Source organism: uncultured Tateyamaria sp., assembly GCF_947496075.1.
Taxonomy (GTDB): domain Bacteria; phylum Pseudomonadota; class Alphaproteobacteria; order Rhodobacterales; family Rhodobacteraceae; genus Tateyamaria.
The window spans coordinates 733700-789473 of the sequence record NZ_CANMBJ010000002.1 but is presented as its reverse complement, the minus strand read 5'-3'; the positions used below and the strand labels follow the sequence as shown (position 1 = coordinate 789473).

The window sequence follows — 55774 nt, the reverse complement described above, 5'->3', positions numbered from 1 at the left end:
TCACCTGATCCTCAGCCTGCAAGGCAATGTCGAAATGCGCCACACCATTCTCATAGGTCAGGTTCATGGCCCGCACATCGGCTTGCGCGTTGAAGCCATAGGTCGTCACGCGGCGGTCGGTGATCTTGCCAACAAGGGCCTGCACATCCGGATCATCGGTGCAGCACACCGCCAGACCGTAGAACGGGATGTTCGACACGAAGTCATAGAAACCCTTGTGCAGCGCCTCTTCGGTGCCCCAATGCTCCATATGCTCGGGGTCGATATTGGTCACGATGGCAATCGTCGCCGGCAAGCGATTGAAGGTGCCGTCGCTCTCATCCGCTTCAACCACCATCCACTCGCCATCACCCTTCCGGGCGTTCGAGCCATAGGCGTGGATGATGCCGCCATTGACGACGGTGGGGTCAAACTTGCCCTCATCCAGCAGGGCCGCAACCATGGTTGTGGTTGTCGTCTTACCGTGGGTTCCGGCCACGGCAATGTTGGACCGCAAACGCATCAGCTCCGCCAGCATCTCGGCCCGCCGCACAATGGGCAATCCGCGTGCGCGGGCGGCGTCAAGTTCCGCGTTTCCCGGCTTGATGGCGGACGAAATCACAACCACCTCGGCCTGTTCGACATTCTTGGCATTCTGACCGACGAAGATATGCGCGCCCAGTTCCTGCAACCGATCCGTGATCGGCGTGCGTTTGAGGTCCGACCCCTGCACGACATATCCATGGTTCAACAGCACCTCGGCGATGCCTGACATCCCAATCCCGCCGATACCGACGAAGTGAATTGGTCCCACATCTCCGGGCAGTTTGGTTGCGGCATTCATTGTCAGGTCCCTTTCTGGGCGAGGGTTTCGACCATGTAGACAAGCTGTTCGGTGGCATCCGGTTTGCCCACGGTCAGCGCGGCGTTGGCCATCTGCAACGCGCCGTGGGGATTGTCCAGCACGGCGTTGATCTGTTCCGCCACGTTTTCGACGCTCAACTGGCTTTCCGGGATTAGAATTGCAGCACCTGCATCCACCAGACCGCGCGCATTTGCGGTTTGATGATCCGCTGTGGCGGCCGCATACGGAACCAGGATCGACGGACGACCAATAATCGCAATATCTGCCACCGATGATGCGCCCGAGCGCGAGATTAAGAGCTGCGCCTCGGACATCCGGCGCGGCACGTCGTGGAAGAAAGGCTGCACATCGGCATTGATGCCGTTTTCTGCATAGAAGGTGCGCACGCGGTCTTCATCTTCGCCGCGCGCCTGATGGCTGACCCGGATGTTACGCAAACGGTCCATGGACAGGCTTGCAATGGCAGGCGGGATGACATCCGACAGGATGCGCGCACCCTGACTGCCGCCGATCACCAAAATCTCCATCGGGTAGTCACCCGGGGCGATGTATCCGGCCCCTGCCCGCTCCAGCACCGCGTTGCGCACGGGGTTGCCCACATAGGTGCCTTCGACACCTTCGGGCAGTTCCGTGGGCCAGGTTCCGCACGCAACGGCGTCCATGCGCTTTGCAAACAGTTGGTTCACGCGGCCCAGCACACCGTTCTGCTCATGTATCATACGTGGAACACGCAGGATCGCGGCGGCGGCAAGCGCCGGAATGGTCGGATACCCACCAAACCCCACGACAACAGCCGGCCTGTCCCGCAGCATCTTGATCTTGGCTGCCGCTATGCCCGCAGCAATACGAAACGGAACAGCAATCTTGGCCAGCACCCCGCCACGCGCAAAGGTGGCCGAGGACACCTGTTCAATCTCGGTCGTGTGCGGGAACCCGCCCGTATAGCGGGCGCCGCGCGCATCCGTACTCAGCTTCACCCGCCAACCGCGCGCCAGCATTGCCTCGGCCAAAGCCTGGGCCGGGAACATGTGACCACCGGTGCCACCGGCTGCGATCAGAAGAAGCGGCTGTTTCGTCATCGACGGCGCCCCAAAAGATCCGAAATCTCACCCTGCGGACGGCTTCGGGTGAAGGCCAGCAGCATGCCGACGGCAATACCCGACGCGATCACGGACGAACCACCATAACTGACAAAGGGCAGTGTCATGCCTTTGGCAGGCAACAGGCGCACGGCGACACCCATGTTGATCATCGCCTGAACACCAAACATGCAAGCCAGCCCCGTACCCGCAAGGCGGATAAACGGATCGCGTTCGCGCACCAACCGCATCAGCGACCGCACGACAATACCGGTGTAAAGCGCGATGATGCACAACACGAGGATCAGACCGTATTCCTCGGCCGCCACGGCAATGATGAAATCTGTATGTGCGTCGGGAAGTGACCATTTCACCTGCCCCTCACCAACACCAACACCAAAAAGCCCGCCCTCCTGGATCGCATTTGTTGCATATCCAAGCTGAGTCCGCGGATCGACATCAGGGCTTAGAAAGCCATCAATACGACGGGCAAAGTGCTCCGAATTGGAATAGGCAATGGTGCCACCAAAAACGACCAGCCCGGCCATGCCGACCAACAGGATCATCGGCGCACCGGCCACGAAATACATGACACCCCAGCCAAACAGGACAAGGCAGGCCTGCCCAAAGTCAGGTTGCAGGGCCAGCATCAAAACGATCGAGACACACAGCGCAAAGGACCACGTGCGCCCCGGCGGGCCGTTCAGCTCTTGGCTGGCGGCTAGCATCCACGCAGCGGCCACGACAAAGCCCGGCTTCAGAAACTCGGACGGCTGAATACTGGCAAAGCCCATCGAATACCAACGGACCGCCCCTTTTCCAAAATCCGTCCCAAAAAACGGCAACAGGGCGAGCGCCACAAAGGACACCAAGAAACCCAACACCGCCAAACGGCGCACCACGACCGGTGACATCATCGACGTGATGATCATCAGGATCAGCGCAACCGATCCAAAAAACGCTTGCCGCGCCACATAGTGAAAAGGAGGAAAGCCGTTTTTCTCGGCCAATGGAACCGACGCCGCCAGCGCCAAAAGCAGGCCAATGGCGAACAGAAAAAGGACACAACTCAGTGACCACTTGTCAACGGTGCGCCACCATTTTGGAAGAATCGGTTCGCCGTCCCGCACCGGGACCGCGCCATAGACCATCTCAGTCATGATCTGCCGCCTTGCTGCCTGTACTGCCTCACGCCCTTGGTTGATCCAAGGTGCTGCGCGATACCATAGCGGCAAATGATCACGCGGGCCAGCCTTTGTTTACTGGCCCGCCAGCGGGGTTATGCCGCCTTGTGTGTCCCGCGGATCGGGTAGTCATTCGAACGCACGAATTTGACACCGTTCAGCACGCTTTGCAGATCGGGGCGCAAGAACGGGGCGTTCGACACATCGACCATCTGAATGGCGCCATCACCGTTCACGACAAACAGGCCCGGCTCTGGAAACGGCTGATCGGTTTCCTGCGGGCTGCGTGGATCGGATATGTAAATGCCCAGCGCGTCCATCTGCGTCACACTCAGCCCATAGCCCATGGCCAGGCTCAATTCCTTCTCATCGACCATCGCTTGCGCCTTATTCTCCGGATCACCGGATACAGTCACAACATCCACGCCCAAGGCGTTGAAATCACTCTCAAGCTCTTGCAATTGGGCGAGGTATTTCTTGCAAAGTGGACAGTGCAGACCGCGATAAACAACAACCAACTGCCAGTCGTGCCCGCCCCTCGGCGTTCCAAGGGACAACGTACCGCCACCCAATCTGGCGACATCAAGTTTGGGGAAAGCACTCCCTGCGGCCAAAGCTGTCATTCTGCATATCCTTTTCTTTTTGCAACATTCTTCTCGACCTAGGAAATGCAAAGGCCCACACAACCCCAAGAGCTTGACCCTTTATGTGCGATGCTGCACGGGGACGTCATGGAATACGACACGCTTGTCATAGGGGCCGGAGCTGCGGGCATGATGTGCGCAGCACATGCAGGGGGGCGTGTGCTGTTGATCGATCACGCCAAGGCCCCCGGCGAAAAGATCCGCATCTCGGGCGGCGGACGCTGCAACTTCACAAACCTCTATTGCGACGCACATGCGTTCATCGGCCAGAACCCGCATTTCGCCAAGTCCGCGCTGGCCCGCTACACGCAATGGGACTTTATCGACCTGATCGACCGGCACGGCATCTCGTGGCACGAAAAGACACTGGGCCAACTGTTCTGCGACACCTCGGCCAAGGACATCATCGCCATGCTGCGCGGTCTGTTGCAGCAGGCAGGTGCCGAACTGCACCTGCAAACGTCGGTCACCAAACTGGCCAAGCGCGACGGCGGCTTTGCCGCAACCTTGCATGACGGGCGGAACATCAAGGCCCGGCACATCGTCATGGCGACAGGCGGCAAATCCATCCCCAAGATGGGGGCTACCGGCTTTGCCTATGATATCGCACGCCAGTTCGGGCACCGGGTGACCGAAACCGAACCTGGCCTTGTCCCCTTCACCTTCCCCGACCGCCGCTTTGCCGACATTTCGGGCGTCGCATGCCCCGCGCGGGTCACGGCAAATGGCACCAGCTTTGACGAAGCCATGCTGTTCACGCATCGCGGTCTGTCTGGTCCGGCCATTCTGCAGGCCTCCAGCTACTGGCATGCAGGTCAGGACATCACCGTGCATCTGGCACCCGAGACGGACCTGACCACAATTCTCCGCGACAAACGGCAAACAGACGGAAAAAAAGCACTGACAACCGAACTGGCACGCCACCTGCCCGCACGGCTTGTCGACCATCTCAGCACTCAAATGGATATGTCGGGGCGTCTGGGTGACATGTCGGACGCGCGGATCAAGGCACTGACCCACGACCTGCAAAACTGGCTTTTGACGCCGGGCGGCACAGAAGGCTACCGCACAGCGGAAGTGACCCGAGGTGGGATCGACACCGACCAGATCAGCTCCAAAACCATGGAGTCGCAAACCACCCCCGGTCTGTTCTTCATCGGGGAAGCATTGGATGTCACCGGCTGGCTGGGCGGGTACAATTTCCAATGGGCCTGGTCATCGGCCATGGCCGCGGCACGCGCCATCGAGAATTAATCCAAGCCCGAAAGAAGCCGCAAGGCGCGCCCAAAATCAAAATGGAATGCGCCGCAGGCGCGCCTTTGGATTACAGTCGTTTCGTGACTTCGGCGGCAAAGTCCTCGCCGCGGCGTTCAAAACTGTCATACTGATCGAAACTGGCCGCCGCCGGGGCCAGCAGGACCACGTCCCCGGCCTCGGCATCCTCCATGGCAGCCGCAACAGCGGCCGACATGCTGCCACAAACCTGCGTCTCGACATTCAGTTGCATTGCGAACTGTGCCGCTTCACGGCCAATCACATAGGCCTTACGCACGCCGGACAGCGCATCATTGAGCGGGTCAAGCCCGCCCTCTTTCTGCAATCCGCCGCAAATCCAACGAATGTTCTTGAACGCCGCAAGCGCCTTGGCCGCGCTGTCCACATTGGTGGCCTTGCTGTCGTTCACATACCTGACACCATCCGCCTCGGCGATGGTCTGGCTGCGATGCGGCAAGCCTGCAAAACTGTGGAACGCCTGCTCGATCACCTTGGGGGCCACACCAACAGCGCGCGCAGCGGCATAGGCCGCACAGGCGTTCTGATGATTATGTGCACCGGGCAAGCCTGCAACGTCGCGCAAATCAATCGACGCCACCTGCCGTCCTTTGCGATACTCGGCCAGAAACCCCTTCTTGGCAAAGACCTGCCATCCCGGGCCGGTCAGCTTTTCGGCACCAGACACGCGGATCACGCGATCATCGCTTGGCCCCTCGCTGAGCTGCCCTGCAAGGGATCGCCCTTCGTGCTCGTCAACGCCAATGACGGCCCTGTCCGGGCCACCTTCGGCAAAGAGCCGGCGCTTGGCGGCAAAATATCCACCCGTACCCGCATGCCGGTCCAGATGATCGGGCGACAGGTTGGTGAACACGGCCACGTCCGGTGTCAGGCTGCGCGCCAGATCGGTTTGGTAGCTCGACAGCTCCAGCACCACGATCTCTCCGTCATGGGGCGGGTCGATGTCCAACACACCACGACCGATATTGCCCGCAAGCTGGCTGGGACGGCCCGCGACTTCCATGACATGATGGATCAGGGCACAGGTCGTCGATTTGCCGTTGGATCCGGTCACCGCAATCACACGCGGCACGGTGTCAAAGCGGTTCCACTCGGATGTGGCAAAGGATTGGAAGAACAGACCAATGTCATTGTCGACCGGCACACCGGCCGCCCAAGCCGCCGCAATCACCGGGTTTGGCGACGGATAAAGATGCGGAATGCCGGGGCTTACGATCAGGCGCGCAACATTGTCAAAAGCACCGCCTTTCTTGAGGTCGAGGCATGTAAACCCTTCGGTTTCAGCCTTGGCGCGGGCGTCCGGATTGTCGTCCCAGCAGATCGGTGTCGCCCCACCCGCCTTCAGCGCGCGCGCCGCAACAAGGCCTGAGCGTCCAAGCCCAAGAACCGCCACACGCGCACCGTTCAGACCCTGCACCGGGATCATTGCGGTGCTCCTTGGGGGCTCTGCCCCCGGCCTGCGGCCTCCCCCGAGGTATTTTCAGCCAGAAGAAGGATCATCACCACGCCTTTTCCTGACGGTTGCGAAAGAACTTCCCGGTAACATCAGCAGGCGCGTCCAAGGCAAGCCAGATGCCTGTATCGGCGCCCTGCTCAGGCGTCCCCGGTGCAGCAGCACCTCCCATGCGCGTATGCACCCAACCGGGGCACATCGCGTTGACGGTCACTCCCGGCGGCAGATCGCGCGGCAGTGCAAAACTCAGTGCATTCAGCGCGGCTTTGGCCACACCATATCCGCCGGGGCCTTCCATACCTTCGTCATAAGCACCCCAGCCCGAGCTCACATTGATGATCCGCCCCTGCCCAGCCTGCTCCATATGCTGCAGGCATAGCAGGATCAGCTCGAACGGTGCATGGAACATCACCTGCATAGACCGCCGCAGACCTTCGGGATGGCGCACCATGCTGTCCTCGATCAGAATACCTGCATTGTTGATCAGGATGTCTACACCACCAGAAGCCTCAATGGCCGGTGCAAAACTGGCGGCGTCCTCAAGATCAAGATGCACCCAATCGCAGCCCAATTCGGTCGCGGCCTTTGCCCCGGCCTGCGCATCTCTTGCCCCGATCACAACGTCGCATCCCCGCGCCAGCAGGCCCTGCGCCATGGCATATCCGATCCCTCGGTTGCCGCCGGTGATCAGCGCACGGGGCACTACCGCACCTTCAACGTGGCAAGGCCGATCATCGCGAGGATCAGGGAGATGATCCAGAACCGGATCACGATCTGCGGCTCGGCCCATCCCTTTTTCTCATAATGGTGATGGATCGGGGCCATAAGGAACACCCGCTTGCCGGTCCGTTTGAAGTAGAGGACCTGGATGATGACGCTCAGCGCTTCGACCACGAACAAGCCACCTACGATGGCCAGAACCAATTCGTGTTTCGTTGCCACGGCGATCGCGCCCAAAGCACCACCCAGTGCCAAAGACCCGGTGTCGCCCATGAAAACGGCCGCAGGCGGCGCATTGTACCACAAGAACCCCAATCCTCCGCCGAACAAGGCCGAGGTAAAGATCAAAAGCTCGCCCGTGCCGGGCACATAGTGCACATCCAGATACTCGGTGAAATCAACCCGCCCAACGGCGTACGCAATGATACCCAGCGTCCCACCCGCGATCATCACCGGCATGATGGCCAGCCCATCCAGCCCGTCCGTCAGGTTCACGGCATTGGCAGCACCGACGATGACGATGATGGCAAACGGAATGAACAGTATGCCCAGATTGATCAGCGCATCCTTGAGCACAGGCACAGCCAATTGGTTCTGCAGATCGTCCGGATGACTGATCGTTGCGAAATAGGCAGCAATGCCGGCAATCAAAAACCCAAGCAAAAGCCGCACCTTACCGGGCACACCTGCCGTGGTTTGCTTGGACACCTTGGCATAATCATCGGCAAAACCGATCAGGGCGAACGCAAGCGTGACCCCCAGCACAATCCACATGAACGGGTTGTCCCAGCGCGCCCATAACAGCGTTGACGTCGCCAGGGCGCCAACAATCAACAACCCACCCATCGTTGGCGTCCCGGCCTTCGAAAAGTGCCCTTCGGGACCGTCATCGCGGATCGGCTGGCCCTTGCCCTGTTTACGCCGCAACACCGCAATCAGCGGACGGCCAAACAGAAATCCAAAGACCAGAGCCGTCAGAAACGCGCCCCCGGCCCGAAAAGTGATATAGCGGAACAGGTTGAAAAAGTCCCCGCCATCCGAAAGTGCCGTCAACCAATAGAGCATGCCTGCCTGTCCCTACGCATTATTTTGTGGGTCTTCGCCCTTAACCATCGGATGGCCCATTTTGCGGATCGCGTCAACGACCAGCGCCAGTTTCATGCTGAGCGATCCCTTGACCAGCACCACGTCCCCGCTGTCCAGCCGGCGCCGCACCTGTTCTGCCATCTCATCTGACGTTTCGGTCCACTGCCCCTGTTTGTCCGCAGGCAACGCCTCGTGCAGATGCTTCATCAACGGGCCAACGCAATGGATCACGTCAATGGCTGACACCGACTGCAACTCGGCGATCTCGGCATGCATCGCGGGGCCTTCATCGCCCAGTTCTTTCATGTCACCGACAAAGGCGATCCGCCGCCCCTTGCTGACGCGCCCGATGTCATGGGTCACTTCCGCTGCCGCCAACACCTCAAGTGCCGCGCCCATCGATGTCGGATTGGCGTTGTAGCTGTCATCGATCAGTTCAAGCGTCATATGCGTTTCAACCGGATCCAGCACGACAACCTCTCTCGCACCGCGCCCCTGGTACGGCGACCAGCGGCCCAGCGACTGCGCGGCAAGCGCCAGATCCGCGCCCAGCGCCTCGGCTGCGGCCAACGCACCCAAACCGTTCATGGCATAGTGCCTGCCCACCGCACCAATCTTGAACAACAGCGGAACGTCATGCGCTTCGGCTTGAACCACGGTGGTATCGCGCTTTAGATCAACAGATTTCAATTTGAAATCAAAGCCGTGTTCGCCAAAGCCAATGTCGCGGCGCTTGGCATCATGCGCCTTGGCCTGCAGGATCGCGGCTGTCGAACAATCATTGTTCAGCACCGCTGCGCCACCATATTCCAACCCGTCGATGATTGATGCCTTTTCAACCGCGATGCCTTCGATATTCTCAAAGGCTTCCAGATGCGCCGCCGCCACGGTGGTGATCATCGCAACATGCGGGCGGGCCATCTTGGCCAGCGGAGCGATCTCTCCGGGATGGTTCATCCCGATCTCGATCACGGCATATTCCGTATCCTTGGGCATCCGCGCCAAGGTCAGCGGCACCCCCCAGTGATTGTTGTAACTGGCGACAGAGGCGTGGGTGCGCCCCTGATCGGACAGGATCGCGCGCAGCATTTCCTTGGTCGAGGTTTTGCCGACCGATCCGGTAATAGCGACCACACGGGCCTCCGTGCGGGCACGCGCCGCAACACCCAGCGCCTCCAAGCCCTCCAGAACATCCTCGACGATCAGCAAAGGCGCGTCTTCGGCCACACCGTCCGGAACATGGGTCACAAGGGCCGCCGCGGCCCCTTTCTCAAGCGCCTGAGCGACAAAATCATGCCCGTCCCGCGCTGCCTTGAGCGCCACAAACACATCACCGGGCTGCAAGGTCCGCGTATCGATCGAGACACCCGTGGCCGTCCAATCCGTCGTGGACCGACCGCCCGTTGCGGCAACAGCCTCGGCTGAGGTCCAAAGCGTCATGTCAATCGTCCTTCCAAGGCAGCCACTGCCACGCTGGCCTGTTCCACATCGTCAAAGGGCAACACATCATCGCCAACCACCTGGCCCGTCTCGTGCCCCTTGCCCGCAATCAAAAGCGCGTCACCGGGGCCAAGCGCATCCACAGCGCGCAGGATCGCCTCGGCCCGGTCGCCAACTTCGGTCGCGTCCGGACACCCTTCCATCACGGCGGTACGGATCAACGCGGGATCCTCGCTGCGCGGGTTGTCGTCAGTGACAAAAACGATATCCGCATTCTCGGCCGCGGCCTGCCCCATCAATGGGCGCTTGCCTGCATCCCGATCACCGCCCGCGCCAACAACGGCGATCAGGCGGCCCATGACATGGGGGCGCATCGCCTTGAGCGCCGTCTCAACCGCATCGGGCGTGTGAGAGTAGTCCACGAAAACGGCAGCACCATTCTCGCGTGTTGCGGCCAGCTGCATACGCCCCCGGACAGTTCCCAAATGCGGCAATGTCTCAAAGACCTCGGCAGGTTCGGCGCCACAGGCAATCACCAACCCGCAGGCCAGCATCACATTGTCGGCTTGAAAGCCTCCTATCAGGGGCAAGCGCGCAGTATAGGCCCTGCCCTCGTATTCAAATCGCACATCCTGCCCCGTGGCGTCGAAACGCTGTGCTGTCAGGCAAAGGTCACCGCCGTCGCGGCCAACGGCCAAAACCTTTTGACCGCGTGCGCGTGCAATGGCGGCCATGTCCACGCCACGCGCATCATCCATGTTGATCACAGCCACGCCATCCTCAGGCAGCACGCGCGCAAACAGGCCGGCCTTGGCATCAAAATACGCTTCGAACGTGTGATGGTAGTCCAGGTGATCCTGGGTAAAGTTCGTGAACCCAGCTGCTTTCAGCGTCACGCCATCCAGCCTGCGCTGATCAAGGCCGTGAGATGAGGCTTCCATCGCCGCATGGGTGATCCCATTGACCTTCGCTTCTGCCAAGGTGCGGTGCAGCGTGATCGGCTCTGGCGTGGTGTGAGCAAGCGGAGCGGTCCACGCCCCCTCAACACCCGTTGTGCCAAGGTTCACGGCGGGCAACCCCATCTCGATCCAGATCTGGCGCACAAAGGTCGATACCGATGTCTTTCCATTGGTCCCGGTGACGGCGACCATCACATCGGGCTGACCACCAAACCACAGGGCGGCGGTTCGGCTCAGCACCTCGCGCGGGGCATCGGTGACGACAACCACGACACCCTCCAGCCAGTCAGCGGCCAGCGCGGCGCCTTCGGAATCGGTCAGAACCGCCGCCGCGCCCATGCGCACTGCGTATTGAATGAACTCCGCCCCATGCACGCGACTGCCCGGCATGGCAGCGAATAGGAACCCGTCCTTCACCTCGCGGCTGTCCACGGCAATGCCGGTGATATCGGGATTGGCCCCACCCCGGGCGGTCAGGCCCAGCGATGAAAGTGATCGTGCCTGCGCGCCCATATTGCTGGCCCTATGGTTCGGATGCGAAATGCACCTCAGTTGCTGCTGGTCAGCGTTATATCAGCGAGAGTGACAGGTTCAACGCTTGGGCGCAGGCCCAGAAGCGGCGCGATCCGGCCAATCATCTCGGCAGCAACAGGCACCGCCGTCCACCCGGCGCTGCGGCGCGGTTTGTCTCCGCTCGTCTCCACCGGCTCATCCAACGTCACGACCAGCACGTATTTGGGATCATGCGCGGGGAACATCGTGGCAAAGGTCGCGATCACCTTGTCGTCGTAGTACCCACCGCGCGGCTTGGGCTTGTCGGCGGTGCCCGTCTTGCCACCCACGGCATATCCCGGCACTTCGGCCATGCTGGCTGTACCATCTGTCACCACCTTACGCAGCATTGCACGCGCAGCGCGGGCAGTGCCCTCGCTCATCACTCGTTCGCCGAAACGGGGGCCATCCTGCTTGAGGATCGTGGGCTTGACCATGCGGCCACCATTGGCAATGGCCGCATAGCCTGCCGCAAGGTGCATGGGCGAAGACGACAGACCATGACCATAGCTCACCGTCACAGCGCTCAGGTCGGTCCAGCGTTTCGGCAGCAGCGGCTTGCCGGTGCGCGCCTCCACGATCTCGAAATCCGTGGGCTCGAAAAAGCCCATCTTCTTCAGGAACTCCTGTTGCCGCTCCTTGCCGATCTGCAACACCAGGCGGCCCGTGCCGCGGTTCGACGACTTCACGACGATGTCGGCGACGCTCAGCTTGCCGTAATTCTTGTTGCGGAACTCCCCGATGCGGAAGCCACCCACTCGCATGGGACCCGCGGTGTTGATGATAGTCGACGGTGATACAATACCCAGATCCACGGCTTGTGCGGCCGTAAAAATCTTGAACGCCGAACCCAGCTCATACACCCCCTGCACCGACCGGTTAAAAAGCGGGCTGTCGCTCTGATCACCTTTCGTGGCCGGTCGCGGACGATTGTTGGGGTCGAAATGCGGCAACGACACGACCGAGATTACCTCACCGGTGTGCACATCCATCAGAACCGACGACGCGCCCTTGGCATTCATCAGCCTCATGCCGCCATAAAGCACACGTTCCGCCGCCGCCTGCACCGTCAGGTCCAGCGCCAATTCCAGCGGCTTCTGCCCGTTGGCGGGGTCGCGCAGATAGTCATCGAATTGCTTTTCGACACCGGCAACGCCGATCACCTCTGCCGCACTCACACCTTCCTTGCCGAAACTCGCCCCGCCCAGAACATGGGCGGCAAGCGTTCCGTTGGGGTAAAGCCGCATGTCACGCGGACCAAACAGCAGCCCGGGATCGCCGATCTCGTGCACGGCCTGCATCTGTTCGGGGCTGATTTTCTTACGAATCCAAAGGAACTTGCGCTTGCCGGTGAAGTCCTTCAGCAGCTCCTCTTCCTTCAGATCGGGGAAGATCGCGGCCAATCCCTTGGCCGATGCCGCGGGGTCCACCATTTGCGGTGGCTGGGCATACAGCGCATGGGTTTCAAAATTCGTGGCCAACAAGCGCCCGTTCCGGTCCACGATGTCCGCGCGGGCCGCTGAAATGGCCGCACCCTGTGCGCTCGCACGCGGTTCAACCGGTTCGGACGTCGCCAGCACACCCATGCGCACGGCGACCGTTATAAAGGCGCAGAAAAAGAACAGCCCCAAAACCAGCAAACGCCCTTCGGCGCGCTGACGCGACCGGTCGCGCATTTCCTCGTGACGGGCACGCAGGTTTTCACGTTCGATTGCCTCGGTGCTTTCACCGGCAGCGCGTGCAGGCAGAATGCGGGCCAATGGGCGCAGGGGCGTGCGGGTCATGGCTGCTCTCCATCTTCGGGCAATTCACCGAACACTTCGACCGCATTGTCGATGACCAGCAGCGGGGGCGCAGGATACGCAACCTCATCCACGTGACCAAACTGGTCAGGGCGGAAGGGCATCAGGCCAAGCCGATCAAAGTTGATGTCGGCCAGATCACGCAACCGGTCCGGACGGTTCAGATAGGCCCATTCGGCCTTGAGAACGGCCAGCCGCGAATGCGCCATGCGAATGTCGCGATGCAACCTGTCCGTCTTGGATAGCACCTCTTGCGTCGCGTAATTCTCGCGATAGGCCCAGAAAGCCAGGCCAATCACGGCCAACGTGGTCAAAATATACAAAACCGTGCGCATCAGATGGCCCCCCTGACCTGCGGCATACCAATACTCTTCGCGTCAATCTCTCCGGCGGGCGCATCGGTGCGCACCGCCACCCGCAGCTTGGCCGACCGGCTGCGCGGGTTCATGTCCAGCTCATCCCTGTCGGGCCCGATGGCCTTGCGGGTCTTCAATTCGAATTGGGCCGGTGCGGCCTCGACCTCGGGCGCGTAACGATTGGGGTTGGCTTGCCGCCCACCCCGCGCCGTCATGAAACGTTTGACCATCCGGTCCTCGACCGAATGGAAGGTCACAACAGCCAGCTTGCCGCCGGGTTTCAATGCCCGCTCTGCGGCCATAAGCCCCTGATACAGCTCATCATATTCGTTGTTCACCGCAATGCGCAGCGCCTGAAAGCTGCGTGTGGCAGGATGCGATTGACCGGGCTTGGGACGCGGCAGGCATTTCTCGATCACGCCCACCAGCGCCATTGTCGTGGTGATTGGACGCGCCGTGATGATCGCCCGCGCAATACGGCGGCTCGCCCGCTCTTCTCCATACTGAAACAGAATATCAGCCAGCACGCCTTCATCGGCTTCGTTCACGATATCCGCAGCGGATGGCCCATCCTGCGACATGCGCATGTCCAGAGGCCCGTCTTTCATGAAGGAAAAGCCGCGCTCAGCCTGATCCAGCTGCATTGAACTTACACCAAGGTCCAGCACAACGCCGTCCAAACCCGCGCCATATTGATCGAGCTTGGAAAACACACCGGGTTGCATCGTGATACGGTCGCCATAGGCATCCGCCCAGCCAGCAGCCATCTCGAAAGCCACGGGGTCACGGTCCACCGCAATAACCCTCTCAGCCCCGGCCTCCAGCAAAGCGCGCGTGTACCCACCCGCACCAAATGTGCCATCAAGCCACGTGCCTTCAATCGGCGCACAGTGCTGCAGGATCGCGTCGATCAGAACCGGAATATGTGGCCCCCCAGCCATTCCTAGTCCATGTCCCCGTCAAGGTAGGCTGACGGGTCCAGGTCCGGATCGAACCCATCATCGTCCAGCGCCGCTATACTCTCGTCATAGGCGTCGGGCTGCCAGATCTCGAACGTATCGCCCGACGATATAAAGCGCGCCATGCCATCAAGACCGATTTTCTCGCGCAGCTTGGCGGGCAGCACGATGCGACCCGTGTCATCCACGACGGTTTCGATGGCCTGCGCGCTGTACAGCCGCTCCATCGCCTTCCGCTTGGCGGACCCTCGTGGGAATTTGGAAATCTTGGCGTCCACCTCGTCCATGGCTTCAATTGTGAAGCCCTCAAGGTAACCGCGGGTCGCGCCACCATAGACGATGATCACGCGGGGTGGCAGGCCGTCAGTCCAGTCGGGGTCGCAGGCTTCGATCACACGACGAAACGAGGCCGGGATAGACACCCGCCCCTTTGCGTCCACCTTGTGGTCGCTTTCGCCTCTGAACCTGCGTGCCACTGTTTGGCCCGTCCCTATTTCGTTTCCGCGCCCCAGCGCTTCAAATTCGTTCCCCAGTCACCTGCGCCCTCTTGCCGGGGCTTGTGTTTCCCGCCACCCTTCGGGGGCGAGAAATGGAAACGGCGGGTTGATCTGCTGCCACTGATCAACCCGCCGCCCTCGTCCCGTCTCGCGGGATGTCCAGCTGCGCGCGCCACCTGGGGGGATGTCTGCTCGCTCGCGCGCCGGATCTCTGGTCTGATGAAAGCGAGGTGCCTGTATGAAACCTGCTAGAGTTTTGTTTTTTGCTTGGGGTCGTTTGTTGCCCCGTGCTCGTTCTCATCTGATGTCATTAGGTATGACGTGGGAAAACATGGGAAGCAATGGTTTTTTGCGCCCCTTGAGGATAGCTGCGCATCTATATGTACGCCTAAAATCCCATATTTAAGCCTAAAACCGATCAAAATACCGCCTATCATGTTGCTCACTGGAAATCAGGCACAACATGTAGACCTCACCCACCTGATGCGGCATAACCCATAAATTCCCAAAAAAATTTCACCATAACCGCAACACCTGCGGATGTTTTTATTTTGTTCTCATGCAATGCAAGCAATAAACACAGAATTGATTCGAATCAGATCAAGTTTGATACCGTTTGACCATGAATTCCCATGATCGTGGCGCCATATTCTCCCGCCACCCATGAAATCCCTTGCGCACCCTCGCGCAACACGGCAACACGCAGCGGGTATCCGACACAGGAGCAGACATGTCCAACGCCGTTCGCATCTTCACACACGCCTTCACAATGGTCTTCCATGATCTCGGCGCCACGCTGCGTGCCACCTATGTGGGCGTCAGCCTTGTCGCGCTGTCGGTTGTCCTGTTCCTGACCCTGGCACCAAACATGTTCGGCTCGATGATGCTTGCGACCGAAACAGACGCGTTCAACCCTGACGCATTTGGCAACGCAGGCGCCGCAGTTGTGGCAATCCTTGTTATGGCTGTTGGCTACATCATGATGGTCGCCGCCTGGCACCGCTATGTGCTTCTGCCCGAGGGGCAGCGCGACGGTGGCTTCACGCCGGGCGCGGGTATCGTGCTGGGCTATTTCGGGCGCAGCCTTCTGTTGGGCATCATCGTCGGCATCGCTGCCATCCCGCTCTTTGTGCCTTTGGGCATCATTGCATCCGCGGGCAACGATGTTCTGACAAATCTGGTTGCGATCCCACTGTTTGCCATTCTCGGCTGGGTGTTGTTGCGGCTCAGCCTGATCCTGCCGGCCTGCACGATCGGCAAAGACATGAAGCTGACTGAAAGCTGGGCCACATCCCGCCCACTGTCGGGTGCAATCATCGGGCTGACCATCATTCTGGGCGTCGTGGACTTTGTCCTGAACCTCGTGATCAGCGCCTTGCCTGCGCCTTACATACTTGGTGTGGTCAGCGTGATCACCTCGGTTCTGTTCGCGCTGGTCAGCGCAAGCATCCTGACAACTCTATATGGCATTGCCGTCGAAGGGCGCGAGGTCTGAGCCACCCGGCTCAGGCCATCCCACCCTTGATCAACCCTTCTGCAATACGGGCGTAGGCTTGGGCCATCGGCCCATCCCCCACGGCCACGGGCGTGCCCCCGTCCCCGGCCAGACGTGTCTCAAGATCAATGGGCAATGCGCCCAAAAGCGGAACGCCCATCTTTTCTGCCTCGGCGGTCACACCACCTTGGCCGAAAATCTGATGCTCTGATCCGCAGTCCGGACACACAAACATCGACATGTTCTCGATCAGCCCCAGAACAGGCGTCTTGAGCGTGGCGAACATGTCCAGCGCCTTGCGCGCATCAATCAACGCGACATCCTGCGGCGTGCTGACAACAATGGCCCCGGACAGTTCGGACTTGGTGCACAACGTCAGCTGTACGTCGCCGGTGCCCGGCGGCAGGTCGACAAGCAAAATGTCCAACTCGCCCCATTCCACCTGCCCCAGCATCTGCTGCAGCGCGCCCATCAGCATGGGGCCACGCCAAACCACGGCCTTGCCTTCTTCCATCATGAACCCGATGGACATCAGCGTTACGCCATGGGCATGCAATGGAATGATGGTCTTGCCATCGGGCGACGCCGGCCGCTTGTTTACCCCCATCATCCGGGGCTGAGACGGACCATATATATCTGCATCCAGCAGCCCGACCTTGCGTCCCTGCTTGGCAAGCGCCACGGCCAGGTTCGACGACACGGTGGATTTACCGACACCGCCCTTGCCGGATCCGATGGCAAGGATGCGTTTGACACCTGTGGGCTTGGTGGGTCCGTCCTGTGGCTTTGGATGTCCCCCGATTTTCAGGCTGGGCGGGGCCGCAGGCTTTTTCGCAGGTCCATGTGCCGTCAATGCAACGCGCACATCACCCACGGCCTCCAACGACCGCACCGCCGCCTCGGCGGCGGCACGCACCGGTTCCATTTGCGCCGCCAGCTCCGGGGTGGGTGCCTCGATCACAAACTGCACGGCATTGCCCTGCAACTGCACCGCGCGAATCAAATCTCGGCTGATCAGATCACCACCGTCCGGCATTCCCACGCGCGTCAGCGCGTCCATAACAATTTGCTTCGTGACAGCCATGCTCGATTTCCCCGCTTTATGGTGAAAGAAATGGCATAAATTTCGCGTCTTACAAGAGCTTGCAAACCGCCCCGAAGCAAACGCCGCATCCTTGTGCACATTGCCTAGGCTTTGGACCTCAACCCCATGCAATTGCTGCATAGCAGCATTGAATTGGTGTGTATTGTGCACCCGCAGCATTGGCTTATATTCAGGTCAACGAAACGAGCATGAGGCAAAGAACATGGCCTATTACAATGATGTAGCACGTCGCAGCGACCTGGTCGAACGTACCCTCGGCACGGTTGCCCGCGTGTTTGAAGCTGCTGCAGAGCGTCGCGCTAAACAGCGCATCTTCCGCACCACGTTCACCGAGCTGAACGCACTGTCCAACCGCGAACTGGCCGATTTGGGCCTGCACCGGTCGGAACTGAAGCGCGTGGCTTGGGAATCTGCGAACGACCTCGCAGCCTAAACAAGGAATACACGGATCAGATCGCCCCTCCTCCTCCCTGGGGCATCTGAAATTGGCGGCGGCGCCTTCCTCCTCCCTGGCGTCGCCGCACTTTAACACCGCAATACATCGCACTTTCGGTCTTCCTCCTCCCTGACCGACGCGATGTTGCAAGAGCGGCGGCATTCACCTCCTCCCGAATGTCGTCGCACGAATACCGCACCAAAAACGGTGCAGAGATTGTCAAACCGGTCCTCCTCCTCCCTGACCGGATGGCATGACGAAGGCGGCGGCCCCCTCCTCCCTGGGGACCGCCGCTTTTTTGTTTCCACATTCAAGAAACTCGTTCGGAGATGTCACACACACCCGACCTGCCACGTCATCATCATGACAACGGCAAGGATACAGTCGCATGGTGCGTGTTCTCTGGATCGCAGGGATCTATTATTTGGCCTCGGGCGTCCTGATGTGGACGCAGCCGCAGTTCTGGTACGCCAACACTCCGGGTGTTGCAGCCATGGGTCCGTTCAACCTTCATTTCATCCGCGACATTGCATTGGTGTTTGGCGTCAGTGGGCTCGCCATCTTGCACGCCGCACGCACACGGTCACGCGATGTCCTGATTGTCGGGCTGGGCTGGCCCGCGCTGCACGCCCTCTATCACCTCGCGATATGGGCCAACCGCGACTTTGCCTTTGACATGATCACCCTCGTCAACCTGTTGGGCATCCAGCTTCCGGTCTGGACAAGCCTTGCAATCGCTTTCTCAATGCAACCCAAGGAGCAAACCTCATGATCCGCGCATTTCTTCATTCCGGCGCCCGCCGCTTTGGCAAGCAGTTCAACTACAATACACAGTACATGCACGACTTGATCGACACCGACCCGCGCGCAGGTCTGCGCCTGACCCTGTTTCAAAAGGTCAGCGCCTATGCTGGCCCCAAATCCGCACATCATGTTCGGATGGGGGCCATGGTCGGCTCCGCTGTCGAGGGCGATTGTGGACCCTGCGCGCAACTAACCGTCGATATGGCCCTGGCCCATGGCGCACGTGCGGCAGACATCCAGGCAAGCCTGAACGGCGCGCCCGATGCGGCAGGTGACTTCGGCCTCGGCTACCAGTTTGCCTGGGCCGCGATCCGGGGCGACGAAACCCTTGACGCGCTGCGCGCCCGGATCGAAACGACGCATGGCCCGCGCGCCGTTGTTGCAGCGTCCTTTGCCGCTGCGTTCACCCGCGCCTACCCCGTACTCAAGCGCGGCATGGGTCACGGCAAACTGTGCCAACGGCTGGATGTGAACGGCACGTCCATCACGCTCACCCACCCGGTTGCTGCATGACGTGGACCGACCAATTCGAAGCACAGCGGCCGATGCTCACGGCCCTGTGCTACCGCATGCTCGGCGAACGTGCCGCCGCCGAAGACGCGGTTCAGGACACGTGGTTCAAATGGGCGGCGGCGGATCATACAGCCATTCGGACGCCCGCCGCATGGCTGCGCACCGCTGCAACACGGGTTGCCATCGACAGCCTCCGGCGGGCCAAGACCCGGCGCGAATCCTATGTGGGGCCATGGTTGCCCGAACCCCTGATCGTGGATGAAAACACGCCCGAAGACAGCTTTGCCCAAGCGCAGGACTGTGAACTGGCGCTGCTCTGGATGATGGACACGCTGCCCACCAGCGAACGCGCCGCATTTGTCCTGCGCGAGGCGTTCGATGCATCCTATGACGACATCGCACAGACGTTGGGCAAATCCGAAGCCGCCTGTCGCCAACTGGTCAGCCGCGCCCACCGTCGCGTCGCACAATCCTCCCCGGACCTGACACAACCGGCGGGCAAGCGGGCCGCGCAGATCAGCGGCTTTCTCGCCGCCATCGTCAGCAATGATCTCGACGCCGCCAAATCATATCTGGCCGAAGACGCCATCGCGATCTCGGATGGCGGGGCCAAGGCCCGCGCGGCCCGCCGCCCGCTCATCGGCCCGGATGATATTGTTCTGGTCTCGCACGCGGTCACGCTGAAACATGCCGGTGTCCTCGCGCCTACACCGGTCACCGCAAATGGCCACCCCGCGCTGCTGATGACCGAAAACGGTCGGGCTGAAACACTGTTCACTGTGGCATTGAACAGCCAGGGCCAGATCTGCTGGATGTACACAATGCGCAACCCGGACAAGCTGCCACACATGATCGCGAACCGGGTCGGCGGGCGGGCGCCTTTGCGCCAGCAAACAGAGCCGCCCGACGGCAAGGCTTTCAAAATAGTTAAGCCCTCCGCGCAAACGTAAACAACGTGCAAGAATGACCGGATCGTTAACGCGGTCCGGCCAAGCAAAACACGCAGTTTCGGCCCCAAAATGTGCAGTTTGGCAAAAACGCCACCAAAACACCGGGTTTTAGAGGGATCAAAATGTGCAGTTTCCAGCGAAAAACGCGCAGTTTACCAGATTGAAAGGACCGCACGGCGCGTTAACCGCGCCGCCCCACACCTCTAAAACGGAATGTCATCCGTGCCGGATATAAAGCGCGAAACAACCTTCTTCGTGCCCGCCTTCTCGAACTCCACTTCCAGCTTGTCACCCTCGATCCCGATGATGACGCCGTAACCGAACTTCTGGTGAAACACCCGCTCCCCCATGGTGAAAGCCGACACCGCGTTCAGATCAATGACCGTGTTCCGGCTTTCCTTGGGTTGGCTCATGGGCCGCTCACCGGCCCGCGCCTGCAGCCGCTTCCAGCCGGGCGAGTTGTAGACATTCGCGTCCGCCGCCGCCTGATGCAACCGCGACTCACCCCCCATATTTGGGGCTGCAGCACCAAAGCCACCCCCATATAGGCCCGGTGGCGTCAGCACATCCACATGATCCTCGGGCAGTTCATCGACAAAGCGTGATGGCATGGATGATTGCCACTGACCAAACACCCTCCGGTTGGCCGCAAAGGATATGGTGCAAACCTCTTCCGCACGGGTGATCCCGACATAGGCCAGGCGGCGTTCTTCTTCGAGGCCCTTGATCCCACTTTCATCCATCGACCGTTGCGACGGAAACAGCCCGTCCTCCCACCCCGGTAGGAACACTTGCGGGAATTCCAAACCCTTGGCGGCGTGCAGCGTCATGATCGACACCTTCGCCTCGGCATCCTCGCTGGCGTTGTCCATGACCAGCGAAACGTGCTCAAGAAAGCCTTGCAAATTCTCAAAGGATTCAAGGGCTTTCACCAGCTCCTTCAAGTTCTCCAATCGGCCGGGCGCTTCGGGTGTCTTGTCATTCTGCCAATGGGCAGTGTAGCCGCTTTCATCCAGAATGATCTCGGCCAACTCGATATGGCTCACCGGCGGCGGACCATATTCGACACGCAGCGGAGCCACCCCCTCATCAATCACTGAATCATCCTGCGCCACTTCAATGCGCGGTCCCCGCAGCTTGGAATTCCAGCGGGCAATCCCATCCACAAGCGCGCCCAATTCCTTGCCGCCCTTGCCCTTGATCAACCCCTGCTCAACGGCCAACCGCGCTCCTTCCACCAATGGCACACCATTGGCCCGCGCCGTGATCTGAATGGTCTGCTGCGCCTTGTCCCCCAAACCGCGTTTGGGCGTGTTCACGATCCGCTCAAAGGCCAGATCATCATCGGGCGAGACGACAACCCGGAAATAGGCCATCGCATCCCGGATCTCCATCCGCTCATAAAAGCGCGGGCCGCCAATGACGCGATAGGGCAAACCGATGGTCAGGAACCGATCCTCAAACGCCCGCATCTGATGCGAGGCACGGACCAGAATAGCCATGTCTTCCAATGACATAGGACGCACACCTCGTGTGCCGTTCTGCGCCGCCTCAATCTCTTCCCCGATCCAGCGTGCTTCTTCCTCGCCGTCCCAGTGACCGATCAGGCGCACTTTCTCGCCCTCGTCCTTGTCGGTCCACAGCGTCTTGCCCAGACGGTTTTCGTTGCCATCAATGACACCGGACGCCGCCGCTAGGATATGCGGAGTCGAGCGATAGTTCTGTTCCAGCCGCACCACATGCGCGCCGGAAAAATCCTTTTCAAACCGCAGGATGTTGCCCACCTCGGCCCCACGCCAGCCATAGATCGACTGGTCGTCATCACCAACACAACAGATGTTCTTGTGCCCCTGCGCCAACAGCCGCAGCCACAGGTACTGGGCGACGTTGGTATCCTGGTACTCGTCCACAAGAATAAACGCGAACCAGCGTTGATATTGTTGCAGAATATCCAGGTGAGCCTGAAAGATGGTGACCATATGCAAAAGCAGGTCGCCGAAGTCGCAGGCATTCAGCTCGACCAGACGGCGCTGATACTGGGCATAAAGATCAACGCCCTTGTGATTGTAGGCCCCCGCATCCGCGGCGGGCACTTTGTCAGGTGTCAGAGCGCGGTTTTTCCACCCGTCGATGATGCTGGCCAACTGGCGCGCAGGCCAGCGCTTGTCATCGATATTGGCCGCCTGAACCAGCTGCTTCAAAAGGCGGATCTGATCGTCTGTGTCCAGAATTGTGAAATTCGATTTGAGGCCCACAAGTTCGGCATGACGGCGCAGCAGCTTCACGCAAATTGCGTGGAACGTGCCCATCCACGGCATACCCTCAATCGGCTGCCCAAGCATCTGGCCCACGCGATTTTTCATTTCGCGCGCTGCCTTGTTGGTAAAGGTGACGGCCAGGATCTCGTTCGGACGCGCCCGCCCGGTGTTCAACAGATGCACGATCCGCGCAGTCAGCGCCCGGGTTTTGCCTGTACCCGCGCCCGCCAGCATCAGCACAGGGCCATCCAGCTTCTCGACCGCCGCGCGCTGCGCCGGATTGAGGCCGTCCAGATAAGGCTGCGGGCGCGCTGCCATGGCGCGTGCGGACAGAGAGGCCCCTTCAAAGGCGTCAAGATCATCAAAACTGCTCATGCCGCAATGTATCGCGCCCGCACTCAAAGGAAAAGACCGATGTTCACGCGATGTTCCATCGCTCTTAACCGCTTTCAAAACCGCAGTTCGGAGGCTCCAACAGGCAGAGCATGCGTGAATTCAACGGCTTGCAGCGCCGCACCCCCATGTCCATAGTCGCGCGCATGGATCTGAACAGCCGCTATCCCGCCCTCAGCGACCTGCGCGCCCGCGCGCAACAGCGAATCCCGAAATTCGTTTGGGAGTATCTGGACAGCGGCACGGGCGACGAGGCCACGCGCCGCCGCAATCGCACGGCGCTTGACCGTGTGGGACTGCTTCCATCCATTCTGCATGGCGAATTCGACGCCGATCTTTCAACGACCCTTTTGGGACAGCAGCGCCCCCTGCCCTTTGGCATCGCCCCGGTCGGCATGTCAGGCCTGATGTGGCCTGATGCGGAACGCCATCTGGCGCAAGGTGCGGCACGTCTGGGCATCCCCTACACTCTGTCCACGGTCGCCGCCGCTTCTCCGGAGGATGTCGCCCCTGTTCTGGGCAAGGACGCCTGGTTCCAGATGTACCCCCCACGTGACGAAGGCATTCGCAAGGACATGCTGGACCGCGCCCGTACCGCCGGGTTCAAAACATTGGTGCTGACGGTCGATGTACCCGTCGCGTCCCGGCGCGAACGGCAAACACGATCCGGCATTACCAACCCACCCCGCCTGACCCCGCGCCTTATGGCGCAGGTCGCCATGCGGCCAGCATGGGCCATGGCGATGGCGCGCAAGGGCATGCCGCATATGCGGATGCTGGATGCCTATGCCACTGCAGCGACCAAGAACCTACCCGTCACGGCACATGTCGGATACCTGCTGCGCACGTCGCCAGACTGGGACTATGTGTCATGGCTGCGGGATGCCTGGGATGGGCCTTTCGTGGTCAAGGGGGTGATGCGCGGCACGGATGCCGAACGGCTCCAAGGGCTTGGCGTCGATGCCATCTGGGTCTCGAACCATGCCGGTCGGCAATTCGATGCCGCCCCTGCCACAATCGAAGTGCTTCCAGCCGTCCGACGCGCGACACGCCTGCCCATCATCTTCGACAGCGGGATCGAGGGTGGATTGGACATACTTCGGGCCATGGCATCGGGTGCGGATTTCGTCATGCTGGGCCGAGGTTGGCACTATGCACTGGCCGCCCTTGGACCCGACGGGATCGATCATCTGACCCACATTCTGTCCGAAGACTTGAAGGCCAACATGGGGCAGCTTGGAGCGCGCGCGCTTCAGGACCTGCCCAAACCGTTTTTGCACAGCTAGAACCTTCCAGCACAAGCCGACCGTCGGCAAACTCCGCATGGCGTATTGGCAAACATCCAGGTCAGTGACCTGCCTCTTTTTGCGTGACAATGAGAGTGCAGTTTTTGTTCAAACAAATGCCGGCGACTAGGTCAGCTGCTCCATCGGCCACGCCGGGCACCTTTTCTCCTGCAGGGCCATCTACCCACAACCACGTATTGTTTGCGTCACGTAAACGTCATAGAGAATGCCGCGACTGCAAAATACGGCCCCGGGGGGAACTTACATGCCCGACTTCAAGAAAATCCTCATCGCAAACCGGGGTGAGATCGCCATCCGCATCATGCGGGCCGCGAACGAGATGGGCAAAAAGACGGTCGCCGTCTTTGCCGAAGAGGACAAGTTGGGCCTGCACCGCTTCAAGGCGGACGAAGCCTACCGCATCGGCGAAGGCCTCGGCCCCGTCGCCGCCTATCTCAGCATTGACGAAATGATCCGCGTCGCCCGCGAAAGTGGGGCGGACGCGATTCACCCCGGCTACGGCCTTTTGTCGGAAAACCCCGATTTCGTAGACGCCTGCGAGAAAAACGGCATCACTTTCATCGGCCCCAAATCCGAAACCATGCGCGCCTTGGGCGACAAGGCCAGCGCCCGCCGCGTTGCAGTTGAGGCTGGTGTGCCCGTCATCCCTGCCACGGAAGTACTTGGCGACGATATGGATGCGATCCGCAAAGAGGCCAAAGAGGTCGGCTACCCCCTGATGCTCAAGGCATCGTGGGGCGGTGGCGGCCGCGGCATGCGCCCGATCTTTGGCGAGGATGAGGTCGAGGAAAAGGTCCTCGAAGGCCGTCGCGAAGCCGAGGCTGCCTTTGGCAACGGCGAAGGCTACCTGGAAAAAATGATCACCCGCGCCCGGCACGTCGAGGTGCAGATTCTCGGCGACAAGCATGGTGGCATGTACCACCTCTTTGAACGCGATTGTTCTGTCCAGCGCCGCAACCAGAAAGTCGTAGAACGCGCGCCCGCACCCTACCTGACTGACGCGCAGCGCGATGAGATTTGCCAGCTTGGCTACAAGATCTGCAAACACGTGAACTACGAATGCGCAGGCACTGTTGAGTTCCTGATGGATATGGAAACCAGCAAGTTCTACTTCATCGAAGTGAACCCCCGCGTGCAGGTCGAACACACCGTGACCGAGGAGGTTACCGGCATCGACATTGTCCGCGCCCAGATCCTGATCGCCGAGGGCAAGCCGATTGACGAGGCGACCGGTAAGGCCAGCCAGAAGGACATCGTCCTGACCGGGCACGCGTTACAGACCCGTGTGACCACTGAGGACCCGCAAAACAACTTCATCCCCGACTATGGCCGCATCACTGCCTACCGCTCGGCCACGGGCATGGGCATCCGTTTGGATGGCGGCACGGCCTATGCGGGCGGCGTCATCACCCGCTACTACGATAGTCTACTGACCAAGGTGACGTCCAAAGGCCCAACGCCCGAGATCGCCATCGCCCGCATGGACCGCGCCCTGCGCGAATTCCGCATCCGGGGGGTGTCCACCAACATCGCCTTTGTCGAAAACCTGCTGAAACACCCGACCTTCCTGTCGAATGAATACACAACCAAGTTCATCGACGAGACACCCGAACTGTTCCAATTCCCGCGCCGTCGCGACCGCGGCACCAAGGTGCTGACCTATATCGCCGACATTACTGTGAACGGACACCCAGAGGTCAAAGACCGCCCTCGCCCTCGCACGGACATTAGGGACCCCAAGCCGCCATCGCTGCAGGCCGACCCGTCTCACCAGATGGGCTCGCGCAACCTGCTCGAACAAAAGGGCCCGCAGGCCGTCGCGGACTGGATGAAATCGCAACAGCAACTGCTGATCACCGACACCACGATGCGCGACGGGCACCAGTCTCTGCTCGCCACCCGCATGCGCAGCTACGACATGATCAAAGTGGCACCCGCCTATGCCGCCAACCTGCCACAGCTGTTCTCCATGGAATGCTGGGGTGGTGCGACCTTCGACGTGGCCTACCGTTTCCTGCAGGAATGCCCGTGGCAACGCCTGCGCGACTTGCGCGAGCGTATGCCCAACCTGATGACACAGATGCTGCTGCGCGGGGCCAACGGTGTGGGCTACACCAACTACCCCGACAATGTGGTGCAGGAGTTTGTGCGCGTTGCAGCCGACACGGGCATCGACGTTTTCCGCGTCTTCGACAGTCTCAACTGGGTCGAAAACATGCGCGTCGCCATGGATGCAGTGCAAGAGCAGAACAAGATCTGCGAAGGCACGATCTGCTACACCGGCGACATCATGGACCCGGATCGGGCCAAGTATGACCTCAAGTACTACGTGGATATGGGCAACCAGTTGAAAGACGCAGGTGCCCACGTGCTGGGGCTGAAGGACATGGCGGGCCTCTTGAAACCAACCGCCGCCACGCAACTGATCCGCGCTCTGAAACAAGAGGTTGGTCTGCCGATCCACTTCCACACACATGACACGGCTGGCGTGGCCGTTGCGACGATCCTCGCCGCAGCCGAGGCCGGCGTGGACGCTGTCGATTGTGCCATGGATGCGCTGTCGGGCAACACATCTCAGGCCACGCTCGGCACGGTCGTCGAAGCGCTGCAACACACCGACCGCGACACTGGCCTTGACATCGACGCGGTCCGTGACATCTCGGATTACTGGGAAGCTGTCCGCGCGCACTACACGGCGTTTGAAAGCGGTATGCAGGCACCCTCGTCCGAGGTGTATCTGCACGAGATGCCGGGCGGTCAATTCACCAACCTCAAGGCACAGGCCCGCAGCCTCGGGCTGGAGGAGCGCTGGCACGAGGTCGCCCGCACCTATGCGGATGTGAACCAAATGTTCGGCGACATCGTCAAGGTCACGCCGTCGTCCAAAGTGGTCGGCGACATGGCCCTGATGATGGTGTCCCAAGGGCTGACCCGCGACGAGGTCGAGGATCCAGACAAAGAGGTCGCCTTTCCCGACAGCGTCGTGGACATGATGCGCGGCAACCTGGGCCAACCTCCGGGCGGTTTCCCGCATGGCATCCAGCAAAAGGTGCTCAAGGGCGAGGAACCCAACACGGCACGCCCCGGCGCGGATGTGCCCCCCGTCGACCTTGAAGACACGCGTACCGACCTGTCCGGCCAACTTGAAGGCAAGGTCATCGATGATGAGGATCTGTCGGGCTACCTGATGTATCCCAAGGTGTTTCTAGACTACATGGGCCGTCACCGCACATACGGTCCCGTTCGAACCCTGCCAACCAAGACTTTCTTCTACGGCATGCAGCCCGGCGACGAGATCACGGCGGAAATCGATCCGGGCAAGACGCTCGAAATCCGCTTGCAGGCTGTTGGGGAAACCAACGAAGACGGCGAAGTGCGCGTGTTCTTCGAACTCAACGGCCAACCGCGCACGATCCGCGTACCAAACCGTCTGGTAAAGTCCCAAACCGTGTCCCGTCCCAAGGCGGAAGATGGCAATGCAGGTCACGTGGGTGCCCCGATGCCCGGTGTCGTCGCCAGCGTTGGTGTTACGGCAGGCCAGGAAGTGTGCGAAGGCGACCTGCTTCTGACCATTGAAGCCATGAAAATGGAAACCGGCATCCATGCTGAGCGCGACGCGGTTGTCAAAGCCGTACACATCTCGGCCGGGGGCCAGATCGACGCCAAGGATCTGCTGGTCGAGTTGGAGTGACCCCACCGCTCGGCGCATGGGGGCTGACAGGGCAACCTGTGCCCCTGCCGGGCGGGCATCGCAACGCAGTGCTGCGGGTCGGGCAGCACGTGCTCAAATCAACGCGGCGGTCAGAGGCAGCCATTGGGTGGCTCCTGCCTGTGGCACGCCATGCCGAAGTTTGCGGACTGAAAGTGCCCGCGCCTCTTCGGTCAAGCCTCAACACCTTCGTGGTTGATGGCTGGATATGCGAACCGTTCTGCGCGGGAGGCCCCACACCTCCAAAGGCAATTGCCGACAAGATCACACACCTTCACAGCACTGCCGCTGACCTGCCCCAACGTGACGGGTTTGCATCCGCACGCGATCTTCTAACCGCACAGTCCGGGGGTGACATCGACCTGGCCGAAATGCCACCGGATCTGGTTGTCCAACTCAGGGCAGCCTGGTCGGCAATCAGCCTCGAAACCACCCATGTGCATGGCGACCTCAACCCGAACAACATCCTGACGGACACCGACGGCACGGTCACGTTGATTGATTGGGATGAAGCACGTCGCGATCATCCTCTCTTTGACACGGCCACCTGGTCAGAAGCACAGACCCCCATCATCAAACGGGCAGCACTTGCATGGGAAATCGCGTGCTCATGGCTGCTCGAACCCGCACATGCAAGAATGCTCGCTTCTTCTTTCACGTCGCCATGAAGTCTGGTGAGTTTGAACCCACAATTGCAGCTTCCCCGGATCAGGCTTAGATGAGGCTCACCCCGCCTGCGCGCGACAGACAAACCCGGTACACACATGCACATCCAATCCTTCTCCATCCTCGTCCCGGATTACGAAGCAGGCCTGGACTTTTTCTGTGGTACGCTGGGCTTCGAACTGGTGGCCGACATCGACCAAAGGCGCAAACGCTGGGTCGAAGTGCGCGCACCCGGTGCGCAGACCTCCATCATCATAGCCCGGGCGGACGGAGCAGAGCAAATCGCCAGCATCGGCGCCCAAGGTGGCGGACGGGTCTGGTTGTTTCTGCACTCGGATGATTTTGCGCAAGACCATGCGCGGCTGATGGCACGCGGGATCATCTTCGAAGAAGAACCGCGGCACGAGGCATACGGAAGCGTGGCGGTCTTTCGTGACCCCTTTGGCAACCGCTGGGACCTGATCCAACGCGCCTAAAGCAGTGTCTCGACCTGCGTTTCGACGATAGCAGCGGCTGAGAAAAGCGCGGAACCAACCAGCTCGATCCCAACGTTCACATGATGTCTCAATCGCGGCTCTGCATCGCCAGAGACAGCACACCCGAGGACAATTGCAAAGGCAAGCGTCATTGATTTCGCGGCGGACAGGCTGAAGTTCATCAGAGATCCTTTCTGCTGAGCGTGTTCTGAACAAGTGAAGGAATGACGGTGACCGCACCCTGCCCTGCAACGCCAAAATCGAGGATCAGGGTGATTGAACCTTGAGGCGGCGCGGCGAATGTCAGGATCGCATTCACCGTAACGTCCTGTGCAAAGCTGACGGTAACTGGCTCATCAAACTGCGCGGATGCCCCCGGCACGGCTATCGCCTCAAGGACCAATGGACCACCCAACCCCGTGAGGGTCAGGCGTATGTCCACTTGGGCCCCCGCCATGACTGCCCGCTCGACCCGAGCCATCATCGCGGGACTATGCGGCCCATCATGTGCTTCGGTCGCCAAAGGAAAACCACAGACCGAAAGCAGAGCAAGGACCGCTATTATGACGCGTGAGTGGCAGATCATATGGCTTGAACGCAAGGTCATCGGCCTTCCGTCGCCTGTTCGCAAATTTTTTGCAATCTTGTCCATTTTCCTCTTGCAGCGCGAGGCGGGTAAAAGTATTCCACGCCTCACCCAAGGAAGCGGGCGTAGCTCAGGGGTAGAGCATAACCTTGCCAAGGTTAGGGTCGGGCGTTCGAATCGCCTCGCCCGCTCCAATATCCTCCCAGATGGGAGTGTCAAAAAGGCCGCCGCTTGGCGGTCTTTTTTGTTTCTTAGGTGATGGTCGAAACGGCATCTGGCCAAGCAACACTCAGTGATAGCGACCAAATACAACTGATCGCTTGCCCTCTGGCGATGTGGCAGGAGCGCCCTAAATGCTTGATGCCATCTGACAATCGGACCCGTTTTTCAGAACACCTTGAAAGTCATCGTTGTCAGCGATCGTTCGATGCCATCGATATCCAGCAACTCATCATTGATGTATTTTCCGACATCCTGCCCTTCGGGAATGTAGACCTTCATCAACAGGTCATAATCACCCGAGGTCGAATAAAGCTCGGAATGGATTTCGCGCAGCGCAATCTCTTCGGCGACCTTGTAGGTGGAACCGGGGCGGCAGCGGATCTGGATGAAGACACAAGTGGTCATGGGCATGGCCTTGGGCAACTGCGGTGCATATCCCTGTAGTGGCACGTCTGCACAGGTGCCTGCAAGCGTGATGGTCCGCCCCTTGGCGGCGCTGTCCTGCCCGCCTATAGAGGCACGCGAACACCCTAGGCAGGAGGCCGCGTGATGCGCAGCACCACCCTTACCCGCACCACCGCCGAAACCGATATCTCGGTCTCGCTCAACCTGGATGGCACCGGTCAATATGACAATGACACGGGCGTCGGGTTCTTCGACCACATGCTGGATCAGCTGGCGCGCCACGCGCTGATCGACATGACCGTGCGTTGCAAGGGGGACCTGCATATCGACGACCATCACACGGTCGAGGATGTGGGCATCGCCATTGGACAGGCGCTCGGTCAAGCCGTTGGAAACAAGAAGGGAATCCAGCGCTACGGGTCCTGCCTGTTGCCCATGGATGACGCCCTTGTCCGGGCAGCACTGGACCTGTCGGGACGGCCTTTCCTTGTGTGGAACGTGGACCTGCCGACGCCCAAGATCGGCACGTTCGACACCGAATTGGTGCGCGAATTCTTCCAGGCGCTCAGCACCCATGGCGGCATCACGCTGCATGTGGACATGCTGCACGGGATCAACAGCCACCACATCGCCGAGGCGGCCTTCAAAGCCGTGGCCCGTGCCTTGCGCGTGGCCCTTGAGGTCGATCCGCGTATGGCGGACGCCATCCCGTCGACCAAGGGCAGCCTATGAGCCTGACGGTCCTGATCGACTACGAGAGCGGTAACCTGCACTCGGCCGAAAAGGCGTTTGAGCGCATGGCGCGCGAGGCGGATGCGGGCATGGTCGTTGTCACTTCGGACGCGGATGTGGTGGCCAAGGCCGACCGGATCGTGCTGCCCGGCGACGGGGCCTTTCCCGCATGTGCAGCGGCTTTGCGTGGCTCGGGCGTGTATGAAGCACTTGTCGAAGCCGTTGAAAACAAAGGCAGACCTTTTCTGGGCATCTGCGTTGGCATGCAGTTGATGGCCGCATGGGGGCGGGAATACAGCGACACGCCCGGATTGGGCTGGGTCGACGGTGAAGTTGTGCCGATCAAACCGTCAGACACGGCTTTGAAGGTGCCGCATATGGGGTGGAACGACCTTGTTCTGGAGGCGCAACACCCTGTGTTTGAAGGGGTGGCGACGGGCGATCATACCTATTTCGTGCACTCCTATCACTTCGAGGTGGCGGACCCCGCCATGCGGCTCGCCCATGTGGAATATGGCGGAGATGTCACCGCCGTTGTCGGGCGGGACACGATGCTGGGGATGCAGTTCCATCCGGAGAAGAGCCAGGATATCGGCCTGCGCATGATCCACAATTTTCTGACCTGGGCGCCCTGACATACAAACTGTTTCGGGCGGGTGAGTCGCTGGGCTGCATTTACCTTGTTTTCATGGAGATTGACGCCCCAAACGGGTGTCACCCCCCGTGCAGCATCCGTACACCCCCTGTACACCCCCAACGGGCGGACGTTTGACGGTTAACGCAACGTACGGTGATGTCAAGGGCGCTGCGCGACGCGATTAATGTTTGAAAAGGGGGCTCTGCCCCCAAACCCCCGAAGTTTATCTGGCAAGATGAAGACAGGTAGTTATGCAATATAACTATTGAACTCAGCCAGGTCGGGATGCCTTTTCAGCAAGCCCGGAAACACCCTGGCGGCGAGCCAGTTCATCCATCACATCCGACAGGGCGACGTCACGCGATGCCAGCATGACCAGCAGGTGGTAGAGCACGTCTGCTGCTTCGGATGTCAGGGCGGATTTGTCGTCTTTTATCGCTTCGATGATGGCTTCGACCGCTTCCTCGCCAAACTTCTCGGCACATTTCTCGGGCCCCTTGGCCAACAATTTGGCGGTCCAGGAACTGTCGGGATCGGCCCCTTTGCGGGCTTCGATTGTTGCGAAGAGGTCGTCCAGCGTCATGTCAGCCTCATTGGGATACCGGCGGCCGCCATGTGCGCCTTGGCCTGGGCGATTGTGTAATCACCGAAGTGGAAGATGGAGGCGGCCAGAACGGCGGATGCGCCCCCTTCGGTGACACCATCAACAAGGTGATCGAGCGTGCCGACGCCGCCGCTTGCGATCACGGGGATCGGTACGGCGTCAGAGATGGCGCGTGTCAGAGGCAGGTTGAACCCTGCGCGTGTCCCGTCGCGATCCATGGAAGTCAGCAGGATTTCCCCTGCCCCCTTTTCGGCGGCGGTGCGGGCAAAGTCGACGGCGTCGATGCCTGTGGGTTTACGGCCGCCGTGCGTGAAGATTTCCCAGCGCCCCGGTGCAACCGTCTTGGCGTCGATGGCGCAGACGATGCATTGGCTGCCGAACTGGTCGGCGGCGCGCGCGAGTACATCCGGGTCCGCCACGGCGGCGGAGTTGAACGACACCTTGTCGGCCCCTGCCAGCAGCAGCGCCCGCACATCCGCCACCGTCCGGACACCACCGCCCACGGTCAGCGGGATAAAGCACTGTTCTGCCGTGCGTTGCACCAGGTCGAACATCGTTCCGCGGTTTTCATGAGTTGCGTGGATGTCCAGAAAACACAGCTCGTCCGCGCCTGCGGCGTCGTAGGCGCGTGCGGCCGCGACCGGATCACCGGCGTCGATCAGGTCGACAAAGTTCACGCCCTTGACCACGCGGCCGTCGGCAACATCGAGACATGGTATGATGCGCGTTTTCAACATGCGCGTCTGGTAGCGTGGATTTGACAGCGGGGAAAGGGGCTCTGCCCCGAGCCTGCGGCCTCCCCCGGAGTTTATTCCGCAAGATGATGGAGTATTTCCGCCCATCTGCGCCCCTTCACGGAAAGGTGCATGGCCTTCGCTCGCTCATATGACAGGTTCAGGCTATTGCAAGCGAGGAGACGCGTGATGCGGATTTTTATGGCTCTGGTGATGAGCGTTTTTTTGGCAGGTACGGCAATGGCTGGTGACAACGGGATTGTTCGCAAGGAATCCGCGAAGAGTGTGGGCGAGACAATGGATGCGCTCCAGGCAGCCCTTGAAGGGGCTGGGCTGACCATCTTTGCCCGTGTTGATCACGGGGCTGGTGCGCAAGGTGTGGGCGAAGACATCGGCGCCTCGGAGTTGTTGATCTTTGGCAATCCCAAACTGGGCACACAGGCGATGCTGGATGACCGGACATCTGCATTGTTCCTGCCGATGAAAATCGCGGTGTTCGAAGACGAGACCGGCAAGACCATGATCGCCTACGAAGACCCGGCGGCGATGTTGGGCAAGCTGGGTGGGGTGGCTGACGATGCCGCTTACGTCCAGACCATGACCGGCGCGTTGGGCAAGTTTACCGATGGCGCTGCGCAATAAGCGCTAGCCCTTGAGGGCCGCGAGCGCTGAGGCGAGGTCAATGGCCCCATCGTAGAGCGCGCGGCCCGAGATGGCGCCTGAGATCACGCCTGTCGCCTTGAGCGCCGTCAGATCATCCAGTGACGACACCCCGCCACTTGCGATGACGGGAATGTCTACTGCTTCGGCCAAGGCCTGCGTGGCGGGGATGTTTGGCCCCCCCATGGCTCCATCGCGGTTGATGTCGGTGTAGATGATCGCGGCCACGCCTGCATCCTCGAAGGATTTGGCGAGGTCAGTGGCATCCACATCTGTTTCGGTCGCCCAGCCTTTGGTCGCGACCCTGCCGTTCCGCGCGTCGATGCCCACGGCGACATGACCGGGAAAGGCTTTGGCCGCCTCGCGCACGAGATCGGGGTTTTCGACCGCCACGGTGCCAAGGATGACCCGCTGCAGGCCCTTGGACAGCCACATTTCGATTGTCGCCATGTCCCGGATGCCGCCGCCAAGCTGTGCAGGCACGTCACAGGATTTCAGGATCGCCGCGACCGGGGCCGCGTTGACCGGCTCACCTGCAAAGGCGCCGTTGAGATCGACAAGGTGCAGCCATTCGCATCCAGCCTCTACAAAGGCGCGCGCCTGTGCCGCCGGGTCGTCGTTGAACACGGTGGCCTTGTCCATGTCCCCATGTACGAGGCGCACGGCCTGGCCGTCCTTAAGGTCGATGGCGGGGTACAGGATCATGTTGTCAGGCCTTTCACTGTCTGTTCGCGTCCTTGCACCTATCGTCAAGATTCGCAACGCGACCCAAGGTCATTCTTGCCATATCGCTTCCCGATGGATCAGAGTTCCGGCCATTACGGAGGAGACACTCATGAAACACCTGATTGCAGCCGCATGTGTGGCGATCGCCAGCGCGGGAGCCGCAATGGCCGATCCTGTGCTGGGCACTTGGAAAACTGAAGTTGACGATGGGGCTTATGCGCATATCGCGATGAGCAAGTGCGGCGCAAAGATTTGCGGCACAATTGCCAAGGCCTTTGACGCCAGTGGCCCCATTGCGTCCGAGAATGTCGGTAAGCAGCTTGTTTGGGATATGGAGCCGCAGGGCGGCGGGAGCTATGCTTCGGGCAAGATCTGGCAGCCGTCGACCGGAAAGGTCTTCAAGTCAAAGATGGCTTTGAGCGGCAACAGCCTGAACGTGTCGGGCTGTGTCGGTCCGTTCTGTAAAAAGCAGACATGGTCGCGCGTGAACTGATACCATAGGCGTCTTTTGGCCCATGCCCCGTGCCCTTTGGCACGGGGTTTTTCATACCCGATCCCCCGGTTTGGTCCTAGTCCGTACGCGCGGAACCCGGACCGACCAAGACGCCCATCGGGGTTCATCGCGTTCTGTGGTACAATGCCGTGTATCATGACACGTCTGTTGGCTAAATTTGTCATGCCCGCCGCAGCCCTGTGGCTGGGCATTCTTCCCGCTCCGGTGGCATCGGGACCGGAGGGCGTGTGGCTGACCCCGCCCGACCGCAAGGGCCAGACTGCGCATGTGGATGCCAAGAAATGCGGCGTCGCCTATTGCGGGACAATCGTTACAGTCTTTGCCCCGTCTGGCGAACCCATCAGTGCGGCCACAATCGGTCAGCGCGTGTTCTGGGACATGATCGGGTCCAGCAACGTCTATGAGGGCCGCGCTTTCGTGCCAGCGCACAATCGCAACTACAACGCCAGGATGCGGGTCAATGGCAATCGGATGACGGTGTCGGGTTGTCTGGGCCTCGTTTGCCAGAGTCAGATCTGGCTGCGTGTGCGCTGAACGGCAATTCTCTCTAAAGGCTTCGCCTGCACACGACGTGATGTATTGCGCCCGCTTTTCGCGAATGTGGTGTCCGCCCAGCGGGAACTGATGAAAACAGAAAAGCGGCTAGAGCCGGGATGAGATGATGCCGGTGTTGAACCCGCCCATCCGCAACTCACCGAACAGACGCTGATACTCAATCTTGGGGCAACGGTTCTGAATGACCGTCAGGTCCGCCGCACGCGCCTTGGCCGTGGCTTCGGCATGCTCCACGCCAATCTGCATCCAGATCGTTTTCAGGGTTGGAATGCGGGCCATGGCCGTATCCACGATCTCGGGCACCGCTTCGGATCGGCGGAAGATATCGACCATGTCGACGGGGTCATCGAACGAATCGAAATCAGGGACGATCTGGCGTCCAAACAGCGTTTCACCCGCGTAGACGGGGTTCACGGGGATCACGGTGAACCCTTTGAGCGCGAGATACCGCGCCACATAGTAGCTGGGCCGCACCGGGTTGGTGGACACGCCCACGACTGCGACAACCTTGGTTGCCGTCAGGACCTGTTTCAGATGCGCATCGGTATAGGTTTCGGACATGATTTCCCCCTGTCCGGTCACGTTCCCAAAAAAACGCCCCGATCGCAAAGCGAAAGGGGCGCGGAGGTGCGGAACGAGGGACAGTGAAATAACCTACAGGAGTTCCAAACCTGTGGTTCACCTTTAAAGATATGATCGCTCACGTCTTGCAAAAGACCCTCTCGCAAATCTGTGAACGAAAACTTAAAGATCGGATTTGGCCGGCCAGCCGCAGCGCAGCGCTCAGTCAAAAATGTCTTCAATGATATCAAACGCATCGTCGAAAATATCCGCCCAACGCGACTTGCGCTTCTTGTACTTTTTCTTGCTGGGTTTCGGCCTGTTTTTTTGGCGAATGGCCGAGGGTCGCACGGTTTCGCGGTCACCTGATCGCTTTCTGGGCAACATCTTCAGGTCGTGCAGCGGGGCACCGCAATTGGAACATGCCAGTTCGTGGCGCTCGCGCCCTGTCAGAACAAGGGCGGCACGGGTGCCGCAATAGCAGCAGGTGGCGATCTTCGTGGGGTGGGCGATGGTCGCCTCCTATGCGTGGTCCTTGGAGGCATATAGGGCAATCGCAGCCGCATTTGAGACATTGAGCGAGCCAAACCCACCTGCCGCGTCGATTTTCACCAGCGCATCACAGGTTTCGCGGGTTTTCTGGCGCAGGCCGGGCCCTTCGGCGCCAAGGACCAGCGCGACGGCACGATCCTTTTGACCATTCAGGGTAGTCTCAATCGTCGCCTCGGCTTCGCCGTCGAGGCCCAGCACCATGTAGCCCATGCCCTGCAACTCAACGATGGCGTCCGCCAGATTGCGCACCCGCACGTAGGGTTGGCGTTCCAACGCACCGGAGGCTGTTTTGGCCAGCGCACCGGTCTCGGGTGCCGCGTGATGGCGCGTGCCGATGACGGCGGACGCCCCCAACACCTCGGCCGAGCGCAGAATCGCCCCCACATTGTGCGGGTCCGTCACCCGGTCGAGCAGGATCAGACGCGGTGCTTCGGCCCCGATGGCCACATCCGCAAGGCTGCCCCAGTCGAGCGGCTTGACCTCAAGCGCTGCGCCTTGGTGGACCGAGCCGGGATCAATGGGCGGCTTGAACTTGCGCGGATCAATGATGTCCGGGGTGATCCCCGCGGTCAGAATGGCGTCTTCCAGTTTGTTGTGAGCATTCAGCGTCACCATGAGGCGCAGTTTTTCGCGCTTTGAGTTCAGCAGCGCGTCGCGCACCGCGTGCAAACCGAACAGCCAGACGGTTGCTGCCGCGTCCGCCTTTTTCGCCTGTTCCTTTTCGACGACCCATTTGGGTTTTTTCATCTTTGCACCTTTGGCCCTTGGGGTCTGATTTTGTGCCTTGACCCTTGATATACGTCCCGGTAATCACGCGCTCACGCCACCGGGGTTCAGGCCCTAATGGCGTAGTGGGCGACAGGCCGCAAGGTGTGGCAGGGGACTGTAACTCCCTCGCGGAGACGCACGCCTGGTTCGATTCCAGGGTCGCCCACCACTATAAACTCAGACACTTAAGCACCCTTATGCATGCCCAAGGCTGCCCTCTGACTTGACGGTTTACAAATCGTTTACAGGTCGAATAGGCGCAACCCCTCACTCCTCAGATGCTCTCAGACAGAGCAAAGATGAGCCGTTTGTTGCAGCTCAAGCCGAACCCCGCTTTGAAGATCAGCAGACCGTTTCTGCATGTTTCCTACCGGTCTTCGAAGCGTTGACTAAGCAACAAACCCTCAGACTGGAACGCCTATTCGAGAAAAGTTATAGGTGTTGTAGAGTGTGATCAGGACAAAGAGTATGCTGACGCCAGTCATCATTGCTGCAAGATGGCGCCACCTCAGGCCAAACCAAGTCTTATCATTGAGGCTGAAACGAGCTGGAACGCCGGTGACTTCCTCAACTCGCTCAAGTTGCTTGGTCTTTAGAAGCAGTGCGACCCGCAGTCCGTTTAACAACAGCGCTGCTAAGAAAACATAGAACGACAAGCTCACCTCAGCCGCGGTCCTCCAAGCTTCTCCTCCCGAGTACACATATCGGACGAATGCTTGCCAAAGCGGCACCTTTGTCACTTTGATATCCACTGCCAGATTGGCTTCGTACCAGCGTTGCAGTAGAAACCACAGATAGGGGAAACAGAACACAAACAGTGACAGAGTATGCAAAGTTCCAAAAAAGCCAGAGTAGCTTTGCCTTAGATCTGCAGTATCGTCGGAAATACTCATCGACATTCGCGCTCCGACGGTTAAACCTCCGAAGTTGTCCATCGTGTCCAAGTCGATACGCGAAATTACACAACCTTGCACCTTTGAGTTTTCCAGAGACGTGCCTTGATCAAAAGTCGCACCTGTAAAATTGGCATCGATAAGTGACGTCTTGTGAAACCTTGCGCCTGAGATGTCAGCCGATTGGAATCTTGCGAGATGAAGCTTGGATTCTTCAAACTTGACACCAGCTAGCCTCGCTCCCCAAAAGTTGGATGTTGATCGGATTGTAAACCTTAAGAAACTCGATCTGTGATTGATGTGTGAACCCGAAAAGTCTGCACGGCCGCAGCTTAAATAGGAGATATCTATCCCCTGGCTAAAAATTGCCTTTTTTAAGCTAATTGACGCAACATTTGAATAGTTGATCACAACCGAATTCGAAAATGAGGTGTCATCCAAAACTAATGGACTCATTTTCTTTGGCGTCGAAAAGGTACAATGACTGAAAGTGAGCGCCTGGTTCACTGTACCTTGCTGTGTTTTTATCCCACTTTGGAACCCACATTGTTGGAAAGTCCAGTGGTGACGAGATTCCAGCGACGGCAACTCTATTTCTCCTGCAAAACGGCAATTTCTGAATGTTACGTCACCAGGGAAACCGTATGCACCAAGAACAAAGTCCGCAGCGAATGAAAAATTTTCAAATTCCACTCGAGCATCCCGCTTCCACTTTTGGTACGATGTGTTTGATGTCGCAGGGCGAGAGTGTGTCATATCGCCAGCCCAACGAATCCAAGCCTCCCTGCCCTTTAGAAACAAATCTGATGTCTCTTTCTTATCCAAATCCCCGCCCTCGAATTAGCTGTTTTGCATAACAGTATCCTTAGTAAAATCCACCCAAACTGAACAAGAGTTGCATTCAAATGTGCCAACACAAATTCATCTCTATACTTTTGATATAGACTGGCGCTGTTTGTGCGCTTGCAGTTTCAAAAGCATTTCGGGTGCCTCACCTGCCGGAGACGCACGCCTGGTTCGATTCCAAGGTCGCCCACCATTCAAACCCTAAGCCGCCCGCTATGACCCAGACACGCGCGGCACGAGCGCCTTGACCAGGTCCTTCATGTCGAGCTGACCGACAACCTCGCCTCCATCCGTCACTTTGTAGACGTGGTTGGTATCCCCACCCGTCAGCGCGATCATATCTTCGAGGTTGCGGGAGGCCTCGACCTCTCCGTCGAAGTTGTCGCTTTGGATGGGTTTCATCACCGACCGGACACGCAGCACGCGGGCGCGGTTGATGTCGCTGACGAAGTCTTCGATGTAAGGGTCTGAGGGCGCAAGCAAAATGCCCTGCGGTTCGCCCTGTTGCACCACCGCGCCGTCCTTGAGGATCACGAGGTGGTCGGCCAGTTTCAGCGCCTCATCCAGATCGTGGGTGATGAAGACGATGGTCTTGTGCAGTTCCTTTTGCAGTTCAAGCAGCAGGTTCTGCATGTCGGTGCGGATCAGCGGGTCAAGGGCCGAGAACGCCTCGTCCATCAGCATGATATCGGTGTTGGCGGTGAGCGCACGGGCGATGCCAACCCGTTGCTGCATCCCACCCGACAGTTGCGCGGGATAGCGATCTTCGAACCCTTCAAGCCCCACGCGTGCCAGCCATTTGCGCCCTTCGGCATCGCAGGTCGCCTTGTCCGCCCCCTGCACACTCAGCGGCAGTTGCGCGTTTTCCAGCACGGTCTTGTGCGGCAGCAGCGCGAATTTCTGAAACACCATCGACATCTGTTTCTGCCGCAGGGTCCGCAGGGCCGCCTGCCCCATCTTCATCACGTCCTGCCCATCGACGAGGATTTCGCCCGCCGATGGGTCAATCAGACGATTGAGGTGCCGGATCAGGGTGGACTTGCCAGAGCCAGACAAGCCCATGATGACCGTGATCTCACCCGGCTGCATATCCACGTTGATGTCCCGCAGACCCAGCACATGTTTGTGCTTTTCCAGCAAGGTTGTCTTGTCCATACCCGCTTGGACATGGGGCACCATCGCCGTGTCATCGGGCCCAAAGATCTTGTACAGTCCGCGCAGGGACACTTTTGCAGTCATGTCAGCGTTCCTTGCGTCCGGTGTCGACACGGGCGAGCGCGGCCTTGGACACGCGATCAAGGATCACGGCCAGCAGCACGATGCCCAAGCCCGCGACAATACCCACGCCCAGTTCGAGGTTGCGGATGCCCCGCAGGACCAGCACACCGAGGCCAGGGGCCGAGACAAGCGAGGCAATCACCACCATCGCAAGGCTCATCATGATCGTCTGGTTCACGCCCGCCATGATGTTGGGCAGCGCCAATGGCAGCTCAACCCGGCTGAGTTTTTGCCATGCGGTCAGGCCAAAGGCGTTGGCAGCCTCGATCACGTCGCGGTCCACCAAGCGGATGCCAAGATCAGTCAGGCGGATGACCGGCACGATGGCGTAGAGTATGATGGCGATGCCGTAGAGCTTTGATTCCGTGACGGAAAACAGGAAGATTAGCGGGATCAGGTAGACGAAGGTGGGCAGTGTTTGCAGCAGGTCGAGGATGGGCACGATGGTGCGCTGCGCCGTGTCCGATTTGGACATGCCGATGCCGATGGGCACGCCAAGCAGGACAGAAAGCCCGGTACAGACGAACACGATGGCGAGGGTCTGCATCGCGACCTCGTAGTGGTCGATGAAGCCGAAAAACAGCAGGACGAGGGCCACGAAAGCGGTCACGGATTTCGAGCGGCTGACCAGCCATGTGATCAGCAACAGCGCGGGAATCATCACCCACCAGGGTGCGGATTGGAACACCCAAAGCGTGCCGTCGAGCATCCAGCTCAGCGGCTGCGTGATGGGGTCGAGGACGAATTTCAGCTCGGACCGGATCGACAGGAACCCCCGCTCGATACCGGCCGTCAAGTCGCGGGTCTGGCCGATGCGCCCGCAGGCCTCGTGCAGCACGTCGAGGGATGGAAACGGCAAACCACCCTCCTCTGCCACTGCGCCGCCGCCGCCACTCTGGGCCAGAAGTTGCGCCATGGACATGGGCGCATCTTCCTTGCCCACGTCGCACCAATCCCGCAGGCCAAGGCCGTCGAAGATGCCATCATAGGCTGCCATGTCGTTCCCCAGTTTCTTGATCTTGCGCCCAAAAGGGGGCGAAGGTTGCGCCGAGGCGAACCCCGGCGCCTTAGCTTATTGCAGCAAAGCCGACAGGTTGCCGCGCGCCTCGTCGTTCAGCCAACCACCCCAGACATCCTTGTAGGTCGTCAAGAAGTACACGGCGGCCTCTTCGTTCGAGGCTTCGTTGGCTTCCTGCCACGCCAGCACCTCGCCCATCTGGGCGTTCGTGAAGGTGACATTGCCCATCAGCGCCGCAGCGTCGGGTTCACGGTCAACAAAGGCTTGCGTCGCGGCCGTCACCACGTTGGACACCGGATAGGCGGACAGGCCGGGTGTGGCGCAGTCTTCCAGACCGTTGCAAGTGTGTGTTTCAGCGTCATAGGCGGGCATTTCCACCTGCACCATCGGATATTTGCCAAGCACGGATGTGGGTGCCCAGTAGTAGCCGAACCAAGGTTCTTTGGCTTCGTAGGCTGCCGCAATTGCGGTGGCGAGCGTTTCGCCCGAGCCGTGCTGGAAGCGTTCGACGCCCGAGTCCGCCAGCCCGGCGGCCTTGAAGTTGTTGTGGTTGGTGACGTCGCAACCCCAGCCCGACGGACAATCGTGGAAACGGCCACCGACCAGCTGCGGGTTGGCCTTGATGCCGTCCAGCGTTTTCAGCTCGGGATGCGCTTCGGCCAGGTAGTCCGGGATCCACCACGCCTCGACGCCGCCATCGGACAGGACCTTGGACAGCTCGACCAGTTTCCCCTCGCCGCGCAAGTCTTCGTAGACCTCGGTATAGCTGGTCCACAGCTCGGTCAGGATGTCGGGTTCACCCGTTTCTGCCACGGATGCCATGGCAGGCACGGTGGTCGTGGGCACTACGGTGACGGAACAGCCATAGCCCTGCTCAAGCAGGAACTTGGCGACATTGGTGACCACAGCAGCCGAGGCCCAGTCCATTTCCGTGATCGACACTTCGCCACACTCGGCGGCGGCGATGGATGCGGCAGAGGTGCCCAACATCAAAGTTGCGGCAAATGCGAGTTTTTTCATAAGTTTGCTCCCTGTTCTGGCGGTATTTTCGCAGAAGATGGGCCAAGTGATAGACCCAAACCGGCACGGACTTACAGTCCAAACCCGCCTACGCGATGAATTTGGGCGCGGTGGTCCGCGCACTATGATCACAATTTCGCTCTGTCCGGCAAAAGCGGCAGTTTGCGCTTGGGGCAAACGGGATCAGCTTGTTAGGGTCAGTGCGGAACGACAGAACTGACGCAAGGACGACACCCCATGGACGTGGCACAGGCCCTCGTGATGGCGATGCAAACATGGGGGATGATCGGCGCACTTGTTGCCGCCGTGTTCCTGACCATCGGGATCGACCGAATTGATGAAGATGCGCGCGGGGCCTATGTTTTCCGCCCGCTCCTGATCCCCGGTGTGCTGCTGATCTGGCCCATTGTCCTGTGGCGTTGGTGGCAGATTGAAACCGAACGTGCCGCATGGGCCAACCGCTATCGCCCGGTGCGTGCCTCCTATGGTCTGGCGATCATCGCCATGAGCATCGGCATCTTGGTCATTGTCATTGCTGGCCTGAGCGTGCGCCAGACCTGGCCCGCTGACATTGCCCCAGTGCAATTGACCGAAGGGGCAAGCCAATGAGCGTCAAGTATATCCCCGTTCAGTGGAACCCCAACAAGTGGGTCTATGACGCCGTGATGCTGGCGGGTGTCGCCGCGTTTCTTTGGGTGTTTCTGTACCTCACGCCCGGCGCGCTCAGCCACGAGTGGCCGATCAACCCGCAGATCCACAATGCCCGCGCCTTTGGCGCTTGCGCCTTTGTCATGTTGACCGTGATCCTGTGCATCGGGCCTGCCGCGCGGCTGGACAAGCGGTTTCTGCCTCTGCTCTACAATCGCCGGCATTTCGGGGTGATGACAGCCTTCGTGGCGTTGACGCACGCGGGCTACATCCTGAACTGGTATTTCGCTTTTTCCAGTTCCGACAAATACGTAGGCCTGCTCTATGCCAATTCCAGCTTTGGCCAGATCGCGGGCTTTCCTTTTGAAATATTTGGCATATTTGCGCTGGTCTGCCTGCTGATCCTTGCTGCGACATCCCACGACTTCTGGCTCAAGTTCCTGACGCCGCCGGTGTGGAAACGGCTGCACTACCTGATCTATGCGGCCTATTTTTCGGTCGCGGCGCATGTGTCCCTGGGCATTTTGCAGGATCAGCAGAACCATGTGTTCACGGTGCTGTTCCTCTTGGGTGCAGGGGCTGTCATCGTCCTGCATCTGGCAGCATGGATGCAGGAACGGTCGGAGGCAGCGGCCAAGGATGGTGCGTGGGCCGAGGTGGCGCACGTCGGCGACTTCCAAGAAGGCTATGCCAAGATCGCCAAGCTTGCGACCGGCGACCGTGTTGCCGTCTACCTGATGGAGGGCAAGCTGAGCGCCATTTCCAACGCCTGTGCCCACCAGAACGGGCCGCTGGGCGAGGGCAAGATCATCGATTGTCTGGTCACATGCCCCTGGCATGGCTTCCAATACGACGTGCGCAATGGACGCTCGCCCGCACCGTTCACCGAAAAGGTGCCCACCTACCGCATCCGCGTGATGGGGGACATGGTCGAGGTGCACCCGGACGCCAATCCCCCCGGCACATATGTGGAACCGGTTGCCCTGCCCGAACCCGAGCCGGACCTGCCCGAGGAAGGAGCCACGACATGAGCGAGAAGCCATTTTTCGTCGGCTACCTGCCCGCCCCCGGCCCCTTGAGGACATTCCTGCTGACGGCCTGCATCCTGTTGATTTCGGGCCTCGCAGGTGCGGGTTTCCTGATGGGTGCCGCACAGGACGACCCCGGCCCCGGTGCCTTCCGCTTCGACTATGGTCGCCAGACCGTCACCGGCGTGGTCGAGATGACGCCCTATCCCGTCATCCACGTGACCGAGGGCAATGATCGGATCAAGCCCGGCGACAGTTTCATGATGACAGCGGGCGGCAAATCCGGTGTCGACGGCCGCGCCATGCCCCTCAACGGCCAACTTGCGCAGGTGTCCGGCATCGTGCTGGAACGCGGTGATCTTTACATGATGCAGTTGCGCGGCGGTCGAAACGGAATACAAGCGGCCGAGGGCGATGCCCCGGACATCACGCCCGAACCGCAGGGCCGCTGGAAACTGGCGGGCGAGATTTGCGACGGCAAGTGCCTTGCAGGCGCCATGCGCCCGGGGCGCGGGCTGGCGCACAAGGCCTGTGCCAACCTGTGCCTGCTGGGCGACGTGCCACCCATTTTCGTATCCACCCAGCCTGTGCTGGGCGAAGAGTTCCTCCTCGTTGTCGGCCCCGATGGCACGCGCCTGCCGCGCGAAGCCTATGACCACGTGGCCCAATTCATCACTGCCGAGGGCGAGATCACCAAGCACGGTGATCTGCTGATCTGGGAAATCGACGTGGACACGATCGAGGTGACAGAATGAAGCGCATCGTCTGGCTGATCATCGCGGCAGTAACGGCGGCGATCCTGTTCTATGTCTCCCGGTTCTGGTACCTGCGCCTTTGGCCGCGTGACGGGCTGTTTGGCGTGGATGCGCTGCGCCCCCAAGGCGGGCTGGTCGGTCAATGGCTGCGCGGTACGGATTTCGCCCCGTTCGAGCTGCTGATCTGGGCCGTCGGCGCCTTTGTGATCCTGACCGGCCTGCAAAAACTCTACGATCTTTTGAATCCGCCCCCAGAATGACCGGATCTGGGGCTTTTGCCGTTCCCGTCTGCCGCGTATAGTGCTGACAAAATAGCGAAAACGCATATCGACAGGCACATGGCACGCAAACCCAAGACATCGGCACCGCCCACGTTCAACATTGCCCTTGTAGGCCAATCCGGGCGGCTTGGTTACGAGGCGCTGTTGTTTGTTGCCTCTTTGCGCGCCAAAAGCCCTGACTTCACGGGACGCGTGCTGATAGCCGAACCTCAGCCGGGGCCACTATGGCCCAAAGACCCTCGTATGACGGGCGATGTGCGCGAGGCTTTGCAAGCGCTCGGCGCAGAAATTGTCAGCTTTCAGAACCAGCATTTCGGCGCACACTACCCCTATGGCAACAAGATCGAGATGCTGACGGCTTTGCCAGAAGGCGAGCCGTTTGTATTCTTCGACAGCGACACGCTCGTTACAGGCGACCTGACCACCGTGCCATTCGATTTCGATTACCCGTCTGCGTCACTCAGGCGAGAAGGCACGTGGCCGCAGATCGAGCTTTATGGCCCCGGTTACGCCGAGATCTGGAAATCCCTCTATGACCAGTTCGGTCTGGATTTCGAATCCAGCCTCGATACCACCGAACCTGACGAGTATTGGAAGCGCTACCTGTACTTCAACGCGGGCTTCTTCTTTGGCGCTTGCCCGCATGCCTTTGGCTCCCGCTTTCTGAACTATGCACTGGCGATCCGCGACACGCCACCGGCGCCGCTGGTCTGTCAGCCGCTTGATCCTTGGCTTGACCAGGTGGCCCTGCCTCTCGTAATCCACAGCTTTGGCGGCGGACGTGACAGCGCCGTGCATGGCCTGCTGGACGGCAGCGTCACCTGCCACTACCGCATCTTTCCCCTTCTTTACGCGCGCGAAAGCCAAAGCGTGATCGACACCCTCGAGGAAGTCACGGCCCCAAACAAGATCAAGAAAGTCCTCAAAGGCTACGATCCGATCAAGCGGATGGTCTTTCAGGGGCGCGGTGCCAAGGTCCGTGCCTTGTTCGATCAGAACGACATGCCACGGCGCGAACAGGCCATTCGCAATCGGATCAAATCCAACGGGTTCTGGATGCGCTGACCGGTTACGCTGCGTCAAAAACTTTGCGCGCGGCAATTTTGAGACAAATTGCGCCATTTTCCCCCTTACATACGTACGCGGGGATATTAATTGCTCAGTCAATAAAAATTGATCCCCACATTCGGATGGCTGAGATGACGCAATCCCTTACACGTTTTTTGACGACACTTTCGCACGCATTCTGCAATGATCGGTTGGACCTGCTGACCGATCACTTCACCTACCCGCTGCCACTTTATACACGGGGCGAGTTGCTGGTTTTTGGCTCATCCGGTGTGCTGATGGAAGCCCTCGAGCTGTATCGAAACGTGGCCCGCAAATCCCGCATTGCCCAAATCACGCCGCGGGTGGTCGCCACGGGTATCCCGAACAAGGGGTATTCCCAGGTCTGGACGGAATGGGATCACTTCGATGAGGCGGGCACCCTGAAATGCACCAGCCAGGTGCGCTATGCGGTATTTCAGGACAGGATGGCCCTGCATCCCAAGATCGAGATGATCGACTACACCTCCATCGGGTTCCCAGAGGTCTGCGCGTCGCTACCCCTGATGCAGACCGCCTAAGGGAACGCGAACGCGCCTGCCCTTGCCCACATCCGTTGCATTGCCTAACCATGCAGGCAATGCAAATGACCCGGCGGTCCCCGCCGGAGGTGGGAGAGAAATATGACCGACGGCCCCAAATACGGCTTTGACACCCTTCAAATTCATGCGGGCGCGCGGCCCGACCCGGCAACGGGTGCGCGGCAAACACCGATCTATCAATCGACCGCCTTTGTCTTTCGCGACGCAGAACACGCCGCCGCCCTCTTCAACCTGCAAGAGGTTGGCTACATCTACTCTCGCCTAACCAACCCCACCGTTGCCGTTCTGCAGGAACGGATTGCAACGCTCGAGGGCGGTGCAGGTGCTGTCTGCTGTTCGTCCGGTCACGCGGCACAGATCATGGCGCTGTTCCCGCTGATGGCCCCCGGCCTGAACGTGGTCGTATCCACCCGGCTCTATGGCGGGACCATCACGCAGTTCGGCCAGACCATCAAGCGCTTCGGGTGGGAAGCCACCTTTGTCGACTTCGACGATCTGGACGCCGTCAAGGCCGCCATCAATGACAAGACCCGCGCCGTGTTCTGCGAGGCCATCGCCAACCCCGGCGGCTACATCACCGACCTCGACGCCATTTCAGCTATTGCCGATGCGGCTGAAATCCCGCTGGTCGTCGACAACACATCGGCCACGCCATACCTGTGCCGCCCCATCGAACATGGCGCAACGCTGGTCGTGCACTCGACAACCAAGTACCTGACCGGCAACGGCACTGTCACAGGTGGGTGCGTTGTGGACAGCGGCACCTTCGACTGGTCCGCCAATGACAAGTTCCCGTCGCTCAGCCAGCCCGAACCTGCCTATCACGGCCTGAAGTTCCACGAGACATTTGGTCCGCTGGCCTTCACCTTCCACGGCATTGCCATCGGCTTGCGCGATCTGGGCATGACGATGAACCCCCAGGCAGCGCACTACACCCTGATGGGCACCGAAACACTGTCACTGCGCATGGACCGGCACGTCGAGAATGCGGTCAAGATTGCGGAATGGCTCGAAAAAGATGACCGTGTCGATTACGTCACCTACGCGGGCCTCAAATCCTCACCCTATTTTGACCGGGTGAAAAAGATCTGCCCGCGCGGCGCGGGTGGTCTATTCACCTTTGCGGTCAAGGGCGGCTACGACGCCTGCGTGAAACTGGTGAACGCGCTGGAAATCTTCAGCCACGTGGCGAACCTTGGCGATGCAAGGTCGCTGATCATCCACTCGGCCTCGACCACGCACCGCCAGCTTACGACCGAACAGCAACGCGCCGCAGGGGCCGCGCCCGAAGTGGTGCGGGTCTCTATCGGGATCGAGGATGCAGACGACCTGATCGCGGACCTGGATCAGGCCCTGTCCAAAGCCGTTAGCTGATCCGGAAAACTCAGGGGTGCAGCGGTTCACGCTGCGCCCCTTCTCTGTTTAAGGAAAATCCCGGGGGAGGCTGAAGGCCGGGGGCAGAGCCCCCTGAAAAATGTCGTCGCGCGCAGCGCGCCCTTTGGATCAAGGCTCGAGCGAAAAGCTCATCGACACACGCGCCGTCACGGCCAATTCGCCCGCTGCAATAGGCACATCGGCAGACCGCGCGGCTGCAAACATCTCGGGTCGCGCCGTTTGCCCCCCTTCGCTCAGGCTCAGCACAGGGCCAAGGGTCACACCGGCGGCCTCACTCAATTGCGCCGCCTTCTCCATCGCATCCCGGACGGCAGCAGCCCGCGCTTCGGCCTCGGCCGCACTTGGGTCCTGCAACTGGAATTGCAATCCGTTGAACGTATTGGCCCCAACCGCAAGCACCTGATCCAGTACACCGCCCAAACCATCCAGATCCCGCACGCGCACGGTCACCGCATTGCGCGCTTCAAAGCCGGTGATCTGGCGGTCGGTCGAGTCAAAGCCGCTCCAGACCGGATTAACGTTCAACTGCGACGTCTGGATGTCGCGCGCCTCGATCCCCTGTTCTGACAGCACTGCAATCAAGGCCGTCGCATCGGCACTGACTTTGGCCATCGCATCGCCTGCCGTTTTGTCGACATGCACAACGCCCAATGAAATCATGGCCATGTCGGGGGCAACGGCCACCCGACCTTCACCCGACACGGACAACACGGGTCCGTCATCCTGCGCGGCAACCGCGCCTGCCACCATCATCCAGATCGCGGCACTTACCAAAGTCAGTTTCATAGCAATCTCCAACGTTAATATTGTTCCAACATTTCCCGCGTGGGTCGCACATGCGCAAGCCGGTCACGCGGCTTTTTCTTTGCATGGGCAAAGACCTGCTTTATTCTTTGTGCAACCACCCCCAGTGTTCCGTTCGGAACGCACAGTTGTTATGGGCAAACTATGAAGCCTGAATTTGCGTTATCCTTGTCCTTTGACGGGATCCGACTGCTGCACCGCGCGGCAGGGGGATGGCGTGAAGTGGGTGCAGTGGATGTCGGCACCGACGACCTGACCGGAAGCCTTAAGGCCCTGCGCAAACAAGCCAACGAGGTTAAGAACAAACGGGTCCGTACAAAGCTGATTGTTCCGGACAATCAGATCAAATATCTGACAATCGAAACCGGAGACATCGATCCCGAAGCGCGGCGCGAAGCAGCGAGAGACGCGCTTGACGGTGCCACCCCCTACGCTGTTGATGCGCTCGCCTTCGACATCTCGATCGATGGGGACAAAACGCACATCGCTGCCGTTGCACGCGAAACCCTGTCCGAGGCCGAAGCGTTTGCTGTCGAGCACCGCTTTCACCCGGTCAGCTTTGTCGCGGCCCCCGAGGGCGACGGGTTTCTGGGCGAACCGTTCTTTGGTCAAACGGCGCATGCAGACAATGTTCTGGCCGAAGGTACAGAGGTCGAGCCAGACGGTATTCGCGTCGTGATCGTCTCGCACGAGCCAGAGCCAGAGCCAGAGCCAGAGCCAGAGCCAGAGCCAGAGCCAGAGCCAGAGCCAGAGCCAGAAATAGCTGCGTCGACGCAGGATGCAACCGCCGATGACAGCGCGCCTGAACCCGCGCAGACGGCCAAGGTCGACACACCCGCACCCGCCGCGAAAAGTGCGCCGGAACCTGAAGAAAAGGCCGCACCTGATGACCGCAAGATGTCCGCGGCTCACAACAGCGAAACGCCTCTTTCAAAAGACATCGACGGGGCAAAGGACGATGTGACATCGCCGCCGGACGTCGCGGTGGCCGACAAGCCTGACAAGACTGATCCACAGGTTCCCGCCGCAAAGAAACCAGAGGCCAAGCCGAAAGCCGCAGAAGAAAAAAACGTGAGCGAACAGCTTACGCTGCAGGCCAAGGATATTGTGCCCGAGACCGAAGAAGGTGAGGCTGCAAAAGCCCCGGCATCAAAGGGTGAAGCGGCGGATGAGGCATCCGCTCTGATGGGGTTCGCAACACGCCGCCGCGCGACGACAGACGGCGGGTCCGCCGCGCCTCTGGGTGGTGTCACCCGCGATGCGCCGGCACAGCGCCCCGCACCCCGGCTGAACGTTGCCAGCGCGGCAGCAGTCAAGACGCCTGCCCTCAACCCACAGCAGGCAGCAGCCAAAAGCTTGCGCGCAGCCCCGCCCATTGAAGATCTGCCACCCGAAACGCCACCGACACCACAAAAGGCGCCCGCAGAGAAAAGCGGCTTCCTGTCTCGGCGAAAGCCCAAACGGATACCGCCCGCCCCACCCTCGATCCAGCAAGCACCTGCGCAGGCTGCGCGTGTGGGATCACCTGCAGCGGCCGTAGCAGCGGTGACAGATGCCGAAGCACAGCGCATGACCGTCTTTGGCGCACGGGCAGATGCGCAAGTGGGGGGTAAACCGCGCTTTCTGGGCCTGATCCTGACGGTCATCCTGCTGGTCTTTCTCGCCGGTGTCGCGGCATGGGCCTCGGTCTTTCTCGACGACGGTCTGGCCAAGCTGTTTCCCAAACGCGAACGCACCCTTGCCTCGACCCTCCCCGCTGATGTTCAAGGGGCGTTGGCCGAGGATGTGGGCGCGACGGTTGATCTGAAACCTACGGAGCAGACAGGTGACGAGATGATTGTCGTGTCGCTGAACGAAGGGATCAGCGACGACGGTCTGACAGCCGAAGATGCCGCCGTTCTGGACGCGCTGCGGGATCGGCAACCCAATCCAACCGAGCAGGAAGAAATCGACAGTGCCGCGCTCGAAGCGCGTTATGCGGTCACTGGGATCTGGCCAAAGGCACCGGAAATTCCCCCGTCGCCCTCCGACCTGATCGTCCTCGAAGACCTCTATGTGACCGGCATCGACCCCATCAGCCCGGCACTGGATGCAATTGCCGTGCCTAGCACCCGGTCTTACCTGACCGACGCGGCCCTGCCCGAGATCACATCGCCTCCGCCACCGGGCACGCGCTTTGCGGTGGACGACAATGGGCGCATTGTCCCGACCGAGGACGGCGCACTCAGCCCCGATGGGTTTACGGTATTCTTGGGGTCACCCCCACTCAAACCACCCGCAGCCCGTCTGCAGCAGCAGGAAGCGCCGGAGACAAGCAGTGACACGCCGAACACCGCGGCGCTTGCACAGGTCCGCCCGCAGGCCCGTCCGACCGATTTGGTCGAACAGAACGAACGCGCGACGCTGGGCGGTCTGCTGCGATCCGAACTGGCCCTGCTGCGACCACGTCTGCGCCCTGCCGCCCCCCAAGACGCGGAACCGGTGCAGGACGTCGACACCACCGACCTTGCCGAAGGCGTCGTGACGGAACCGATCAGCGCGCTCGCCGTAGCACAGTCCATCCGGCCCGAGACGCGACCCAGGAACTTTGATCGCGTCGTTGCCCGCGCCAGCCGCACGGCCACCGCGTCAGCACCGCAACGTGTGGCCGCTGTGGCCCCCAGAACGGTCACGCCATCCATTCCCTCGTCCACATCGGTCACCCGCGAAGCAACCGTGCGCAACGCCATCAACCTCAGCCGTGTCAACCTGATCGGCGTCTATGGCACACCGTCTAACCGCCGCGCACTGGTCCGGTTGAAAAACGGTCGCTATCAAAAGGTCAAGGTGGGTGACCGCTTTGACGGCGGGCGCGTTTCGGCCATCGGCGACAGCGAATTGCGGTACCAGAAAGGCAACCGCAACCTCGTCCTGAAGATGCCAAAGGGCTAATCGGAAACCGATAGGGTTTCCGCGCTTTTGGTTTTTTCAGAAAACGATCGCGTGGCGCTAATCGGCCACCAATTCACCGCTGTTGATCTGCTCCTGCTCAATGCTCTCGAACAGCGCCTTGAAGTTCCCCTCGCCAAAGCCATCATCGCCCTTGCGCTGGATAAACTCGAAAAAGATCGGGCCAATGACCGTCTTGGAGAAGATCTGCAGCAGGATCCTGGTCTCGCCCCCGTCGACGACACCTTCGCCATCGATCAGGATGCCGTGTTTCTTCATCCGTTCAATCGGTTCTTCGTGGCCAACAACCCGATCCTTGGACAGATCGTAATAGGTGTCTGGCGGCCCCGGCATGAACTTCAACCCATGTGCGGCAATCGCATCGGTGCTGTCATAGATATCGTCTGACCCCACCGCGATGTGCTGAATACCTTCGCCCTTGTACTTTTTCAGATAGGCCACGATCTGCCCGGTCTCGCCCCGGTCTTCGTTGATCGGAATACGGATGCGCCCACAGGGCGAGGTCAGCGCACGGGACAACAGGCCAGTAAACTTGCCCTCGATGTCAAAGAACCGGATTTCCTTGAAGTTGAACAGGTCCCCATAAAACCGGAACCACTTATCCATGTTCCCCTTGTGCACATTGTGGGTCAGATGATCGAGGTAGAAGAACCCGACACCGCGCGGCTTGGACTGCGCCAGCCATTCATATTCGCCATTGTAGGGCGAGGTGTCATAGTACTGATCCACGAAATAGATCAGACTGCCGCCAATGCCGTAGATCGCGGGCACATCCAGCACCTTGCCATCCCCCTCATACGGTTTGGCCCCAAGCTGCACCGCCCGCTCAAAGGCATGCTGCGCATCCACAACACGCCAGCCCATCGACGGTGCGCAAGGCCCATGCTCCTCAACAAAGCGTGCCCCGAAACTATCCGCCTCGGCGTTCAGCACGTAAGTGATATCGCCCTGCTGCCACAGCTCAATGTTCTTGGTCTTGTGCTTGGCAACCTTCGCATACCCCATCCGGGCAAAGAGCGCGCGCAACTCTTCCGGCTCGGGATGGGCAAACTCGACAAACTCAAACCCGTCCGTGCCAGCGGGGTTGTCTGCAGAAATGGTCGATTTCGGTGCGTTGTGCGGGAACGGGCCCATGGAGGTGCCTCCTTGTTCAGGTTTGATGCAAATATGAGGCCTCGGGCGCGCGGTATCCGCGCATAATGCTGCATAGAACTTTCAATCCACGCGCCTTTCGCGCATCATGTGGGCAAAACCAGACGGAACCCCGCACATGCTTGATTCCATCGACACCCGTCTTCTCGCCGCCCTTCAGAAAAACGCGCATCTGACGGCGCAAGAGCTCAGCACCATGCTGCACCTGTCGGCCAGCCAGGTGGGGCGCAGACGTCAGCGTCTCGAGGCTGAGGGCTACATCGAAAGCTACGTCGCGCGTCTGGATGCAAAACGGCTCGGTTTGAACGTTCAGGGATTTGTGCAGGTGCAACTGTCCGTGCACGGGCCAGAGCATGCCGCCAGCTTCGCACGTCTGATCGACACGCAGCCCGAGGTGACAAGCGCGTGGACCATGACGGGTGAGGCCGATTACCTGCTGCGGGTCTACTGTTCCGACCTGACGGCGCTGAACACATTGATCCACGATGTGCTTCTGCCCCATCCCGCCGTCGCACGCGTGCACAGTCAGATCGTGATGGATCAGCTCAAACGCGACGGACCACTGCCAACCTGACCCCGCAAGGACCACGGCGGTGCCCCCGTCTGCTATGTCCGCGCAAGGCCAGAGCCAAGATCATACCCGGGCGCATAAGAACGATTTCGCCTATTACCGCCGCGCATCCGCGGCACCCCAAAGCCAATTCAAGCCAAGTTGTTCCCCTCGCCTTGTATTTCCCGAACGCCGAGGCATCTTGAGAACAGACCGAAACGTACAGGGTCCATCATGGAAAGTTTTCTCTACCAAGCTTCGATCTACCTGGCCGCCGCGGTGATTGCAGTGCCGCTGGCGTCGCGCTTGGGGCTGGGGTCCGTTCTGGGCTATCTGGCGGCTGGTATCGCCATCGGTCCCGTTCTGGGACTGGTCGGGGCCGAAACCGAAGATCTTCAGCATTTCGCAGAATTCGGCGTGGTCGTGATGCTGTTCCTGATCGGTCTGGAATTGGAACCCAGGGCGCTCTGGGACATGCGGCACAAGCTGCTGGGCCTGGGCGGGCTTCAGATCGTTCTGTCCGCCCTGGCACTGATGGGCGTCGCCATGGCCTACAACCAGCCATGGGGTATTGCGCTTGCCATCGGTTTGACCCTGTCACTGTCTTCGACCGCCATCGTCCTGCAAACCCTGTCTGAAAAGGGGTTGATGCAGACCAGCGGCGGGCGATCCGTGTTCTCGGTCCTACTCACACAAGACATTGCGGTGATCCCGATCCTGGCCTTCCTGCCCCTGCTTGTGGTGACCCTGCCGGTACAGATCACCGGGGACGGCTCCATCACCCGCGCGGTTGGCGAAGACCATGGCGACCACGGTCATGGTGCCACGATGAGCCTCGTTGAAGGCCTGCCCGCCTGGGGTGTCACGCTGGTGACAATCGGTGCCGTCATTGCCGTGATCCTCGCCGGTGTCTTCCTCACCCGGCCCGTGTTCCGGTTCATCCACGCGGCCCACCTGCGCGAGATGTACACGGCCCTTGCCCTCCTGATCGTCGTGTCGATCAGCTTCCTGATGATGCTTGTCGGCCTGTCCCCCGCACTGGGGGCCTTCCTCGCCGGTGTGGTGCTGGCCAGCTCGGAATTCAGACACGAGCTTGAATCCGACCTTGAACCCTTCAAGGGGCTGTTGCTGGGGCTGTTCTTCATCACGGTCGGCGCGGGCATCAACTTCGACCTGCTGTTCCGCGATTGGCCCGCGCTCCTTTCGATGGCGATCCTCGTGATCGGGATCAAGGGCGTCCTGCTCTACCTTTTGGCCGTTTCGTTCAAGATCCGGGGACGCGACCGTTGGCTCTTTACCCTGGGCCTCGCCCAAGCGGGCGAGTTTGGCTTTGTCCTCGTGGCCTTCTCGGTCGGTCAAGGCGTGATCCCGCAAGGCGTGGCTGAAACACTTCTGCTCGTCATCGCGCTGACCATGCTGATCACCCCCCTGCTCTTCATCCTCTACGAGCTGCAATCACGCCGCATCGCCAAGCGCGGGGTCGAAATCGAAGCCGACGAGATTGACGAAGACGGCCCCGTGATCATTGCGGGCATTGGCCGGTTCGGGCAGATCGTGAACCGCCTGCTGCAAGGCTCCGGGTTCAAGACGGTTGTTCTGGACCACGATATGGAAACCATCGCCCTGATGCGCCGGTTCGGGTTCAAAGGGTTTCTGGGCGATCCCAGCCGCCCCGATATCCTGCACGCCGCCGGCCTCGACAGCGCACACATTCTGGTCGTCGCGCTGGATGACAAGGATGCGTCCACCCGGCTCGTCGCCTATGCTCGCAAGACACGGCCCGATATTCACATCATCGCACGAGCCTATGACCGGGTGCACGTTTACCGGCTCTATCAGGCAGGCGCGAACGACATCGTCCGCGAGATGTTCGACGGCTCGCTGCGCGCCGGACGCTACGCGCTCGAAAATCTGGGCCTTACGGAATACGAAGCCGCCGAAGCCGAGCGGGTGTTCTACGCCCATGACCGGGATGCGGTGCGCCAATTGGCCGAAGTGTGGGACCCCAACATACCTGCATCCAAAAACGATGCTTATGTCGAACGTGCCAAATCGCTCGAAAAGTCGCTCGAAGCGGCATTGTCCGCACGGCAGGAACAACCCAAACGCGCCTGACACACCGCGTTAGCCAGGGTTGGCGGGTGGGCGAATTTGCACAACAAAGAGAGCACCCGTCAGCCGTCAGACACACCCGCCTCGGCAAAGGTCGCCATACCGGAATGGCAGGCGATCGCTCCCTTGAGCACCCCCATGGCCAAGGCCGCACCGGACC

General features: G+C 60.1%; 55 protein-coding genes and 2 tRNA genes (2 of these 57 cut by a window edge). 27 read left to right on the top strand and 30 right to left on the bottom strand.

Annotated features, from left to right (window positions below; translation table 11 throughout):
- The 4 genes from murC to Q1A51_RS07865 all read right to left on the bottom strand — a co-directional run.
- Positions 1-823: the 5' portion of a UDP-N-acetylmuramate--L-alanine ligase gene (gene murC, locus Q1A51_RS07880; protein ID WP_299597742.1), read on the bottom strand. 584 nt of this gene lie to the left of the window's left edge; only the first 823 of its 1407 coding nucleotides appear in the window; the start codon lies at positions 821-823; its stop codon lies beyond the left edge, outside the window.
- 2 nt (positions 824-825) lie between these two features.
- Positions 826-1923: a UDP-N-acetylglucosamine--N-acetylmuramyl-(pentapeptide) pyrophosphoryl-undecaprenol N-acetylglucosamine transferase gene (locus Q1A51_RS07875; protein WP_299597744.1), complete on the bottom strand. Its 1098-nt coding sequence runs from the start codon at positions 1921-1923 to the stop codon at positions 826-828.
- A complete protein-coding gene (gene ftsW / locus Q1A51_RS07870) occupies positions 1920-3083 on the bottom strand; it encodes a putative lipid II flippase FtsW (protein WP_299597746.1) in 1164 nt (387 codons plus the stop codon). Before ftsW ends, Q1A51_RS07875 begins: the two co-directional genes overlap by 4 nt.
- A 119-nt stretch (positions 3084-3202) precedes the next feature.
- A complete protein-coding gene (locus Q1A51_RS07865; protein WP_299597748.1) occupies positions 3203-3730 on the bottom strand; it encodes a peroxiredoxin-like family protein in 528 nt (175 codons plus the stop codon).
- A 108-nt stretch (positions 3731-3838) separates the two neighbouring features.
- Between Q1A51_RS07865 and Q1A51_RS07860 the strand changes: the two genes are divergently transcribed.
- Positions 3839-5005 carry an NAD(P)/FAD-dependent oxidoreductase gene (locus tag Q1A51_RS07860; RefSeq protein WP_299599651.1) on the top strand — a complete coding sequence of 389 codons (1167 nt, stop codon included), beginning with the start codon at positions 3839-3841 and terminating at the stop codon, positions 5003-5005.
- A 70-nt stretch (positions 5006-5075) separates the two neighbouring features.
- On the opposite strand, the gene murD is transcribed toward Q1A51_RS07860, so the two are convergent.
- The 9 genes from murD to mraZ form a co-directional block, all read right to left on the bottom strand.
- A complete protein-coding gene (gene murD / locus Q1A51_RS07855) occupies positions 5076-6470 on the bottom strand; it encodes a UDP-N-acetylmuramoyl-L-alanine--D-glutamate ligase (protein WP_299597750.1) in 1395 nt (464 codons plus the stop codon).
- A 73-nt stretch (positions 6471-6543) separates the two neighbouring features.
- Entirely contained in the window at positions 6544-7200 is a 657-nt protein-coding gene (locus tag Q1A51_RS07850; protein WP_299597752.1) for an SDR family NAD(P)-dependent oxidoreductase, read from the bottom strand.
- Positions 7200-8282 carry a phospho-N-acetylmuramoyl-pentapeptide-transferase gene (gene mraY, locus Q1A51_RS07845; protein ID WP_299200802.1) on the bottom strand — a complete coding sequence of 361 codons (1083 nt, stop codon included), beginning with the start codon at positions 8280-8282 and terminating at the stop codon, positions 7200-7202. The genes Q1A51_RS07850 and mraY overlap by 1 nt, the downstream gene beginning before the upstream one ends.
- A 12-nt stretch (positions 8283-8294) precedes the next feature.
- Complete coding sequence (gene murF, locus Q1A51_RS07840) at positions 8295-9743, bottom strand: UDP-N-acetylmuramoyl-tripeptide--D-alanyl-D-alanine ligase (protein WP_299597754.1); 1449 nt, start codon at positions 9741-9743, stop codon at positions 8295-8297.
- Positions 9740-11215, bottom strand: a complete 1476-nt coding sequence (locus Q1A51_RS07835; RefSeq protein ID WP_299597757.1) for a UDP-N-acetylmuramoyl-L-alanyl-D-glutamate--2,6-diaminopimelate ligase — start codon at positions 11213-11215, stop codon at positions 9740-9742. The genes murF and Q1A51_RS07835 overlap by 4 nt, the downstream gene beginning before the upstream one ends.
- Positions 11216-11250: 35 nt before the next feature.
- A complete protein-coding gene (locus Q1A51_RS07830; RefSeq protein ID WP_299597759.1) occupies positions 11251-13038 on the bottom strand; it encodes a penicillin-binding protein 2 in 1788 nt (595 codons plus the stop codon).
- Complete coding sequence (locus Q1A51_RS07825; protein WP_299597761.1) at positions 13035-13391, bottom strand: cell division protein FtsL; 357 nt, start codon at positions 13389-13391, stop codon at positions 13035-13037. Before Q1A51_RS07825 ends, Q1A51_RS07830 begins: the two co-directional genes overlap by 4 nt.
- Positions 13391-14353 carry a 16S rRNA (cytosine(1402)-N(4))-methyltransferase RsmH gene (gene rsmH, locus Q1A51_RS07820; RefSeq protein WP_299597763.1) on the bottom strand — a complete coding sequence of 321 codons (963 nt, stop codon included), beginning with the start codon at positions 14351-14353 and terminating at the stop codon, positions 13391-13393. Before rsmH ends, Q1A51_RS07825 begins: the two co-directional genes overlap by 1 nt.
- A 2-nt stretch (positions 14354-14355) precedes the next feature.
- Positions 14356-14847 (bottom strand): division/cell wall cluster transcriptional repressor MraZ, encoded by a 492-nt coding sequence (gene mraZ, locus Q1A51_RS07815; RefSeq protein ID WP_299200824.1) that lies wholly within the window; start codon positions 14845-14847, stop codon positions 14356-14358.
- Between the two features lie 751 nt (positions 14848-15598).
- Between mraZ and Q1A51_RS07810 the strand changes: the two genes are divergently transcribed.
- A complete protein-coding gene (locus tag Q1A51_RS07810; protein ID WP_299597767.1) occupies positions 15599-16363 on the top strand; it encodes a hypothetical protein in 765 nt (254 codons plus the stop codon).
- 10 nt (positions 16364-16373) lie between these two features.
- Here the strand turns inward: Q1A51_RS07810 and Q1A51_RS07805 are convergent, their stop codons facing one another.
- Positions 16374-17447 (bottom strand): Mrp/NBP35 family ATP-binding protein, encoded by a 1074-nt coding sequence (locus tag Q1A51_RS07805; protein ID WP_299597770.1) that lies wholly within the window; start codon positions 17445-17447, stop codon positions 16374-16376.
- A gap of 223 nt (positions 17448-17670) precedes the next feature.
- On the opposite strand from Q1A51_RS07805, the gene Q1A51_RS07800 reads away from it, so the two are divergent.
- From Q1A51_RS07800 to sigJ, 4 genes are all read left to right on the top strand, one after another.
- Positions 17671-17901, top strand: a complete 231-nt coding sequence (locus tag Q1A51_RS07800) for a DUF1127 domain-containing protein (protein ID WP_299200833.1) — start codon at positions 17671-17673, stop codon at positions 17899-17901.
- 391 nt (positions 17902-18292) lie between these two features.
- On the top strand, positions 18293-18676 hold the full coding sequence (locus Q1A51_RS07795) for a hypothetical protein (protein WP_299597773.1): 384 nt from the start codon (positions 18293-18295) through the stop codon (positions 18674-18676).
- Positions 18673-19221: a hypothetical protein gene (locus Q1A51_RS07790; protein WP_299597776.1), complete on the top strand. Its 549-nt coding sequence runs from the start codon at positions 18673-18675 to the stop codon at positions 19219-19221. Before Q1A51_RS07795 ends, Q1A51_RS07790 begins: the two co-directional genes overlap by 4 nt.
- On the top strand, positions 19218-20171 hold the full coding sequence (gene sigJ, locus Q1A51_RS07785; protein WP_299597779.1) for an RNA polymerase sigma factor SigJ: 954 nt from the start codon (positions 19218-19220) through the stop codon (positions 20169-20171). The genes Q1A51_RS07790 and sigJ overlap by 4 nt, the downstream gene beginning before the upstream one ends.
- Before the next feature lie 203 nt (positions 20172-20374).
- On the opposite strand, the gene Q1A51_RS07780 is transcribed toward sigJ, so the two are convergent.
- A complete protein-coding gene (locus Q1A51_RS07780) occupies positions 20375-22804 on the bottom strand; it encodes an ATP-dependent helicase (RefSeq protein WP_299597782.1) in 2430 nt (809 codons plus the stop codon).
- A gap of 164 nt (positions 22805-22968) precedes the next feature.
- Between Q1A51_RS07780 and Q1A51_RS07775 the strand changes: the two genes are divergently transcribed.
- The 4 genes from Q1A51_RS07775 to Q1A51_RS07760 all read left to right on the top strand — a co-directional run bounded on the left by Q1A51_RS07775 (position 22969) and on the right by Q1A51_RS07760 (position 28980).
- The gene (locus Q1A51_RS07775) at positions 22969-24108 is read left to right on the top strand and encodes an alpha-hydroxy acid oxidase (RefSeq protein WP_299599653.1); all 1140 of its coding nucleotides are present in this window, start codon (positions 22969-22971) and stop codon (positions 24106-24108) included.
- A 265-nt stretch (positions 24109-24373) separates the two neighbouring features.
- Complete coding sequence (locus Q1A51_RS07770; protein ID WP_299597785.1) at positions 24374-27820, top strand: pyruvate carboxylase; 3447 nt, start codon at positions 24374-24376, stop codon at positions 27818-27820.
- Positions 27817-28506 carry a phosphotransferase gene (locus tag Q1A51_RS07765; RefSeq protein WP_299597788.1) on the top strand — a complete coding sequence of 230 codons (690 nt, stop codon included), beginning with the start codon at positions 27817-27819 and terminating at the stop codon, positions 28504-28506. Before Q1A51_RS07770 ends, Q1A51_RS07765 begins: the two co-directional genes overlap by 4 nt.
- Before the next feature lie 96 nt (positions 28507-28602).
- Entirely contained in the window at positions 28603-28980 is a 378-nt protein-coding gene (locus Q1A51_RS07760) for a VOC family protein (protein ID WP_299597791.1), read from the top strand.
- Here Q1A51_RS07760 and Q1A51_RS07755 read toward each other — a convergent pair.
- Positions 28977-29162 (bottom strand): hypothetical protein, encoded by a 186-nt coding sequence (locus Q1A51_RS07755; protein ID WP_299597794.1) that lies wholly within the window; start codon positions 29160-29162, stop codon positions 28977-28979. The two genes, Q1A51_RS07760 and Q1A51_RS07755, sit on opposite strands and share 4 nt — an antisense overlap.
- A complete protein-coding gene (locus Q1A51_RS07750) occupies positions 29162-29587 on the bottom strand; it encodes a hypothetical protein (protein ID WP_299597797.1) in 426 nt (141 codons plus the stop codon). Before Q1A51_RS07750 ends, Q1A51_RS07755 begins: the two co-directional genes overlap by 1 nt.
- Before the next feature lie 98 nt (positions 29588-29685).
- Between Q1A51_RS07750 and Q1A51_RS07745 the strand changes: the two genes are divergently transcribed.
- A tRNA-Gly gene (locus Q1A51_RS07745) sits at positions 29686-29760 on the top strand.
- A 193-nt stretch (positions 29761-29953) separates the two neighbouring features.
- Here the strand turns inward: Q1A51_RS07745 and Q1A51_RS07740 are convergent.
- The gene (locus tag Q1A51_RS07740; protein WP_299200866.1) at positions 29954-30193 is read right to left on the bottom strand and encodes an Lrp/AsnC ligand binding domain-containing protein; all 240 of its coding nucleotides are present in this window, start codon (positions 30191-30193) and stop codon (positions 29954-29956) included.
- Between the two features lie 144 nt (positions 30194-30337).
- Here Q1A51_RS07740 and hisB point away from each other — a divergent pair, with 144 nt between their 5' ends.
- Positions 30338-30925: an imidazoleglycerol-phosphate dehydratase HisB gene (hisB, locus tag Q1A51_RS07735; RefSeq protein ID WP_299597800.1), complete on the top strand. Its 588-nt coding sequence runs from the start codon at positions 30338-30340 to the stop codon at positions 30923-30925.
- Complete coding sequence (gene hisH, locus Q1A51_RS07730) at positions 30922-31560, top strand: imidazole glycerol phosphate synthase subunit HisH (protein WP_299597803.1); 639 nt, start codon at positions 30922-30924, stop codon at positions 31558-31560. The genes hisB and hisH overlap by 4 nt, the downstream gene beginning before the upstream one ends.
- 273 nt (positions 31561-31833) lie before the next feature.
- Here the strand turns inward: hisH and Q1A51_RS07725 are convergent, their stop codons facing one another.
- Positions 31834-32145 (bottom strand): phosphoribosyl-ATP diphosphatase, encoded by a 312-nt coding sequence (locus Q1A51_RS07725; RefSeq protein WP_299597806.1) that lies wholly within the window; start codon positions 32143-32145, stop codon positions 31834-31836.
- The gene (hisF, locus tag Q1A51_RS07720; protein ID WP_299597809.1) at positions 32142-32903 is read right to left on the bottom strand and encodes an imidazole glycerol phosphate synthase subunit HisF; all 762 of its coding nucleotides are present in this window, start codon (positions 32901-32903) and stop codon (positions 32142-32144) included. The genes Q1A51_RS07725 and hisF overlap by 4 nt, the downstream gene beginning before the upstream one ends.
- A 186-nt stretch (positions 32904-33089) precedes the next feature.
- On the opposite strand from hisF, the gene Q1A51_RS07715 reads away from it, so the two are divergent.
- Positions 33090-33542 (top strand): DUF302 domain-containing protein, encoded by a 453-nt coding sequence (locus Q1A51_RS07715; RefSeq protein WP_299597812.1) that lies wholly within the window; start codon positions 33090-33092, stop codon positions 33540-33542.
- A 3-nt stretch (positions 33543-33545) separates the two neighbouring features.
- On the opposite strand, the gene hisA is transcribed toward Q1A51_RS07715, so the two are convergent.
- Entirely contained in the window at positions 33546-34265 is a 720-nt protein-coding gene (hisA, locus tag Q1A51_RS07710; RefSeq protein ID WP_299597815.1) for a 1-(5-phosphoribosyl)-5-[(5-phosphoribosylamino)methylideneamino]imidazole-4-carboxamide isomerase, read from the bottom strand.
- Positions 34266-34395: 130 nt separating this feature from the next.
- On the opposite strand from hisA, the gene Q1A51_RS07705 reads away from it, so the two are divergent.
- Complete coding sequence (locus tag Q1A51_RS07705; RefSeq protein ID WP_299200889.1) at positions 34396-34779, top strand: DUF2147 domain-containing protein; 384 nt, start codon at positions 34396-34398, stop codon at positions 34777-34779.
- Between the two features lie 156 nt (positions 34780-34935).
- A complete protein-coding gene (locus tag Q1A51_RS07700; RefSeq protein ID WP_299597819.1) occupies positions 34936-35334 on the top strand; it encodes a DUF2147 domain-containing protein in 399 nt (132 codons plus the stop codon).
- A gap of 108 nt (positions 35335-35442) precedes the next feature.
- Here the strand turns inward: Q1A51_RS07700 and Q1A51_RS07695 are convergent, their stop codons facing one another.
- Both Q1A51_RS07695 and rlmB read right to left on the bottom strand, forming a co-directional pair.
- The gene (locus Q1A51_RS07695; RefSeq protein WP_299597822.1) at positions 35443-35916 is read right to left on the bottom strand and encodes a CoA-binding protein; all 474 of its coding nucleotides are present in this window, start codon (positions 35914-35916) and stop codon (positions 35443-35445) included.
- Positions 35917-36438: 522 nt separating this feature from the next.
- Positions 36439-37215 (bottom strand): 23S rRNA (guanosine(2251)-2'-O)-methyltransferase RlmB, encoded by a 777-nt coding sequence (rlmB, locus tag Q1A51_RS07685; RefSeq protein ID WP_299597825.1) that lies wholly within the window; start codon positions 37213-37215, stop codon positions 36439-36441.
- Between the two features lie 106 nt (positions 37216-37321).
- Between rlmB and Q1A51_RS07680 the strand changes: the two genes are divergently transcribed.
- Positions 37322-37405: transfer RNA gene (locus Q1A51_RS07680), tRNA-Tyr, on the top strand.
- 235 nt (positions 37406-37640) lie between these two features.
- Here Q1A51_RS07680 and Q1A51_RS07675 read toward each other — a convergent pair.
- The 4 genes from Q1A51_RS07675 to Q1A51_RS07660 form a co-directional block, all read right to left on the bottom strand.
- The gene (locus Q1A51_RS07675) at positions 37641-38954 is read right to left on the bottom strand and encodes a pentapeptide repeat-containing protein (protein WP_299597828.1); all 1314 of its coding nucleotides are present in this window, start codon (positions 38952-38954) and stop codon (positions 37641-37643) included.
- Positions 38955-39188: 234 nt separating this feature from the next.
- Complete coding sequence (locus Q1A51_RS07670) at positions 39189-40214, bottom strand: betaine/proline/choline family ABC transporter ATP-binding protein (protein WP_299597831.1); 1026 nt, start codon at positions 40212-40214, stop codon at positions 39189-39191.
- A 1-nt stretch (position 40215) separates the two neighbouring features.
- Positions 40216-41250: an ABC transporter permease subunit gene (locus Q1A51_RS07665; RefSeq protein ID WP_299200904.1), complete on the bottom strand. Its 1035-nt coding sequence runs from the start codon at positions 41248-41250 to the stop codon at positions 40216-40218.
- 75 nt (positions 41251-41325) lie between these two features.
- Positions 41326-42291: a glycine betaine ABC transporter substrate-binding protein gene (locus tag Q1A51_RS07660; RefSeq protein ID WP_299597836.1), complete on the bottom strand. Its 966-nt coding sequence runs from the start codon at positions 42289-42291 to the stop codon at positions 41326-41328.
- A gap of 237 nt (positions 42292-42528) precedes the next feature.
- On the opposite strand from Q1A51_RS07660, the gene Q1A51_RS07655 reads away from it, so the two are divergent.
- The 7 genes from Q1A51_RS07655 to Q1A51_RS07625 all read left to right on the top strand — a co-directional run bounded on the left by Q1A51_RS07655 (position 42529) and on the right by Q1A51_RS07625 (position 48026).
- Positions 42529-42900 (top strand): hypothetical protein, encoded by a 372-nt coding sequence (locus Q1A51_RS07655; protein WP_299597840.1) that lies wholly within the window; start codon positions 42529-42531, stop codon positions 42898-42900.
- Complete coding sequence (locus Q1A51_RS07650) at positions 42897-43970, top strand: Rieske 2Fe-2S domain-containing protein (RefSeq protein ID WP_299597843.1); 1074 nt, start codon at positions 42897-42899, stop codon at positions 43968-43970. Before Q1A51_RS07655 ends, Q1A51_RS07650 begins: the two co-directional genes overlap by 4 nt.
- Positions 43967-44722 carry a hypothetical protein gene (locus tag Q1A51_RS07645; RefSeq protein ID WP_299597846.1) on the top strand — a complete coding sequence of 252 codons (756 nt, stop codon included), beginning with the start codon at positions 43967-43969 and terminating at the stop codon, positions 44720-44722. Before Q1A51_RS07650 ends, Q1A51_RS07645 begins: the two co-directional genes overlap by 4 nt.
- Entirely contained in the window at positions 44719-44982 is a 264-nt protein-coding gene (locus Q1A51_RS07640) for a hypothetical protein (RefSeq protein WP_299200918.1), read from the top strand. The genes Q1A51_RS07645 and Q1A51_RS07640 overlap by 4 nt, the downstream gene beginning before the upstream one ends.
- A 78-nt stretch (positions 44983-45060) precedes the next feature.
- The gene (locus Q1A51_RS07635) at positions 45061-46068 is read left to right on the top strand and encodes a hypothetical protein (RefSeq protein WP_299597849.1); all 1008 of its coding nucleotides are present in this window, start codon (positions 45061-45063) and stop codon (positions 46066-46068) included.
- A gap of 125 nt (positions 46069-46193) precedes the next feature.
- A complete protein-coding gene (locus Q1A51_RS07630; RefSeq protein WP_299597852.1) occupies positions 46194-46631 on the top strand; it encodes a hypothetical protein in 438 nt (145 codons plus the stop codon).
- A 102-nt stretch (positions 46632-46733) separates the two neighbouring features.
- Positions 46734-48026: an O-acetylhomoserine aminocarboxypropyltransferase/cysteine synthase family protein gene (locus Q1A51_RS07625; protein WP_299597855.1), complete on the top strand. Its 1293-nt coding sequence runs from the start codon at positions 46734-46736 to the stop codon at positions 48024-48026.
- A gap of 129 nt (positions 48027-48155) precedes the next feature.
- Here Q1A51_RS07625 and Q1A51_RS07620 read toward each other — a convergent pair whose 3' ends face one another.
- Positions 48156-48833, bottom strand: a complete 678-nt coding sequence (locus tag Q1A51_RS07620; RefSeq protein ID WP_299597860.1) for an SIMPL domain-containing protein — start codon at positions 48831-48833, stop codon at positions 48156-48158.
- A 162-nt stretch (positions 48834-48995) separates the two neighbouring features.
- Between Q1A51_RS07620 and Q1A51_RS07615 the strand changes: the two genes are divergently transcribed.
- Positions 48996-51782 carry a hypothetical protein gene (locus Q1A51_RS07615; RefSeq protein ID WP_299597863.1) on the top strand — a complete coding sequence of 929 codons (2787 nt, stop codon included), beginning with the start codon at positions 48996-48998 and terminating at the stop codon, positions 51780-51782.
- A 57-nt stretch (positions 51783-51839) separates the two neighbouring features.
- Here the strand turns inward: Q1A51_RS07615 and hppD are convergent, their stop codons facing one another.
- On the bottom strand, positions 51840-52934 hold the full coding sequence (gene hppD / locus Q1A51_RS07610) for a 4-hydroxyphenylpyruvate dioxygenase (RefSeq protein ID WP_299200936.1): 1095 nt from the start codon (positions 52932-52934) through the stop codon (positions 51840-51842).
- Between the two features lie 136 nt (positions 52935-53070).
- Here hppD and Q1A51_RS07605 point away from each other — a divergent pair, with 136 nt between their 5' ends.
- Positions 53071-53526: an Lrp/AsnC family transcriptional regulator gene (locus tag Q1A51_RS07605; RefSeq protein WP_299597867.1), complete on the top strand. Its 456-nt coding sequence runs from the start codon at positions 53071-53073 to the stop codon at positions 53524-53526.
- A 210-nt stretch (positions 53527-53736) separates the two neighbouring features.
- On the top strand, positions 53737-55617 hold the full coding sequence (locus Q1A51_RS07600; protein ID WP_299597879.1) for a cation:proton antiporter: 1881 nt from the start codon (positions 53737-53739) through the stop codon (positions 55615-55617).
- A gap of 59 nt (positions 55618-55676) precedes the next feature.
- Here Q1A51_RS07600 and cobT read toward each other — a convergent pair whose 3' ends face one another.
- Positions 55677-55774: the end of a nicotinate-nucleotide--dimethylbenzimidazole phosphoribosyltransferase gene (gene cobT, locus Q1A51_RS07595; protein ID WP_299597882.1), read on the bottom strand. The gene runs 910 nt beyond the window's last position; 98 of the gene's 1008 nt are visible here — the last part of the coding sequence; its start codon lies off the right edge, out of view — the gene reads right to left on this strand; it ends in the stop codon at positions 55677-55679.

Bases quoted from the DNA above. Each gene is read 5' to 3' on its own strand.
- Q1A51_RS07875 (WP_299597744.1), bottom strand. From the start codon at position 1,923: ATGACGAAACAGCCGCTTCTTCTGATCGCAGCCGGTGGCACCGGTGGT.
- ftsW (WP_299597746.1), bottom strand. From the start codon at position 3,083: ATGACTGAGATGGTCTATGGCGCGGTCCCGGTGCGGGACGGCGAACCG.
- Q1A51_RS07865 (WP_299597748.1), bottom strand. From the start codon at position 3,730: ATGACAGCTTTGGCCGCAGGGAGTGCTTTCCCCAAACTTGATGTCGCC.
- Q1A51_RS07860 (WP_299599651.1), top strand. From the start codon at position 3,839: ATGGAATACGACACGCTTGTCATAGGGGCCGGAGCTGCGGGCATGATG.
- murD (WP_299597750.1), bottom strand. From the start codon at position 6,470: ATGATCCCGGTGCAGGGTCTGAACGGTGCGCGTGTGGCGGTTCTTGGG.
- mraY (WP_299200802.1), bottom strand. From the start codon at position 8,282: ATGCTCTATTGGTTGACGGCACTTTCGGATGGCGGGGACTTTTTCAAC.
- murF (WP_299597754.1), bottom strand. From the start codon at position 9,743: ATGACGCTTTGGACCTCAGCCGAGGCTGTTGCCGCAACGGGCGGTCGG.
- Q1A51_RS07835 (WP_299597757.1), bottom strand. From the start codon at position 11,215: ATGGGCGCGCAGGCACGATCACTTTCATCGCTGGGCCTGACCGCCCGG.
- Q1A51_RS07830 (WP_299597759.1), bottom strand. From the start codon at position 13,038: ATGACCCGCACGCCCCTGCGCCCATTGGCCCGCATTCTGCCTGCACGC.
- Q1A51_RS07825 (WP_299597761.1), bottom strand. From the start codon at position 13,391: ATGCGCACGGTTTTGTATATTTTGACCACGTTGGCCGTGATTGGCCTG.
- rsmH (WP_299597763.1), bottom strand. From the start codon at position 14,353: ATGGCTGGGGGGCCACATATTCCGGTTCTGATCGACGCGATCCTGCAG.
- Q1A51_RS07810 (WP_299597767.1), top strand. From the start codon at position 15,599: ATGTCCAACGCCGTTCGCATCTTCACACACGCCTTCACAATGGTCTTC.
- Q1A51_RS07805 (WP_299597770.1), bottom strand. From the start codon at position 17,447: ATGGCTGTCACGAAGCAAATTGTTATGGACGCGCTGACGCGCGTGGGA.
- Q1A51_RS07800 (WP_299200833.1), top strand. From the start codon at position 17,671: ATGGCCTATTACAATGATGTAGCACGTCGCAGCGACCTGGTCGAACGT.
- Q1A51_RS07795 (WP_299597773.1), top strand. From the start codon at position 18,293: ATGGTGCGTGTTCTCTGGATCGCAGGGATCTATTATTTGGCCTCGGGC.
- Q1A51_RS07790 (WP_299597776.1), top strand. From the start codon at position 18,673: ATGATCCGCGCATTTCTTCATTCCGGCGCCCGCCGCTTTGGCAAGCAG.
- sigJ (WP_299597779.1), top strand. From the start codon at position 19,218: ATGACGTGGACCGACCAATTCGAAGCACAGCGGCCGATGCTCACGGCC.
- Q1A51_RS07780 (WP_299597782.1), bottom strand. From the start codon at position 22,804: ATGAGCAGTTTTGATGATCTTGACGCCTTTGAAGGGGCCTCTCTGTCC.
- Q1A51_RS07775 (WP_299599653.1), top strand. From the start codon at position 22,969: ATGGATCTGAACAGCCGCTATCCCGCCCTCAGCGACCTGCGCGCCCGC.
- Q1A51_RS07770 (WP_299597785.1), top strand. From the start codon at position 24,374: ATGCCCGACTTCAAGAAAATCCTCATCGCAAACCGGGGTGAGATCGCC.
- Q1A51_RS07760 (WP_299597791.1), top strand. From the start codon at position 28,603: ATGCACATCCAATCCTTCTCCATCCTCGTCCCGGATTACGAAGCAGGC.
- Q1A51_RS07755 (WP_299597794.1), bottom strand. From the start codon at position 29,162: ATGAACTTCAGCCTGTCCGCCGCGAAATCAATGACGCTTGCCTTTGCA.
- Q1A51_RS07750 (WP_299597797.1), bottom strand. From the start codon at position 29,587: ATGACCTTGCGTTCAAGCCATATGATCTGCCACTCACGCGTCATAATA.
- Q1A51_RS07740 (WP_299200866.1), bottom strand. From the start codon at position 30,193: ATGACCACTTGTGTCTTCATCCAGATCCGCTGCCGCCCCGGTTCCACC.
- hisB (WP_299597800.1), top strand. From the start codon at position 30,338: ATGCGCAGCACCACCCTTACCCGCACCACCGCCGAAACCGATATCTCG.
- hisH (WP_299597803.1), top strand. From the start codon at position 30,922: ATGAGCCTGACGGTCCTGATCGACTACGAGAGCGGTAACCTGCACTCG.
- Q1A51_RS07725 (WP_299597806.1), bottom strand. From the start codon at position 32,145: ATGACGCTGGACGACCTCTTCGCAACAATCGAAGCCCGCAAAGGGGCC.
- hisF (WP_299597809.1), bottom strand. From the start codon at position 32,903: ATGTTGAAAACGCGCATCATACCATGTCTCGATGTTGCCGACGGCCGC.
- Q1A51_RS07715 (WP_299597812.1), top strand. From the start codon at position 33,090: ATGCGGATTTTTATGGCTCTGGTGATGAGCGTTTTTTTGGCAGGTACG.
- hisA (WP_299597815.1), bottom strand. From the start codon at position 34,265: ATGATCCTGTACCCCGCCATCGACCTTAAGGACGGCCAGGCCGTGCGC.
- Q1A51_RS07705 (WP_299200889.1), top strand. From the start codon at position 34,396: ATGAAACACCTGATTGCAGCCGCATGTGTGGCGATCGCCAGCGCGGGA.
- Q1A51_RS07700 (WP_299597819.1), top strand. From the start codon at position 34,936: ATGACACGTCTGTTGGCTAAATTTGTCATGCCCGCCGCAGCCCTGTGG.
- Q1A51_RS07695 (WP_299597822.1), bottom strand. From the start codon at position 35,916: ATGTCCGAAACCTATACCGATGCGCATCTGAAACAGGTCCTGACGGCA.
- rlmB (WP_299597825.1), bottom strand. From the start codon at position 37,215: ATGAAAAAACCCAAATGGGTCGTCGAAAAGGAACAGGCGAAAAAGGCG.
- Q1A51_RS07670 (WP_299597831.1), bottom strand. From the start codon at position 40,214: ATGACTGCAAAAGTGTCCCTGCGCGGACTGTACAAGATCTTTGGGCCC.
- Q1A51_RS07665 (WP_299200904.1), bottom strand. From the start codon at position 41,250: ATGGCAGCCTATGATGGCATCTTCGACGGCCTTGGCCTGCGGGATTGG.
- Q1A51_RS07660 (WP_299597836.1), bottom strand. From the start codon at position 42,291: ATGAAAAAACTCGCATTTGCCGCAACTTTGATGTTGGGCACCTCTGCC.
- Q1A51_RS07655 (WP_299597840.1), top strand. From the start codon at position 42,529: ATGGACGTGGCACAGGCCCTCGTGATGGCGATGCAAACATGGGGGATG.
- Q1A51_RS07650 (WP_299597843.1), top strand. From the start codon at position 42,897: ATGAGCGTCAAGTATATCCCCGTTCAGTGGAACCCCAACAAGTGGGTC.
- Q1A51_RS07645 (WP_299597846.1), top strand. From the start codon at position 43,967: ATGAGCGAGAAGCCATTTTTCGTCGGCTACCTGCCCGCCCCCGGCCCC.
- Q1A51_RS07640 (WP_299200918.1), top strand. From the start codon at position 44,719: ATGAAGCGCATCGTCTGGCTGATCATCGCGGCAGTAACGGCGGCGATC.
- Q1A51_RS07635 (WP_299597849.1), top strand. From the start codon at position 45,061: ATGGCACGCAAACCCAAGACATCGGCACCGCCCACGTTCAACATTGCC.
- Q1A51_RS07630 (WP_299597852.1), top strand. From the start codon at position 46,194: ATGGCTGAGATGACGCAATCCCTTACACGTTTTTTGACGACACTTTCG.
- Q1A51_RS07625 (WP_299597855.1), top strand. From the start codon at position 46,734: ATGACCGACGGCCCCAAATACGGCTTTGACACCCTTCAAATTCATGCG.
- Q1A51_RS07620 (WP_299597860.1), bottom strand. From the start codon at position 48,833: ATGAAACTGACTTTGGTAAGTGCCGCGATCTGGATGATGGTGGCAGGC.
- Q1A51_RS07615 (WP_299597863.1), top strand. From the start codon at position 48,996: ATGAAGCCTGAATTTGCGTTATCCTTGTCCTTTGACGGGATCCGACTG.
- hppD (WP_299200936.1), bottom strand. From the start codon at position 52,934: ATGGGCCCGTTCCCGCACAACGCACCGAAATCGACCATTTCTGCAGAC.
- Q1A51_RS07605 (WP_299597867.1), top strand. From the start codon at position 53,071: ATGCTTGATTCCATCGACACCCGTCTTCTCGCCGCCCTTCAGAAAAAC.
- Q1A51_RS07600 (WP_299597879.1), top strand. From the start codon at position 53,737: ATGGAAAGTTTTCTCTACCAAGCTTCGATCTACCTGGCCGCCGCGGTG.